The organism is Komagataeibacter xylinus, from assembly GCF_009834365.1.
Lineage (GTDB): Bacteria > Pseudomonadota > Alphaproteobacteria > Acetobacterales > Acetobacteraceae > Komagataeibacter > Komagataeibacter xylinus_D.
In genome coordinates, this window is sequence record NZ_CP041348.1 from 2,346,557 (window position 1) to 2,402,096 (window position 55,540).

Below are 55,540 nucleotides of genomic sequence, written 5' to 3' on the forward strand. Positions count from 1 at the left end.
TCTATATCGGCCTGATAGCGCTTCCAGAATTTACGCTTGCGCGCGACGTCAGGCCGATCCTGCTCGCAGGGCAGCACGCTTTTTTTTGAAGCTGATCCCTTCGGATTGGAAAAAGCGCGAGAGCATGCCTGTGTCGGCCTGAACGCCACGCTCCTCGCGCAGTCGGATCGACAGCGCCGCAAGGGTGATATCAGGTTCGGCATCAATGATGGCCAGCAGCCAGGCCCGTTCAGGTCTGGTTTTCGAGGGACGATGCCCGCCCGTGCCGGCGCAGCACCGATCTCCGATGCGTCTTGCGCGCTGCACCCATTTGATCGCTGAAGAATCACTCACGCCGAAACGCCGCGCCGCTGCCCGGCAACTCATGCCGTCTTTCTCCACCGCATCAATCACGCGGTCTCGTAAATCCTGCGAGTAAGCTTTTGGCATGAAGGCTGGCCTCCTTCACCAGTCTTCATCTTGAATCACATCAGACGCCCTTTTGGAATCCTATGATTCAATCTATTCGCAGCGTGCTCTAAGGATAGAATGGAGGTTGGTTATCAGTTTTTTAGGAATATTTTCCGAATAAATGGCCTGTCGCCGGAACCATGCGTGTTCTGGCGATGGCAGCCCCGATCACGATCGACCATCCATCCTGACGGTCGGGGCTGTCGCGCCTTCATGCTTTACGGCTAAAGTCAGGAAATATTTAATGAAATTAAAATATTTCTCTACGTAACAGACCGATGATGGTGCTTTATGCTGTGAATATGAATATATGATATATACTCATATCGGAAATGCAGAATTATGTAAGCAATGATTCTTAATATGTTTTCAATGCTTCAATAATTTTCAATTGCGCAAAGAGGGATCGTGATTCTCTTTGTTACACGATCCTCCCTTTTATTTATCACAGCGCGGTCCAATGTCCTGAGGGTCGATATGTCGATATAAAGGAACGATTATGAAACGCGCATTTGTACTGGCCCTTGCTCTTGGTGCTGCCCTGCCGGTTGCTGCTCACGCCCAGTTCGATGGTTCGAACCGGAATGAAAGTGGCGAGCATCGTGGCGGCTGGGGCGGTCATGGCGGCGGTGAAGGTCGCGGTGGCGAGCAGGGCGGCCAGAATGGTGGCGGCTGGGGCGGTCACGGCGGCGGTGAAGGTCGTGGTGGCGAGCAGGGCGGCCAGAATGGTGGCGGCTGGGGTGGTCACGGCGGCGGGGAAGGTCGCGGTGGCGAGCACGGTGGCCAGAATGGCGGCGGCTGGGGCGGTCATGGCGGCGGGGAAGGTCGCGGTGGCGAGCACGGTGGCCAGAATGGCGGCGGTTGGGGTGGTCATGGCGGCGGTGAAGGCCGTGGCGATCAGAATGGTTCCAACTGATCTAGATTACAGTAGAAAGGCCCGGGGTCATTCCCGGGCCTTTTTATTTGCCTGCGCTTGCGGCGTTCTGTCTTTTCTGATCCGGCCAGATCTGTATGTGAGCGGCTGATCGGGAAAGTCGGTGTCCCGGTAGAGGAGCCGGGACGCGAACCCCGACCCTGGGGCAACGGTTCAGGATGCGGTCACGGGCATGTCATTATGGGAGAGGCATCAGTAGCGGGAGACCGGCAGGATGGTCTCGATCGCTGCAACCCCGGGCCGTCTGGGGTGGGTTGATACCACAATGAGCCATAGTGCACTGCAAACCGTGCAAACTTTTAAGCCGCTAAGTCATTGAAATCTGGCGCGCCCTGCTGGATTCGAACCAGCGACCCACAGCTTAGAAGGCTGTTGCTCTATCCAACTGAGCTAAGGGCGCGAGCCTGCCCTTGTGCCAGATCGCACCTAATGCGTCCAGTTCTGTATCCGGTCATACCGGAAATTATCGGCATAGGCTTTTGGTCTGCGGTGGCGCGGGGCAGGGATCTCGATGTCATACGCAATGCCCTGCGTAGTGGCATAGGCAATGGCGCTATTCTGATCGGGAAACTGCAGTTGCAGTTGCGATGGTGTATCGGTGCTGCCGGTCCATCCCATGAGGGAATCAACATGGCGGGGGCGGTTCTGCCCGTAATCCAGTACCCATGTATGGGTCATGGCCTGGCCAGACTGGCCAGCGGGTTTTGACTGCCTGTAAATCCGGGCTCGCATGAGCATTGTCACTCCCAGGATATGGTCGGGGCGCCCGGACTCGAACCGGGGGCCTCGTGTACCCAAAACACGCGCGCTACCAGGCTGCGCCACGCCCCGCGACCACGAGCGGGAAACTATGGGGCGACGGCTGTTCTGGCAAGCACATTCTTGCAAAAAAAATACCGCGCCGGCCTACCCCGGGCAAGCGGGGCGGGCAGGCGCGGCGAACAACACGTCGTGTAATGGGCCGGAGCGTGGAGAGGGATCAGGCTTTCTCAACCGATTTGCTGGCCAGCGGCGGAATGAACAGCGGCGCCGTATCCCACGGGAAGAGCACCCACGTATCCTGCGGCACCTCGACCACGAACAGGTCGGTAACGGGGCGCCCGGCAGGCTTGGCGTAAAGGCAGGCAAACACCGCCTTGGGCAGCAGCTTGCGCACGAGCTGGGCAGTCACACCCGAATCCACCAGGTCATCAATGATCACGAAGCCCTCGCCATCACCGGCGGCCTCGGCTTTCTTGATCACGTTGGCCTCGCCCATCTTCTCTTCGTCATAGGTCACGACGGAGATGGTCTCGATCAGGCGGCAGTCAAGTTCACGGGCGATGATCGCGGCAGGGATCATGCCGCCGCGCGTGATGGCCACAATGCCCTTGAAGGGGCCACGGTTCATCAGCGTGCTGGCTAGCTGGCGGGCATCACGGTGCAGCTGGTCCCATGTTACGGTTGCGTAGCTCTTGGCCATCAGAAAAGTTTTCCTCCATCGGGAACACGGCCATCCGGGCGGATCAGGATGGCTTCTCCATTACTGTCGGGCATGCCCAGCGTCAGCACTTCACTGCGGAAGGAACCAACCTGCCGGGGCGGCACATTGATCACCGCGCAAATCTGGCGGCCCACCAGCCGGGCCGGGACATAGCGATGATTGACCTGCACCACCGATGACCGCACCCCGATATGGGGGCCGAAATCGATCGTGAGCCAGAAGGCGTGCGGCTTCATCTCGCGCAGGGGGCGTGCCTCCACGACCGTGCCGGCCCGGATATCGAGCCACTCACGGGCTTCCCCTTGTGTGCCGGGCACGGTGGCATGCTCTACAGGGTCTGTCATTCAACCGCTTTTGCCTGTGTTGGGGCGGATTTGCAAACGGGAGAATGCGTTTTTTTAATGGGGAAAGCGTAGGATATTCACGAGTGCTGCTGTTAGGATACAGCCATCATGTCTCCTGCTTCCGCTCCACCCGGCGCGCAAGGCCCCGTGCCTGCCGCACCCCCCCTGCCGCTGCACCGCCATCCGGGACTTCTGGCTTTCCTTGCCGCCCGCACGGCATCCTCCTTTTCGGCCTGCGTGCAGGCCGTGGCGGTGGGGTGGCAGATCTATGCGATCACCCACAGCACCACGGCGCTGGCGCTGGTGGGGCTGGCGCAGTTCCTGCCCATGGCGGGGCTTCTGCTGCCTGCGGGCCATGCGGCGGATCATTTCAACCGGCGCATGATCGTGGTGACATGCCAGGCCATCGAGGCGCTCTCCGCGCTGTTCATGGCCATTGCCGCGTTTGGCGGATGGACCACGCCGTGGATGATCTATGCCATGGTGATGGTCTTTGGCGCGGCGCGTGCGTTCGAGATGCCCTGCCAGCAGACCTTCCTGCCATCGCTCGTACCTGCCCACGTGTTTCCGCGCGCGGCGGCGGTGTCCTCCTCGCTGTTCCAGGCGGCGGCGGTGACGGGGCCTTCGGTGGGCGGGCTGCTTTACGGGGCTGGGGCAGGGGTGTGTTACCTTGTGTGCGCGCTGGGGTTTGCCAGCGCGTGCGTGGGCACGCTGTGTATCCGGCTGGTGTTTGCGCCCCGGCCGCGGGTGCCGCTTTCGCTGGCTACGTTTGTCGAGGTGGCACATTTCATGCGTGCGCGGCCCGACATGCTGGGCGCCATATCGCTTGACCTGTTTGCCGTACTGCTTGGTGGTGCCACCGCCATGCTGCCGGTCTATGCCAGTGACATCCTGCATGCAGGCCCGATCGGGCTGGGGCTTTTGCGGGGTGCGCCCGCCATCGGGGCGGTGGCGTGTTCCATCTTCATGGTCTGGAAACCGCTCAACCACCGGGCCGGGGCGCGCATGTTCCTGGCGGTGGCCATATTCGGGCTGGCTACGGTGGTGTTCGCCTTTTCGCGCTCCATGGCGGTGTCCATCATGGCACTTGCGGTGCTGGGGGCGGCGGATGTGGTGAGCGTGGTGGTGCGCGGCGCGCTGGTGCAGTTGCGCACGCCCGACAGCATGCGCGGCCGCGTCTCGGCGGTGAACATGCTGTTCATCGGGTCATCCAACCAGCTTGGTGAGTTCGAGAGCGGCATGCTGGCCAGCCTGATCGGCCCGGTCGAGGCCGTGGCGCTGGGCGGCATTGGCACGCTGGTCATAACCGGGCTGTGGATACGGATGTTCCCCACCCTGTGGCGGGTGGACCGGCTGGATGACATTACCCCGCAATAGGCCGGCGGGAATGATGGCATGTGCCGTGCCAGCATCCCGGCCCCTTTGCGCAATCAGGGAATGTAGCGCTCGGTCCGCAGGCGTTCGAACAGGTCAAAGAATGAATCGGGCGTATATCGGTAGTCGGTAAAGCCGAGCCTGCGGCTGAGGCTCATGTCGGTCACGCATTCGACCGGCCGCCCCAGATCGGCATCGGTGTGCCAGGGCGAGGCCAGGCGCCCGATGGCTGTCTCGCGCAGTCCGTGCCTGTCCGCAATGTCGGCCCATTGAGCTTCCCTGCCTGCAAGCATCTGTTCAAGCGATGTGGCATGGCCGGGATAGGGTGCTGCCTCGATGCCGAACCAGGCGGCAAGTTCAGGCCAGAGCCAGTTCCAGCGGAAGATATCGCCATTGACCACATTGAACGCCCTGTTGCGCCCGGCAGGGCTGGTGGCAGCCCACAGGATCTGGCTAGCAAGCTGGCGTGCATCGGTAACATCCGTCAGGCCCTGCCACTGCGCCGGCGAGCCGGGAAAGACGAAGGGCAGCCCCGCCTCACGGCACAGCGTGGCATAGACCGCAAGCGTGGTGCCCATGTTCATGAGGTTGCCGATGGCGTGGCCGATAACCGTGTGCGGGCGATGGACCGTCCATGCAAAGCCATGCTGTCCGGCTGCCTCGAACAGCACGTCTTCCTGCGCGTAGTAGAAGTTTTCCACGTCCAGCCGGGGCATGCTCTCGCGAAAGGGAGTCTGTGGCGGCGCGCCCTGTGCATAGGCCTCGAACGGACCGAGATAATGCTTCAGCCCCGTAACAAGACTGCCATGCACAAGGGCCTGTGGCCTGGGCAGGGCCGCAAGCACGTTGCGAATCATCGCGCTGTTGGCAACGCAGTTTTCCGCCTCGGTGGCGCGGCGGGTCCATGTGGTGAAAAACACATGGGTCGGCACGATATCGGCCAGCGCCGCACGCAGGGATGCCGGGTCAAGCGCATCGGCGGCAACCGGCATGATGGTTGCAGGCAGGTTCCCGACCCGTCTGGCAAGGCCGTAAACGCTCCATCCTTCTGCCACCAGGCGGTTGGCAAGATTCTGGCCGACAATGCCGCTTGCGCCGACAACGAGTGCTTTGTGAGACATCTGTTCCTCCTTGAATGGCGTGGGTTTCACACGCTGTTGGCAAACGCTACAAAAGGCAATCCGGCACCTTTTCGTGCCCTGGTTACCTAAAGGTTCCCGTGAGTTTTTACATGACCCTTGCCCCGCTGCCCGATATGTACCGTCATGCTCCCTTTGTGGAGGATTGCGCGCCACGCCGCCTGCTGCGCCTGTTCAGTGGCAAATGGACCACCATGATCGTACATACGCTGCACCTGCTTGGCGGGGCATCCCGCCCCGGTCGGCTCCAGCGTGCCATTCCCGGCCTGTCAAAAAAAATGATGACCCAGACCCTGCGCGAGCTTGAACAGATGGGGCTGGTTGCGCGGACAGTCATGCAGGTCATGCCGCCCGCTGTTGAATACCGCCTGACCCCTCTGGGGCAGCACTTTGTCTCCCCGCTGGAAATGCTCTATCGCTGGTGCGCCGAAAACGCGGAACTGCTCGATTGCGTGGAACGGAACAGACATATGGCGCTGAAGCGTTAGCAGGCGAGGGGAAGCCTGTTGCTTTCACCCATGCGCAACATTAGCGCAGTTGCCCGCCCGCCCCCGTGCGCGGTGCGAACAGGCGAAAGAGCGGGCCGGTCAGCGCGGTGGAAATGACCGCGAGCACCATGAGCGAGGCGAAGGCGAAGTCCGACAGCATGCCCTGAGCATGCAGGATGGTGGCGGCCACGATTTCCATCAGTCCCTTGCATTGCAGCAGCGCGCCCACGCTCAGCGCCTGCCGCCGTGACAAATTGGGCGCGGGCGGAAAGACATAGACCGAGGCCATCTTGGCGAGCACGGAAATCACCACCAGCATGAGTGATGCCATGACCGAGGGCCAGGTCAGCGCATCGCCATTGATGTGCAGCCCGCTATGGCCAAAGAACATGGGCGCGAGCCAGATGAGTGAGAACGTGCCCACCTGTTCCACCGGCAGCCGCGCCACCCAGCGCGGCGGCATGAGCGCGCCTGCGAAATAGGCCCCGATCAGCTCATGCAGCCCCAACTGCATGCTGGCCCACGAGCCTGCGGCCAGATAGACGGGCACCGCCAGCCAGATGATGATGGCAGGCGGATTGGGCATGTTGCGCGTGGCCCAGTTGCCTGCAAAGGCCAGGAGTGCGAGCAGGGCGACCGCCACCGCCTCCAGCCCGGTCCAGCCATGCAGGGCGGCGGGGCCGCGGGCGGCGAATTGCAGCAGCACCAGCCCCACCCAGAGTGCCGCGTCATCCACCACCGCCAGCTTGAGCGCAAGCTGCCCGATGGAACGCTGGGTGGGATCAAGCTCGCGCACGATGCCGATCAGCACCGGCAGGGCACTGACCGCGATGCACAGCCCGATGGCCATGGCGCCCACCACCGGCCCCACATGTGGCGGCCGCCAGCCGTGCAGCGGCAGGAAAAAGCAGAAGACCAGAAGCGAGCCAATCACGAACGGCCCGCCAAGTGCCACGCCCGCTCCGCCCAGCAGGCGGCCTAGCGGCGGGGCAGGAATGGTGTGGGCCGAGACATGGGCATCGGGCGACTGCCACATTTCAAGCCCGGCGGTAAAGGCCAGCACCAGAACAGCCAGCCAGCCAAGGTTGTCACCATAGGCGGAAGGAATGCCAAAGCGCTGCACGGGCGCATGCATGACGGCCAGAATGATGCCGAGCAGGATGGGCAGGACAACAATCGGTATTGTCCGCCCCAGCAGCCGCCATAGCCCCCATGGGAGAAGAACAAAGAGGCTGGCATCAAGAACAAGGGCCGCAATGTCTGACAATGGCTATCCTTTCCCATTTATAAACAGGAATATATTATATGCATAAAAAATTCATTTGGGATTTATTTTTTTTAAGGTGCATAAAATAATAAATATATGCAAAGTAGTTCTTGTTATGTTCTTTTTGGTATTGTAGCTGGTGGCATCCGTACAGCAGCACGGAATCTGGGTATCGGCATAAAACGCGGTGCGAAGGCGGTGGTTCGGAGCCGGACTGACATATTCGATGGCGTGCTGGGTCTGATGGCGATTGCCCTTGGGTTCCATGAAATTGTGAGTATTGAACAGAATGACGACATCATCAGTAAATGAACAGTAATTATGCCTGAACCATCTAATGACTGGTTCCTGCACCCATGATGCGTGTCTGTGTAGCGGGTTGAAGGCGTTTTTATCCGGTGAGCCTTTTTATGCGGAGGGTCCATTCATGGAGCAGAAAATCAGTTCAGGACTGTCCTGACAGGCGTGAATGAGGGTGTTTTTGAATATTGTTTCATGATCGTATGTATATTAATTATATTCGTTATCTCTATATGATATAATTTTATTGGAAATAAGTTATTTTTAAAATATAACAGATAAAAGAATCCTATATTTTTATATTTTATATTCATATGTAGCCAACATTGTTTGATCCTGATCATGGTTGCTCACGCCGCCGTGCGTGACGGTTCCTGCGTCGAGGTCACTCCCAAGGGGAGGGCCTGTGATCAAAGAGGACCTTCACCATGCCCAAAAATGTCGTCAATCCCGAATTCCTGCCCATTCTGGAGAAGATGCCGTCCTTCGATGGCCTGTCCGGCCGTTCCCTGCCCGAAGTGCGCGAAATCTTCATGACATCGGTGCGCCTGATCGAAGGCAAGCCCCTGCCGGATGTGGAAGTGCAGGAAGAATACATTCCCGGTCCCGCAGGCGCGCCGGATGTGCGCGTGCTGGTCTATCGCCCCCGCACCCGGCGGCCCGATGCCCCGGCCATGGTCTATATCCACGGTGGCGGCCTGGTATCGGGCCACCCGGAGGTCGATGACCCCAAATGCCAGGTCCTGGCCAGCAGGATGGGCTTCGTGATCGTATCTGTCGATTACCGCCTGGCACCTGAGGTGAAATATCCCGCTGCGATCGAGGATTGCTACGCCGCCCTCAAATGGGTGCATGACAACGCGGCACAGCTTGGTATCAACCGCGACAAGGTGGTGGTGGCTGGCGAGAGTGCGGGCGGGGGCCTGAGTGCTGCCCTGTCGCTCATGGCGCGTGACCGCAAGGAATACAGGCTGGCCTATCAGCTGCTCATTTACCCCATGCTCGATGACCGCACGGCCACAAAGGTTGATCCCGCTCCTGATTTTGGAGAGTTTGTCTGGACCCGCTCGGCCAATAAATACGCATGGGAAGCCTATCTTGGCGCTGCGGCGGGTGGTGATGACACCCCGGCCTATGCCGCCGCCGCCCGGGCAAAGGATCTGACCGGTCTGCCACCCACCTTTATTGGCGTGGGGTCGATGGATCTGTTTTTGTGCGAGGATCTGGAATACAGCCGCCGGCTCATGGCAGCGGGCGTGCCGACCGAGGTGATGGTCGTGCCCGGTGCCTATCATGTGTTTGACATGTTCGTGCCCGAGGCCGAACTCTCGCGCCGGTTCATGGAGGCGTATTGCGCGGGGCTCAAGCGCACGCTTGGCCTGTAGGGCGCGTAGTGCCTGCCCTGTTGCGCCATGGGCAGGCACCATTGCGTGTACGGCCACTTTTGTCGTTGCGGGCAACCGGCCCGGTTCCGCATCATGCTGTCCGTGCGTGAGGGGAGAATGCGCAATGATGCAATGGTGCCGATACGCGGGGCGCGTGGGGCTTGTGGCGGCCTTTATTATGGTGGCGTCTGCCGCCCATGCGCAAAGCCACGTTGTCCTGACCCCCAAGCTAGACTGGCAGCTTGCCGCACAACTTGCGGAGGAGGCGGTCAGGGCCTGTGCCGCGCAGGGCTATTCCGTTACGGCCACGGTGGTTGATACGAGCGGGCACCAGCAGGCGGTCATCAAGGGGGATAGCGTGCCGCTGCAATCGCTGTCCGTCTCCTATCGCAAGGCCTATACCGCCTTTTCCTATGGGCTGGCCTTCAACATGAACACCACCAGCGAACTGATTGCCGCCAAGGTAACGGGACCGGCCAATGGCGCGCTCAATACCATACCCGAAGTGCTGTTCGTGCCCGGTGGGGTAACGTTGCGGCGGGTGGCGGATAACGCGGCCCTCGGTGGCATTGGCGTATCTGGCGCGCCGGGCGGCGAGAAGGATGAAGCCTGCGCACAGGCGGCAGTGGCGAAATATCGGGCGGAATTCCGTTAAAACGCATAAAAGTTTTTGGTGAAGCTGTTATGATTTCACGGCATTATCGGGTCTGTTTTTTCAAATCGCCTGTAAGCTGTATGGCAGGGATTACTGCAACTTTTCGCTATCCTCATCCATATCATGCAAAAGCGCCTGCGTCAGTGCCCGGTGGGACTGGATCAGCCGCACGTTATCCCGGTTCAGTTTCGGGGCCTTCTTCGGATCGGCCGGAGGGGCATCGCTCATGGTCGCTGTCATTTCAAAAGTCGTGAGGCTCATGACAAAATCCCGCGCCGATATGTCGTGCTCCTGCAGGATGGCCTGAAGCTCGGGCATGGCCTCGGTGCGGCGGATCGTGACGGCGAGTGGTATGTTTTTTGTCTGCATGGGCGGTGTGAGGTTCGCCTGCCGGATGGCCCGGATCAGGGGCAGCATGCGGGCAAAGAAATCCTTGGGGAGCCTGTAATCGGCGGCACTCTGAATATCATGCTGCATGGCTTCATGTGCAGCCTGTTCAATCTCGGCCCGTTGGGCGGCAGAAGGTCCTTGTGGATCAGCCTCCTGTGCCCGTGCATCGCGCAGCCCGAGGGAATGGGCCGCAAGAGCGCAGGCGCAGAAGAAAAGAATTCTGCACGGAACAAAAGCATTCATGTGCGCGCCTCCATCATGCCTTTCGTGCTCCTGACTGACAGGCCATTGTGTTCATTCACCACTGTTCTGCCAATTGTGCGGCAGATCGCGTATCAGTCAATATGGATGGGTAAGGGACATATGCCGCAATCCATAGCGCCGCAATATAGTGTTGCCATCATGGTCTATGTTCGGTTCAGTCATGAACGGGAATACATCTTTTTTTCAATAATTATATGCGTGCCTTATCTGCTTATTTTTATGATGTGGCAACAGTATTATCTGGAATGAATGACGGATTGTGGTATAATTGTATTACAAATCAAAATAAAAGTATTTTATTTTGATTCGCATGCCGGGTCGCAACCTGAGATCATTTATATATGGTGATTTATACATTAATTAATAAGTATATATTTATCAATTCATGACTGTTGCTGGATGGCCGTGGCCCAGACCCTGGATCCGTGCGGGCGCACTGCCAGTGCGCGGGATATGTCACGGTCTGCAAAAGAGGGGGTAGCCAACATCACTGGCCCAGCATCCTTCACCTGCTTTAATGAGCAGAAGTTACCCGGTTATGGCGTGGCGCTTTACGAGGCTGTCGGCAAAGAGCACAAAGTGACCTGCGCCGGGCATGATGTGCAACTGCTGCCGCAAAATCCGGCGTCTGATCCTCTGGTCGATCATATGTTCCGTTACAATGTGATGACCGGGCCAAAGGGGGAAGCTGCCGATGTCGCGCCATTCGTTCGGCACAAAGAATGTTGCCGTAAAGGAGATCCGGACCCGGCCAGACCAGACCACGTCAGTTACCCTGGGGCGTGGCTGGCGTTACCCGCCTTCGTGGCTCCATAACCCGAGGCTCTGGTAAGTCATTGCCTGCCTCGTTCCGCCGCGCGTGCCCTTTATCAGGCATGCTTCGCCACCACAGCACAGGCAGCAGGGGGTGATCCGGGCCATCGGTTCAGTTGGACCGACTGATCAGGAACATGCGTATATCCTCGATTTCCGTTGGGGTCAGAACCTTGTCAAAGCCGACCATGCCATAATTGGTCAGCGCGCCACGTCCGACCACATTGTTGAATCCCTCTGCGTTCTCCAGCGTGCCCGACCAGCGCAGGTCCGGCAGTACGCCGCCGCTTACGGCATTATCACCATGGCAGGCCATGCAGTAATCCTGAAAAGTGGCATATCCCTGCCTGGCGCGCGTGGCATCAAACGCCTGCCCGGACCGGATGGGGTGTTGCGTCTGGCGCGTTTCGGCAGGCAGGTGGTCATGGCCATCGAGTGCAAACACAAGCAGGCGGGCATGATTTACGCTCTCGTTATGCATGCGGGCCAGCGCACCGCCCATAAGGGGAAACACACCGCCCCAGCCTGCCATGACAGCAACATACTGCCGCCCGTTCACGGCATAGCTTATGGGTGGGGCCACAATGCCGGTATGGGCATCGAACTGGAACAGGCGCCTGCCATCGCGCGCGTCATAAGCCTCGAAGCTGCCATTTGCCGTGCCCTGAAAAACCAGATCGCCCCCCGTTGCCAGGGTGCCCCCATTCCATGGCGCCGGGTGCGGCACACGGAAGGCGGCTTTTCCGGCAACCGGATCCCATGCCAGCAGCCAGCCCTCAACGGTTTTGGATACTTCTTCCACCACGTGGGGGTCAGCGGGCAGGCCGGTCATGTCTATGCCGAGATTGACGCCCATCCTGTGCAGCCTGAGGTTCTCGTTCGCCTTGAACGGTTCAGGCAGTTGCTGAGCCGGAATATAGACATAGCCCGTGCGGGGGCTGTAGGACATCGGCGCCCAGTTATGAGCGCCCAGTGAGCCGGGAATTCCCATCCATGTCCTGCCCGTAAGCGACCACATGGCATCGGGCACGATGTCGGGCCGGCCGGTAACGGGGTCGATCCCTTTCGCCCAGTTCTGGAATGTGTAGGGAATGGCGGAAATAAAAGCCCCGGTGCGGGCATCAAGCATATAAAAAAAACCGTTCTTGGGCGCCTGCACCAATACATGCCGCATCTCGCCCCTGATCGGCAGATCAAGGATCATCATTGGCTGGCTGGCGGTAAAATCCCACTGGTCTTTTGGTGTTTCCTGAAAATGCCAGACATATTCGCCCGTTTCGGGGCGAATGGCCACAATGCTGGCAACAAACAGGTTGTCGCCCACGCCATTGGAGCGGAATTTGTAATTCCATGGCGAACCGTTGCCCACACCCAGATAGACCAGCCCGGTTACGGGGTCATACACGATGGAATCCCACACCGTGCCGCCGCCACCCGAATGGACCCACCCCCCATCCGGGCTCCAGGTCGGGTAGGCCACGGTGGAGAGAACCTTGTCCGAGGCCGCATGGTCGGGCCTGTTGCCGGGGGCGGGCACGGTAAAGAAGCGCCATTTCAGCTTGCCCGTCTGCGCATCGAAACCGGAAACGAAACCACGCGCCCCGAATTCCGATCCGCCGTTGCCAATCATTACCACGCCTTTGGCGATGCGTGGCGCGCCATCAACGGTGTAGGACCGGATATCGCCCAGCGCCGCGTCATGCGGAATGGTGTCAACGCTCCAGTCCAGATGTCCGGTTCTGGCATCAAGGGCCATGAGGCGGCCATCAAATGTGCCGACATAGATCCGGCCCTGCCAGTAAGCCGCACCCCGGTTGACCGTATCGCAACAGCCCCGGCTTGCAACATTGCCGGGCACCTGCGGATCATATTGCCACAATACCTGCCCGGTCGCCGCATTCAGGGCTTCGACCCGGCTCCAGTTGGTGGTGACATACATCACCCCGTCAATAACCAGTGGCGTCGCCTCCTCACCCCGCAGGGAAGGCAGGTCCTGATGCCATGCCAGGCCGAGATGGTCCACGGTTGCGGTATTGACCTGATCGAGCGGGCTGTAGCGCTGTTCGGCGGCAGTGCGTCCGTGCTGCGGCCAGTCGGCGGCAGGCACATCATCAGCCATGGCAGGCCCGTTCAGGCTGGCAAGCACAAGGGCGGCTGGCCCCAGTGCCCGGAGGGAAAATACGCCACGCATGCTCTCGCCCCTCAGTAACGGATGCAGATGGATTTGGTCTCGGTAAAGCCATCGAGCCATGCGGTGCCAAAGTCACGACCCATGCCGGATTCCTTCATGCCGCCAAAGGGCATGTTGGGGTCGATCATCACGTGGCTGTTCACCCATATGGTACCAGCCTGCATGCGGGGCGGGAACGCCATCGCCGCCTGCAGGCTGGTGGTCCACAGGCTGGCTGCGAGGCCGAAGGGCGTGTCATTGGCACGGGTCAGCGCCTCCTCCGCGCTGGCCACGCGGGTCAGGGTCATGACCGGGCCAAAGACTTCCTCCCGCGCCAGTGGCACCGCATCATCAGGGTTCAGCACCAGGGCCGGGCGTACATAAAAGCCGCCGCCATCGGGCACGTCACGCCCCATAACCATGTCGGCCCCCATGGTGGTGGCGGTATCGAGGTAGGATTGTACTTTCTTCTGCTGTGCTGCCGAGACGAGGGGATTGATCTGCGCGCCCGCATCCATGCCGGGGCCGAGGCTCATGGTCGTGACCACATCCTGCAGGCCCTGTGCCACGCGATCGAATAGCGGGGCCTCCACATAGACGCGCGAGCACGCAGCACAGACCTGACCCTGATTGAGGAAACCGGCCAGGGTCAGGCCGGATACGACCTGCCCGACATCGGCATCGGCCAGAACGATTGCCGGGTTTTTGCCCCCCAGTTCAAGCGAGACACGGGCAAGGCGCGTGGCGCATTGCCGTGCAATGGATTTTCCGACCGGGGTGGAGCCGGTAAAACTGACTTTTGCCACATCAGGGTGGCGCACAAGCGCCTCGCCCGCACCGTTGCCGCGGCCGGTCACGACATTGAACACGCCATCCGGCACGCCGGCTTCCGTGGCGAGCTCCGCCAGTTTCAGCATGGTCAGGGGCGTGATCTCGGATGGTTTGGCAATAACGGAGCACCCGGCGGCCAGAGCAGGCAGGACCTTCCACACGCCGATGGCAAGCGGAAAATTCCACGGTATGATCCCAGCCACCACCCCGACCGGTTCCTTGCAGGTATAGGTGGTGTAACGGGCGCCGGGCGGCAGCGGAATCGAGACGTCGAGGCTCTGGCCCACGATCTTGGTGCTCAGCCCCGCAACATAACGGATCCAGGCCTGCGCCCCGCCCGACTCGATGATACGGGACAGGGTAATGGACTTGCCCTGCTCCAGTGTTTCAAGCTGCGCCAGTATTTCCGCATCGCGCTCGACCAGATCGGCCAGGCGCAGCAGAATGCGTTCGCGCTGCGCGGGCGGCATCAGCCGCCACACACCACCGTCAAAACTGGTTTTTGCGGCCTTTACCGCATTGTCGACATCGTGCGGGCTGGCATCGGCAGTTGTGGCAATGACCGCGCCGGTTGCGGGATTGAAGACGGGCAGGCGGCCTTCAGCGTTCGGGGCAACCCACTGGCCTGCAATATAAAGACCATGCGGGCGCGCCAGAAATTCCTGAACGTCCGGTAGAACCTGTGTCAGTGGCATATCTGGTTTTCCATTGTGAACAATGAGGGCACCCCTGGGGCGCCGTTACGGCCACGGGCATGCCGTGTATGATGGTCAGGGCATGATGGATCATACGCTCAGGGAGCAGGGCAGGGCGGTTGCGCGCAGGCACCCGTTCTGCCGTGGTGAAAGCATGCTGTCTGCCGGGAACGATCATGACGACCCTTGTGCATCCATCGCCGCTCAGGTGAACGGATTATGTCAATGCTAATTCGAAATAATGGATAATTCAAGTTACTTGTAAACTTTATGCAATGATATGCACGGGCAGCGCAATCCTGCCGCGCACCTGCGTTTCATCATGTTATTTTAACGTAATGGTATGGCAGAACGACAAATATTCCAGATGCCGCATCGGCCGGGAGCGCTTTGTCAAAAAATCTTTATGATTTCAGGTATATTGGGCAGGCGATATTTTTACTGGCGCCAGAATAACCCAATCATGCCGCATGCGGGCATGGTAATAAGGTCTTGATATTAATTTATTTTCTGAATGATCGTATCAGAAATCAGAATTCGAGGTTGCCATAAACTTTTTTACAGATTTCCTGTAAATACTTTATTTCACTATCCGGTATATCGCCAAAAGCCCGTTCAAAAACCATTGCCGCCTTTGAGCGGACCTGCTCAAGCGCCTGCAGCCCCTTGGGGGCGAGCCTGACCTCGACCACCCGCCCGTCAGAGGCGGAAATGGCCGTGGTCAGCAGGCTTTCGCCCTCCATGCGGTAAATCAGCTTCGTCATGGTTGAAACGCGCGTTACGGCCAGATCCGCGATCTGGCTGATGGTCGCGAATTCATGTTCGAACAGGATATTGAGCACCCGCCAGCGCGGCACATCCATCTTGATGGGCTTGAGGTAGGCGTCCATGCGCAGATGGTACAGCCCGACCAGACGGGTAAGGTAGAAAAAAGGCGACGTTTCAGACGAAAAAGAGGGGTCGCGTGGATTGGCCCTTTTCCAAGTTTTCCCCCGACGCACTTTTGTCACGATCGCCTGCCCTGTCTTTTCAAATCAAGACTAAGGGCTTTAGACTTTTTCCTGCGTGGCGTGAACCCTCATATTGTGAGGGGACGGGGCCGCCCCTGTGCCAAAGGCATGCAGGCGGGAACGCATGGTGGCGTTCCCGCCCCGGAGAATCAGAACTGCAGGTCAGCCGAGAACCCGACCGTGCGCGATGCATCGGCCGAATACATGGCCAGGTAGTCACCGCCCTTGCCGGCGGCGCGGCCATCTTTCATCATGCCGTCAATCGGGTCTTCCACAATCCATGATGCATAGTGGGTATTGAGCATGTTCCTGCCATACACGCCCACTTTCCACCGATGGTTCTTGCTCGAGATACCAAGGTTGAAGCCAAACAGCCCATAGCCCGGCTGGAAGGTGTGCGGATCGCCATTGGCGCTGAAATTGTAGCCGGAGCGGTGATACCAGTTCACGCCCACAAAGCCATCAAGCTTGCGCGTAAGGGTATGCGTGTAGTCGGCCGCCACGGTGTAGGTCCAGCGCGAGGAATTGGCCAGGGCATTGCCCGTGGCATCACTGGTGCCGGAAGGCAGGCACACATTGGAGCCAATGGTGCCGTTGGCTTCACCCGGATAGCACGGATTGCCCTTGAAGCTGCCGTAATAGGCATCGACATAGGTCATGTTGCCTGTCAGGCGTAACCCCTGAATGGGAATGGCCGTAACGGAGGCTTCCGCACCACGGGAAATGAGGTTGCCCGCGTTGAGAAGGTTGGCTGGTGCGCTGAGTTCGCTGAACGCCTGCGCCTGAAAACCATGAAAGTCTTCATCCCACAGGGATGCATTGATGACGAGGTGACGGTTGAGCAGCATGGATTTGATGCCAAGCTCCCATGCCGTCGGGATTTCCTTTTTCACGACCGGGTCCAGCACGCCGGGGTTGACCGCAAGGCCAGGGCCCTTGTAGCCGCGGGTATAGCTGAAATACGCCATGATGTTCTTGTTGAACTGATACTGCAGCCCAAGCTTGTAGGAAATATTGTTGGCCGAAACGTTGTAGTGGTAGTCACCTTCGGTTTTCATGGGCACGACGCTGTTTTCAAGGCCGCTGTGACCGAAGGATGATTCATCATCGTGGCTGTAGCGGATGCCGCCGGTAAAGCTCAGCCCGGCAACCAGGCGATAGGTCAACTGCGCGAAGCCGGCATAGCTGCGTGAGTGGATGTAATCGGAGACATTGGTGCCGACGAATTCCTCGCCTGCGGGCGGGGTGGGGTAGCCGAGGCCAACACCGTCACCCGCCTGCTGGTAATCCGTATGGTAGTTGCCATCAAACACATAGGCGCCCACCACCCATTCCAGCCGTTTGCCGGTAGGCGACATCAGCTTGATTTCATTGGAGACCTGCCAGTCGCGCTTGTTCGATCCGTCAACATCAAACACATCAAAGGGCAGCATGTTCAGGTTATCGCTCTGGGTCTGCTCAAAAAAGCGGTACCCGAACAGATTGTCGATCCGGTAACCGTGGCCTAGGTTATAGACCACATCCCCCTGCGCGCCCGCGGCATTGAAGCCGTAGCTGGGTGTATTATTGGTATAGGTGTAGGGGTTGTAGGCCTTGCCGTTGCCAAAGCCGGGTTCAAGCTTCTGCATCTGGCTGGCCAGGAAGCCACCGGGGGCAGCGCTGGTTACGCCAAACAGGCTGGGTCCGGCACCGGCTTCATGCGTGATGTCACCCTGGATGCGCAGGGTAAGGCGGTCGTTGATGTCGATATGGTATTTGGCGCGGGCGCCGAATTCGGTCTGCCCGTAATTGCCCCTGTCATTATTAAGGTTCTTGATGAAAGGCGGCTGGTAGGTGGCAAAGGCCGCGATGCGCAGGGCTGAATTGTCGGTAACCGGCAGGTTGACCATGGTCTGCGCCACGACGGAATTCGATCCGCCCGGGCGGTCGACATTGCCGTATTCCACGTGGGAGACAGACTGGAACTTGCCGATACGGGCATCATTGGTCTGGATATTGACCACGCCGGCTGAAGCATTCTTGCCGTAAAGCATGCCCTGCGGGCCTTCGAGCACCTCGATATCATTAAGGTCAAAGAACTGGACGGCCGCCATTTCCGGGCGGCCATAGCTTATGCCATCGATAACGGTTGAAACGCTGGGCTCCACACCATCGGAGAACACGGCCGTGCCAACCCCACGGATCGACCAGGCCACCCCCGATACGTTATGGACCTGACCTGACAGCTGGAGCGAGGGGAACAGTTCGGAAAGCTGCTGTGAATCAAAAATATGCCGTTCAACCAGCGTTTTGCCGCTTACGGCGGTCACACTCAGGGGGACTTTCTGTATGGACTGTGTTCGTTTCTGAGCAGAAACGGATACTTCTTCAATACCGGAGGCACGTACGCCTGCCGGTGCGGTGGCCGCCAGGGCCGCATTGCGTTTTGCAGTTGCGCCCGCATTCCTGACCGTGGACCCCGAACCTGCGGATGCAGGTTTTGTCCCGTGAACCGTGTGCGGGCCTTCACCGTGCGCAGTATTGAAGCTGAATGCCAGGGCCACAACCGAGGAAGCGCTGAGGAGCCTCCATTTACTGCCAATACTTAATGACATATTCGCACTCCGATACACTGGAATTAAACCCAGTTTGAAATTTCTATGCCGGAACGTGTCGTTACTTTATGAGGAGCGCCCTCCTCATCCTGAACTGATAGATATGAGTGACGACCCACTTTTCGTTGAGCGCCGCATTTCGTTACGGTTAACGATATTAGATGGAAATGTCCAGTATATTGGCGGGCGCGGAGTGCTTCTCCTGCGCTTTCCGTAATGGCATTTCATATGAAATTTATCGTGTTTTTGAAGTAAAAAACAAAATAGTCATTTATCCCAATATATTATGAAGTGCTGGCTCCATGCTATTCCCGATCGCGCCGGGCGCCGCTCCTATACTGGAAATTGCAATATGTTGCATAAAAGAAACGCTATGCATTTTTGTTGATATATCACATGATAAATATATAGAGTGACGCAACGCTTCAAACATGAAAGGGCAGCCCATGTCCGATATGTCATCTCCATTCTGCCTGCGCCTTGAAGGGGAGGGAGACGGCCCGCGAGTCGCCATAAAAGATACGATTGCCATAAAGGGCTACCCCACCCGGGCGGGCTCGCAGGCGCTGGCCGATGCCCCGCCCGAGGCCCATAATGCTGAAGTGGTGGACCGGCTTCTGGCTGCCGGGTGCGTCATTGTCGGCAAGACAAAACTGCATGAGCTGGCTTATGGCGTAACCGGCATCAACAAGGCACAGGGAACGCCGCTCAATCCGCTCTATCCTGATTACGTGCCCGGTGGTTCGTCCAGCGGCTCGGCGGCTGCCGTTGCATGCGCGGAGGCCGATTTCGCCCTTGGCACGGATACGGGTGGCTCCATCCGCATTCCTGCCGCCTGTTGCGGTGTGTTTGGCCTCAAGCCCAGCTTTGGCCTGGTGTCGCGCCAGGGCATTCTGCCGCCCCGCACCACGCTGGACTGCGTGGGGCCGTTCGCGCCCACCGCGCGGTGGATCACGCGAGCCATGGAAATGATTGCGCCACGGTTCCGTAATGTTGCTTTACCGCAAGGATTGCGCGTGGGCGTGCTCGATGTGCCGTCTGCGCCGGTCATGCACGAAATGGTGCGATACATGGCCGAGCTGAGCGGCGGCATCGTGACCCATCATGTCCTGCCCGGATTTGCCGAGGCCTATACCGCTGGCATGGACATTATTGCCGCCGAGACATTCACTGCCTCCGGGCATCTGCTCGCAACCGGTCGCATTGCCCCCGATGTCGCGGTGCGGCTGGAGAAAGCCGGGCAGATCAGTCAGGAAACCCTTGACCGTGCGGAAGAGGCAAGGGCGCGCTTTACTGCGCAAACGGACGCGCTCCTGCGGGAGGTCGATGTCATCATGCTGCCCACATTGCCCGAGCCACCTCCGCGACTGGGCACACCGCCTGGCGGCCCGCAGGTGCTGCGCATTACCGAAATGGTCCGGCCTTTCAATCTGAGCGGTCATCCCGCTTATGCCGTGCCGGTCAGGACCTTGCATGAATTTCCCGTATCGCTTCAGCTCGTCGGGCGCAAAGGGGAGGACGGCCTGCTCTGTGCTCTCGCGGAATTTCTGGAACAGCGCTTTCCCCAGCACATAGGTCTGCGCAGCACCCCCGTCACGACCGAAGGATGATCCCAATGTCACAGACACTATCCGACACCCGACTGCAGGCACTCATGGCTGATGTCGCGGCACTGCGCGCGGAATCCGATATCCGCCGCCTCATTTCCCGCTACGCCTTTCTGTGTGACACTCCGCTGCCCGATCCCACGCTGCCCGATGACGACGCGCGCGTGGAAGCCATTGTCGATCTGTATGCGCCTGATGCCGTATGGGAAGGGGTGGGCGAGTATTATGACAACCAGTTCGGCCAGGTGCAGGGGCATGACGGGATCCGGGCGCATTTCCGCAAATTCTGGGCGCGGCGCAATCCTTCCCTGGTGCTGAACTGCCATTACATGACATCGGAACAGATTCATGTGCATGGGGATGAGGCGGATGGGCAGTGGGTTCATTTCCAGCCATGGATATTCAGCGATGGCACCTCCGTTCTGCGCTCCAGCCGGCTGAACAACAGGTTCCGCATGGTGGATGGCGTATGGAAAATTGCCCGCTACCGCACCGAGAATGTTTTTATCGCCCCGCTGCCACAGGGGTGGGCTGAATCGTTTCCATCCCGGTCCGATCTTATGAAATAGCTGTCAGGACCGCTTTGGTTTCAGGGAGATGTTTTGCAAGCAAAATCACTTGAAATATCCATAAATCCCGTCTAGGCTCACTTCCAGTATTCCTAAGCTTTCCCAGCGGTTCCCTCCATCCATCTGGATGGGAGATCGCGGCCAAAGGCGAAAAATCGGGTGAGATCATTGGTAATGAATTGTCAGCAAAACATCATGCCCGAGATCTGGGCAAACCGGCAGTTTTCCCATCTGCTGGAAACCGTTCGGCATAAAGCACTGGAATTCCGCGCTCAACGCCGTATTTCGGCTGATGTTGTCGAGCTGTTTCGCAAGGTCGGGGTCTACCGGGCGCTGGTGCCTGCCTGTTTTGGGGGGATGGAGGCATCTCCGGCCGAGTTTCTTGAAATGGTCGAGGCCATTGCCACGGCCGATGGCTCCGCTGGCTGGGTTGCAAGCTTTGGCGTGTCCGCCACCTATCTCGCGGCGCTCCCGCTCGATACGTTGAAGGAACTGTACGGCAATGGCCCGGATGTCGTGTTTGCCGGCGCCATTTTTCCGCCCCAGCCTGCCACGGTCAGCGGGGATGGCATTATTGTCAACGGGCGCTGGCGCTATGCCAGTGGCTGCACCGGCGCCTCGCTGATCGGGGTTGGCGTGTCCGTGGCGGGTGAGGTCGGCAAGCTGCCGCGCATGGCGGTCATGCCCGCGGACAAGGTCACGATTGAAGAGACATGGGACACGATCGGCCTTGCGGGCACCGGCAGCCACGATGTGGTGGTGCGCGATGTGTATGTGCCGAAAGAGTGGACCTTCATCCGTGGGGGCGCGCCTTCGGTGCACCTGCCGGTGTATGATTATCCCTCGCTCTCGCTTGCGGCGCAGGTGCTTGCGGTCGTGGGGCTGGGCTGCGCGCGGCGTGCGCTCGATGAACTGACGCGTTTTGCCATGGGCAGCACGTCCATCACCGGTGCCCCCGTTCTGGCGGACCGGAGCTATGTGCAGTCCGCCGTGGCCCGGTGCGAGGCGGAACTGACCGCCGTGCGGCATTTCTTTTATGACGAGACGCGCAGCGCCTGGCAGGACGTGCTGGCCGGGCGCGCAGTATCGGAAGAGACATCAAACCGCCTGCGCCTTGCCGCCACCAGTATTGCGCAGGTCAGTGCGCGGGTTGCGCATGAATGCTACGCCATGGGCGGTATTGTCGCAACGGAGCGTGACAACATCCTTGCGCGCTGCATGCTGGACTCGCTGGTTGTTGCGCAGCATGCGTTCCTTGCGCGCGGCAATTACGAGGCTGCGGGGCGTATCCTGCTCGGGCGCGGTGGCCGGCCGGGCTACCCCTGAACCGTTACTTTTAAAAAACATGATAGGGAGTTGAAACATGTCAACTGAAAACACAAAACCACTGCGCGTCCTGTTCTGCGTCGGGGTCACGCAGACCTTCTTTGACCTGCCTGGCGACCAGATCGGCATGGTGTGGGAAGCAACCGGCGAGATGCTCAAGGGCATTGCGGGCCTTGAAGGCGTCAAGGTGCTGGGCACCATGGATGATGACCAGATCATGGTTGGCACTTCCGCCGCGTTTCCGTGGACATGCTACATCCTGGCCGATGTGCCCGATATCGCGACCGTCACCGCCGCGTGCAACCTGTTCCGCGTGACCCCCGTGGGGGCGCATCGCCTGTGGCGCTACATGCGGGTCGAGGCGCGGGTCGGCCGGGAACTGGTCATTCCGGAATAAAAGCCGCTTCCGCCCATTCTGCAGATATAAAGAGGCCATTCCATGAGTCTGTCATCTCCCCATCTACCCGACCCGGCAGCCCTGCTTGATGCCGATACGGCACATTCCTCGGTCTATAATGATCCTGATCTGTTCGAGATGGAAATGGACCGTATTTTCATGCATACATGGGTCTGGGTCGCCCATCGGAGCCAGTTGCCCGAACCTGGCAATTTCATCACCACCTATGTCGGCAAGCATCCTGTTATCGTCTCACGCGATCGCAAGGGGGCCGTTCATGTCATGCTCAACCGCTGCCGCCATCGTGCCGCGACCGTGTGCGAGCAGGCCAAGGGCAAGACAAATTCGTTCGTCTGCCCGTATCATGGTTGGAGCTACAGCCTTGATGGCGCGCTGCGCGGCGTGCCGCACCAGGACGGGTATGATGGCCTGCTTGACAAGGCCGGGCTGCCGCTCGTGGCCCTGCGGGTAGAGGAATATAACGGCCTTATCTTCGCAACATTCGATGAGACCATCGAACCCCTGGCGGATTTTCTTGGCGGCGCGCGCAAATGGATCGACCTGTTCATGAAGCAGGGCGGCGGCTGGCCGGTCAAGACCATGGGCGAGCACAAATTTTCCTTCCCGGGCAACTGGAAGATCCAGCTCGAAAATACGACAGATGCCTATCACTTCCCCATCGTGCATCGTTCCTTTCTTGAATCCGTCGATGAACAGACCGAGGACATGCTCAACTTTCTGGGCGGGGAAGGGTATGTGGAGGATCTGGGCAACGGCCACAGCGTGATGGTCATGATTCCCGAACTGGTGGACCTGGACGCCAATCTGGATGAACCCATTCCCGAGCGCTTCACGGAACTGGCGGAAGAACTCTCCCGCGATTATCCGCCCGAGCAGGTCCGCAAGATCGTGCGCGCGGTGGGTGGCAGCGGCTTCAATCTCAACCTCTTTCCCAATCTTGCCTGTTCCATGGCTTTTTTCCGTGTGTTGCGGCCTGTCGCGGTGGAAGAAACTGAAATCCGCCATATCGCCATTGGCATGGATGGTGGCCCGGTATGCGCCAACGAGGCCAGGCTACGCCTGCACGAGCACTTTCAGGGCCCCATGGGTTTTGGTTCGCCCGATGATGCAGAAGCCTGGGAGCGGGTGCAGAAGGGCGCGCGCGGCGGCGAGGATGTCAGGATCCTGCTCAATCGCGGTATCGGCCATGAAAAGAAGCGTGAGGACGGTAACCTGTACAGTGATGTCAGCGCAGAAACCGGCATGCGCGCCGCCTACCGCATGTGGCTGCACATGATGACGCAGGGAGATGCGGCATGAGCGACCTGATTACACTGGCCGATGCCGTGGCCCTCGCCACGCTCGAGGCGGACCTGCTGGACGCGGCACAGTTTACACAGTGGCTGAATCTTTATACGCCCGAAGGGCTGTACATCATTCCTATCGATCCGGATGCGACCGATTACCGCGAAGTTCTGAACTATGCTTATGACAACGCGGAAATGCGCGAAAAGCGGGTCGAGCGGCTGTGCAGCGGGCATTCCATCTCGGCTGCCCCGCCCGCGCGCACGGTGCGCATGCAGGGCCGCTTCCGCCTGATCGAGGCGACAGCCACCACCGCCACGCTGCGCTGCGCCCAGTTTCTTGTCGAGCACCGGCATGAGCGCGAGCGGATGTACGCAGCCAATGTCATCTTTGATGTCGCGCGTGGGGCGGATGGCACGCTGCGCATTGCCCGCAAGGTCGTGACACTGATCAACTCCACCGACGCACTCAGTGCGATCAGCTACATACTGTAAGGGAAGGCGATCTTGATGCGGATCGGTATTGTAACGGGTGGTGCTGCCGGACTGGGGGCGGATATCGCCATCGCCCTTCATGCCGCCGGCATGAAAGTGGTTATTGCCGATATTGATGCCGAGGCCGCGGCCCGCACGGCGCAGAAGCTGGACCCATCGGGCAACACGGCCTGGGGGCTGGGGATGGATGTCGGCTGCGAGAAAGCCGTGCAGGCGGCGGTGGATACCATCGTCGCGGCATGGGGGGCGCCCTGGCTTCTGGTCAATAACGCCTCCATCATGCAGGCCTGCCCGGTGCTGGATATTGCGCTTGATTCATTCGATGCGGTGATGCGGGTCAACCTGCGGGGCACGTTCATCACATCGCAGATCATCGGTCGCATCATGCGCGCGCAGGGCGCGGGGCGTATTGTCAATATCGCCTCGCTGGCGGGCCAGAATGGCGGCACGGCCACGGGGGCGCATTACGCGGCCTCCAAGGGGGGGGTGTTGACCCTGACCAAGGTATTCGCGCGCGATCTAGCCCCCCATGGGGTGATGGTCAACGCCATTTCTCCCGGGCCGCTGGAACTGCCTTCGGTTGAAAATACGGTCGGGGCGGAAAAGGCGCAGGCCATCCGTTCCGCCCTGCCCGGTGGGCGACTGGGTGATCCGGGCTATATTGCTGCCATGGTGATCATGCTCGCGCGTGAGGACGCCGCCGCCATGACCGGGGCCACGGTTGATATCAACAGCGGATTGTACATGCGATGACGACCCTTTCCGTACGGGTGCGCAACCCGGTGTGGCACGGCGGTATCGTGCTGTTCTCGCTTGAGGCGGCGAACGGCCAGGCCCTTCCCCCCTTCCAGGCGGGCGCGCATATCGATGTGCATCTGCCCAATGGCATGATGCGGCAGTATTCGCTCTGTGGCGACCCGGCCGATACTGCCAGCTACAGGCTTGGCGTCCTGCTTGATCCGGCGTCACGCGGCGGTTCCATTGCCCTGCATGAGGCGGTCAGGGAAGGGGAACTCCTGCAGATCGGCGTGCCGCGCAATCTCTTCCCGCTTGAACCGGGTGCGCAGCATGCCGTGCTGATCGGTGGCGGCATCGGCATTACCCCCATGGTCGCCATGGCGTATGAACTGCATGACCGGGGAGAGACATTCGAACTGCATTATGTCGTCCGCGCCGGTAACGATGCCGCTTTCCGCGCCCTGCTTGATGCCACGCCCTTCGCCGGGGCCGTGCGGTACCACGTGCGCGACCCGGAGGGCACGACCCCGCGCTTTGACCCGCAGGCGACCATCCGGCAGGCCAGGGCACGTGCTGCGCAGCCCTGCCAGGTCTATACCTGCGGGCCGGTGGCGCTGATGCAGGCGGTGGAAAGGGCGGTGGCGGAAGCCGGGCTGGCGCCGTCATGCTTCCATCAGGAAAAATTCTCGGGGGACCCCGTAACCGGCGGTGATACGTTCGAGATCATGGCAGCCCGTGCAGGCGTGCGCACCACGGTGGGCGCGGATGAAACCATTGTCGCGGCCCTGGCGCGTGCGGGGGTGAAGATCAAGACCTCATGCGAGAATGGCGTGTGCGGCACCTGCCTTGCCGATGTCCTTGAAGGCGTGCCCGAACACCGTGATGAATACCTGACCGAGGAAGAACGCGCGGAAAACGACCAGATCGTGCTCTGCTGTTCGCGTTCACGTTCCCCGTTGCTTGTGGTGGACGTGTAGGGAATGGACATCAACGAACCCAGGATCTGTGTTGCCGGTATCGGGGCCATTGGCGGGCTGCTTGCCGGCCTGCTCGGCCAGCGCTACCGCCGGCTGTCGGTGGTGGCGCGCGGCGCAACGCTGGACACCATCCGTAATCAGGGCCTGTGCCTTGATATGGAAGGTACACCCCACGTTGTCCATCCAGCCCATGCGGATGTAACGGCACCCGATGAGATACAGGATATCATCATCCTGTGCGGAAAATCCTATCATCTGCCCGGGCTGGCGCGCGCGGTGGCGGGGGCCGTGGGGCCGGATACGGTCATCATTCCCGTCGTCAATGGCATACCCTGGTGGTTTGCCACCCCCGGCATGCCTGACGCGGCAAAAGCGCTTGCTCACCTGCTTGACCCCGCCGGCACGCTGGGAGCCACGTTTGCACGGCGCAACATCATGGGCTGCGTGGCCTATGCCTTTGCCGCGCAGGCGGCAACCGGCAAAATCGTATCGCACAAAAAGCCGTTGCTGATGCTGGGCGATATTACGCCCGACCCGGCGGGGGACCTGAAGCAGGTCACCACAATCTTGCAGGCGGCAGGCATTGGCGTGCAGGCATGCCCCGATATCCGCGCCGCATTATGGACCAAGCTTGCGGCAAACCTCGCCACCAACCCGGTTTCCGTCCTGTGCCCGGCAACGCTGGCGCAACTCGGACACGATGCCCACAGCGCCAGCGTCATCGAGGCGATTGTACACGAAACGCTGGCCATAGGCCGGGCCTATGGTGTTACGGCCGACATGAGTGCTGTCGATATCATGGCCCTGATCCGCAAGGGGCCAGCGCATCGTACCTCCATGCTGCAGGACTTTCTGGCCGGGCGCATGCTGGAACTTGATGCGATAGGCATCGCGCCACTGCTGCTTGCCAGCCATGCCAATCTTCCCGCTCCCGTTATCCACGCGATAGTCAATCTGACACGTTTCCGGGCCTCTACCATGCAGGCAGATGGTCCCGGCTAACATTATTCAGGAAATTACCGTTATGTCCGTGAATGATATTGAAGAAATCCGTAAACTGCGCATCCAGTTGGCTGAATGCTATCATCTGGTTGACTACTTTGGCTGGACCGAGGGGATCTTCAACCATATTTCCGTTCGCCTGCCTGGTGCGCAGCGGCGTTATCTCGTCAATGCCTTTGGCCTCAATTATGATGAAGTCACGCCGGATAACCTGATCGAAGTCGATTCAGGTGGCAAGCTGATCGGCGACCCGCCAGAAAAACCCAATCCCGCCGGTTTTGCCCTGCATGGTTCCATCCATACGGCACGCGATGATATTCATTGCGTCATTCACACGCACACGACACCCATCTGTGCGGTGGCGATGAAGCAGGGCGGTTTCAGTTACGATAATTTTTACGGGGCGCAGTTGTTTGGCCGTGTGGCCTACCATGATTTTGAAGGCATTACCCTGTACGATTCCGAACGCCCCAGCATGCTGCAAAGCCTGGGGGACAGGCATGTGCTTGTGCTGCGCAACCATGGCATCGCGGTTGGTGAACTCGATATTCCGCGCACGTTCTTCCTGCTCTGGATCGTGCAGCGCGCGGCCGAAATCCAGTGCCAGACCGGCATGATTCCGGGGCCCGACACCATCCTGTCCGATGAGGTCAGGCTGTCATGCTCGCGTGATGCCGCAGGGCTTATCGCCAATTCGGGTGCGGCCTTGCGGTTCTTCAACGCCGCCACACGCAAGATGCGCCGTGAACGGGGTCCGTTGTGGGAAGGAGACACGCAGCCATGAAGGAAACCATATCCATCCCCACAGGGGGGGTAGAGGCCATGGCGCCCCCGGACCGCGAGCGTTTCCGTTTTGCCATGGGGCATTTTGCTTCCGGTGTTGCGGTCGTAACCTCCAGTGATGCGGATATTAATCATGGCGCGACCATCAGTGCCGTATCCTCCGTGTCACTCGATCCGCCCCAGTTACTGGTCTGCCTCAACACCCGGAGCGCGACATGCAAGGCGATTACGGAAACCGGATATTTCGTTTTGCATATCCTCTCGGCGGAACAGGAGGCGCTGGCATTCCATTTTGCAGCACCCGCGGGCGACAAATTCAGCGATGAGGTCGGCAGGCGGGATGAGGCGGGACATTTCTTCCTGCATGAAGCATTGGTACACATGCGGTGCCGCGTCAGTGAAACACTGACAGGCGGCACGCACAGGGTCTTTATTGCCCATGTCGAGACGCTGGAAGTGGAAGACGGAGATCCTCTGGTCTATTTCCGGGGCAAGTTCGGCAAATTCAATCCGGGCTAGAGGCTGGCATTACCCTGGCTGACATGAGGTTCATGAATGATGTTGATAAGTATTGATGACGTCCGAATTCATGCCAGGCGCAACCTGCCCGCGTGGTTTTTTGATTATGTAGAAGGGGGGGCCTATTCCGAGACCACCCTGCGCCGCAACCGGGCCGGATTTGATAGATACGCTTTTTTGCCCCGGGTGCTGCAAAGTGCATCCCGGCCCGACCTGTCGGTTCAGATCATGGGCATGAAATGGGCCATGCCGGTCATGCCCGGGCCGGTGGGTTTTTGCGGCCTGGTTCATGCCGGGGGCGAGGTGTTGACGGCGCGTGTCGCGAGCGCATGCGGGGTGCCCATGGGGCTTTCCACCTTTTCCATCGCGCCGATGGAGGATGTGGCACGGGCGACCGATCCGGCCCGGATCATGCTCCAGCTTTATGTATTGAAGAACCGTGACATCATGCGTGACCTGCTTGTCCGCGCCCGTGCCTGCGGCATCGGCACGCTGGTGCTGACGGTTGACACCACCGTAACCCCCATGCGCGAGCGCGATGCCCGCAACGGCTTCAGGGGGGCAGGGGGGCTGTCCCTGCGGCAACTGGTGCAGATGGCGGGCAAACCACGCTGGTTTGCCCGGATCATGCGCCATGGCCAGCCACAGATAGGCAATATTATCCGCTACAACATGGGGCGGACCCTGTTCGAGCAGGCCGCCAATATCGGCCGGGAAATGGACCCCGACCTGAGCTGGACCGATCTTGCCTGGCTGCGCGACAACTGGCAGGGCAAGCTGGTTGTAAAAGGCATCCTGCACCCTGATGATGCCGTGCAATGCGCACAGGCCGGGGTGGATGGCATTGTGGTGTCCAACCATGGGGGCCGCCAGATGGATGGCGCCCTGTCCACCATCGAGGCATTGCCCGCCATCGCGGCGGCCGTGCGTGCGCGCATGACCATCCTGCTGGATGGGGGAGTGCGTTATGGCACGGATGTGGTCAAGGCGCTCGCACTTGGCGCGCATGGTGTCATGATTGGCCGCCCGTATGTGTACGGCCTTGCCGCCAATGGTGAGCAGGGCGTGGTGGATGTGCTGGATTACTTTGCCGATGGTATCCGCTCATCGCTGACATTGCTTGGTATTTCCACCGTCAATGCCCTCCATGATCAATCCGCGCGGTACATGATCCAGTCCTGAAAAATAAGGATAAGCAGCATGCTGTATGAACTGGTAACGCTTTCGGTCCTGCCTGCGCGGCGCCTGTCGGTTCTGGACCAGCTCGAACGCGCGCACCACAGCGGCGCACACGGTTTTCTGGGCTGCTGGACCAGCGAGATTGGCCAGCTGAACCGTATTGTCATCCTGCGTGCCTTTGCCGATGCCGCTACATGGCTGGCAGCGCGGCAGTCCCGGATTGCGGCCACGACCCCTCTGGGCGTGAATGCGGATGACCTGCATGCGGTCTCCTGCACAACGGGCCTTGGCTTTCCGTTCCTGCCCGTGGTCACACCGGGGGCGTATGGTCGGGTGTATGAACTGCGCAGCTACCGCATCCGGCCGGGGAGCATGGCCGCCATGGTCAAGGGGTTTGAACAGGCCCTGCCGGCACGGCTCAGGGTCTCGCCCCTTCTTCTGGCCATGCATGAACTCGATGGGGAAGGGCGGTTCATTCATATATGGCCGTATGCCTCGCTTGAAGAACGCGGGCGCATCCGTGCGCAGGTGGTGCGCGATGGCATATGGCCCCCAAAAAGCAACGCAGCCGCCCTGACATACGACATGCGCAATGAAATCCTGCTGCCTGCTGTCTTTTCTCCCCTGCAATAGCTCCCGGGATGCTTCTCCTTACGCTTGTGGTGCCGGTTTCATGAAGATCATGGTCACAAGCGTGAGGAGGGACAGAAAGGTCATGTAAATAAAAACACTCCACACCGAGTGGTAATGCGCATAAAGCGCTGTGGCGAGCATGGGCGACAGGCCGCCCGCCACGATGGCGCCAAGTTCATGCGCCAGCGCAACACCCGTATAGCGGATCGGGGCAGGAAACAGGCCGGACAGCAGGGCTGGCTGGACTGCAATCATCGGAGCATGTGCCAGCGGAAAGGCCAGCACGAAGGCGAGAAGGACTTTTGCTTCCGCACGCGATGCGATCAGTTCAAAAAACAGCCATGACACCGGTATGAAAGCCATGATGCCCACAAGATAGACCTGCCGCTGCCCGATCCGGTCTGACAGATACCCGAACAGGGGCATGGCGATTGCATCCGCAATCAGCCCCAGCGATACGCCAAGCAGCAGCCAACCCACGGGTACATGAATTGACCGGCCATAAACCAGCGAGAATGTGGTTAGAATATAGATTCCGCCATTTTCCGCCAGGCGCAGGCCAATACCGCACAAGACGGCGCGGGGCGCATGCCGCAGCACCTCAAGGATGGGCAGCCGTGTCGCGGCATCCTGTCGCGGTGGGGCATTGTCGCGCAACCTGTGCCGCAGGCCCAGGCCGAGCACGATGAAGGGAATTGTGAGCACAAAGGGAACGCGCCAGCCATAGCCGGTCAGGGCATCCGGATCGAGATACTGCGCGAGCAGCAGCGTGGCATTGCCCATGACCATGCCAATGGCCACGCCAGACTGGCTCAGGGCCGTTGTGCGGCCCAGATTGCCAGGGCGTGCATGCGCGCCGAGCATCAGCACGCCACCGGCCCATTCGCCGCCCACGGCCACGCCCTGCACCACGCGCAAAGTCATGAGCAGCAGGGGAGCAAGAAGCCCGATACGGCTGTAACCGGGCAGGAACCCGATTGCTGCGGTGGCAACCCCCATGATGGCGAATGTCCACATCATGGCGGTAAAGCGCCCGAACCGGTCTCCTATGTGGCCAAACAGGATGCCACCCACTGGCCGGGCCAGAAAACCCAGAAAGAAGACAACAAAAACCTCAATCTGCCCAAGAAGGGGGTTGCGCTGTGATGGAAAGAAGATCTGGTTGAACACGAGCGATGAAGCCGTGGCGTAAAGGGCAAAATCATACCATTCCAGCACATTGCCCAGTAAGGCGCTCAGCAGGGCCAGCCGCGCGGTGGGTGTGGTCATGGCATGTCTTTCAGGCGGGCTGCCAGCCTGCGCAGCACAGCCTCGCGCCAGGCCTGCGTATCGCGACCGGTGTGGTTATAAAACCCCGTTCCATCACGCAGGCCACGACGGTGGTGGGCCATGTTCTCTTTTATGATGGGAGGTGCTGCGAATTTGGGGTCGTGCAGGGCATGCTCCAGATAGGCGGATGCATGAAACAGAATATCGCAGCCGCCCCAGTCAATAAATTCAAGTAATCCGATTTCGGCAAAACGAAAGCCGAAGCCATAATGCACCGCGCGATCAATATCTGCGGCACTGGCCACGCCTTCCTCCACCATGCGCGCGGCTTCGTTCATGACCAAGGCCTGCAGGCGGGGCACGATAAAGCCGGGGCTGGGGCGGCAGGTCACAGTCTGTTTGCCAACGTTGCGCAGGTGGCTGGCCAGGGTGGCGGTTACGGCAGGATCGGTCCGGGTGCCGGGCGAAAGTTCGACAAGAGGGATGATGTAAGCCGGATTGAGCCAGTGGGCGTTGATGAAGCGTTCAGGGTTCACCACGGCGGCCGACAGGTCATCGACCATGATGGTGGAGGTCGTTGACGCAATAATGGACGCCCCATCACACCGCCGGGAAATGGCCCGGAGGGTTTCGTGCTTGATGGCTATCTCTTCCGGCACGCATTCATAGACAAGATCCTGTGCGGTAAAGGTCAGGGCCGGGTCGGATAACGGGCGGATCGTCACCAGATCCGCCAGTGCAGGGCTTTCGGCCCGCAGGCCGATGCGCGCGATCAGGTCCCATCCTTCCTGCAGTTCCTGCCATGCCGTGGCTTGGCGGCTGGCAAAGGCTGCGGGCGTGCGCTCGCGGCAGTCCAGCAGCACGACCGGCGTGCCACGACAGGCATAGTGCAGGGCAATGCCCTGCGCCATGCGCCCCACGCCAAGGCACAGGACACGGTGCACGCCGGGCTGCGGGCAGGCGGTGATATCCGTCATGCGGGCACCTATGCAAAACCCCGTTGCAGTTTTTCCAGCAGGCCATCGCGGTCAAGGCCGCCCAGCCCCACATCATGCAGCGTGCGGCCATGGGTGCGGAAATCCATGCCGCATATGGCTGAACCAATGGACAGGAACGCATCGACAAGGGGAACGGATGTGTGGGTAACACCGGCAACGGACCACAGCAGCGAAAGCCCCAGCCGTGTATCCTCCATCATGTAGCGATGATGCAGCAGGTCTATCTTTTCGCGCCAGTCGCCCGAATCAGTCAGGCCATCATGCGCCTTGCGGCCGTACATCCATTCATCATCGGAGAGGTCGTAATGGTCCCGCAGCGGAAAGTGCGGGCCTGCATATCCCATGGCCGCGCGCAGGGCGATGCGTTCGTGATCGAGCGCATCGGTTACACGGCGTATGGCGGGCTGCGTGCCTTCGGCATGAATGTCCCATGCCGGAAAATGTTCGAGCGGGCCTGCATTCATGATGATAAGGGGCGGATGGATGATGGGGCCTGCATTCATCAGGGCGCCGGACAGCGCATCGCCACAGTCCTCGATCACACCGGGAAAAACGTGGCCGAGCCGTTCAAGCGCCCAGGACGCCGCCACGCGGGGGAAGACGCCGGTTGGCAGGCGGGTCGCCCGCCCCGATATCGTGACGCCATACGGGCTGTATTTGCGGGCAAGCCAGGGTAGGGTTCCGGTCTCGGCAAAGGCGGTTCGGGCCGGATTGCCTGCCATATGCTGGTAATGCGCAAATAAAACCGAGCCCAGCGTGCCGGGCGGCAGGTAGACGACCTGCCCATCGGTCAGGTGAGGGGCGAGGGTGCGGCCTATTGTCTCCTGTGCAAAGGCGGGTGCGACCACCAGTATGACCGCAGCACCACGTATGGCTTCGGCCATGTCGCCTGTAATGACATCAATCTTTACTTCATGCTGGCCGGATGCATCACGCATGCCCATCATGTTGCCATGGGCATTATGGGCGGAAACCTGTTCCGCATTATGGCGCCACAGGCGGATGCGGTGCCCCTGGCGCGCAAGGTCGGCGGCAGCCGCGAAGCCTCCGTTCCCGCCCCCCAGAACAGCGATATCAAGATGATCGTTACTCATGAGAACAGGGTCTTTCCCTTTTTGGAATATTCAGGATCGTTTCATAAAAAATACGGTATCGCAACATTTAATGGTGTATTTTTCCATAAATAATTCACATATTGCAGGCATGCGGGTCTGCGGGTCCGCAATGGAGGTCCTCCATGTGCTCACAAACCATTACAGGGTAGAAATGTTCATGGCATCGGGTTCGCGCTGGGGTATCGTCCTGCTCTTCATGGCCGCTTATGTCCTTTCCTTCATCGACCGGCAGATCCTTGCCCTGCTGATCGGGCCGATCCGCGCCGATCTGGGGATTACCGATACACAGTTCGGCCTGCTGAGCGGGCTGGCTTTTTCCATTTTCTATGCCGTGCTGGGGCTGCCTATCGCGGGGTTGAGCGACCGGTACGCGCGGCCTGTCATTATTGCTGCTGGCATACTGGTCTGGAGCATCGCAACGCTGGGCTGTGCGTTCGTGCATTCCTTCGCCATGCTGTTCGTATTCCGCATCATGGTGGGGGCAGGTGAGGCAACGCTGGCGCCCGCAGTTTATTCCTATATAGCCGACATCATTCCACGCCCGAAGCTGGGCTGGGCCATGTCGGTCTTTTCCCTCGGGTCGTTTATCGGCTCCGGGCTTGCCTTCATGCTCGGCGGTTCCATCCTTTCGCTTACCGTGGGGCAGCCCGACCTGAATGTGTTCGGGGCGGTGATCCACCCGTGGCAGCTCTGCTTCGCCATAGTCGGGCTACCGGGAATTGTGTTGAGTGCGATTATTTTCCTGTGGGTCAGGGAACCGGTACAGGCAGGCGGCCGCGCACTGACGCGCAAGGGCGCCAGCATGAGCGTGGCCATGCAGTATCTGTGGCAGAACCGCGCACTCTTCGTGCCCCATATCCTGGGTTATACCTTTATTGCCATGACACTGTTTTCATTGCTGGGCTGGATGCCTGCGGTCCTGATGCGCGTGCATGGCATGTCACCGCGTATTGTCGGGTTCGCGTTTGGCGGCATTGCCATGGTCTGCGGTGTGTCGGGTGTCCTGACCAGTGGCAGGCTGGTTGATACGCTCACGCAACGCGGCCATAAGGGCGCACCCATGATAACGGGCGCAATCGGCGCGCTTGGCGTTGTGCTGCCTATGGCAATCATCGGTTTCGCGCAGGCAACGCCCGTTATTCTAATCTGCCTGGCTGTGGCCTTTTACTTCGCGTCCTTTCCCATGCCGCCTTCCACTTTCGTGCAGCAGGTGGCCGTTCCGCAAGAAATGCGGGCCCGCCTTTCGGCTGTTCTGCTGTTTTTCAATGCAATGGGGGGACTGGCAGGGGGCGCCTTCCTGATCGGTTTTTTAAACGATCATGTGTTCCACTCACCCATGGCGGTCGGCACGTCGCTCTGTCTTGTGGCGATAGGCTCCAGTAGCCTCGGCGCGCTTCTGCTTCTTGCCAGCAGGAAACCTTTCGAGAGGCTCATGGCTCAAAGCCGCCACCGGACCTGAGGCGAAATATGTGGCGTAGGGTCATGTCCCTGCAACGGTCTTTGTAGTGCTTCCCTTTCCGCGCGACCTGACACGATCACCGCTGCGGCAGCGTATCCGGTCGGGCAGTTCCCGCCGGTCGGCGCCGGAGCCGGTTGCGGGCGTGTTCATGTCCCGCAACCAGAACGATATGTTGATGCCTTCATCGCCAGAAATGGAAAAGGATTATTAGGCCTGCACGCTGTCTTTCGTGCGGGACAGGCGTTGCGCTACCCCAAACAGGCCGCCTGCAACAAGGGCCGCCACCGTCGCAACGCTGCCCAGCGCCGCAATCGGCGGCAGGCGGAGCGGCGCATCCAGCGCAAGCGGCACGAGCAGGGGGCCAAGACCCGCGCCAACCAGCACGTTCAGGAAAAAACTGAACGATGTCATAAATCCCCGCCGCTGCGGCGTGCCCAGATACAGGATCAGGTTCAGCCCCAGCGTTGAGCACATGCCAGCCAGGGCAACAATGCCCGTCATCATGCACAGCGTCAGGCCGTAACCGTACAGGTCGCCCCCCATGCCAAGACCCGCAAGGACCAGCAGCAGCACGATAACCGACCTGTAAAAAAGACCCTGCTCGCGCGTCTTCATCAGGCGGTCACTCAGTTGCCCGCCCAGGCTCACGCCCATCAGGCCGCCCACGATCAGGAACCACCCCAGCACCTTGCCAATATGGGCGGCCGATACATTGAAGGCATGCACCATGACATAAGGCGCCCATGCCCCCACCGCATTGTCGATGATGGAAATGGCGGATACCGCCAGGCAGGTCATGAACAGGGCCATGCGGGTGGAAAGAGGCTCAGGCGCATCATCGGGCCTGTCCTGTACCGTGGCCGCATGCGTGCGTAAGGGTTCACGGACAACGAACAGGGCCAGCACGCACATGGCCATGCCCAGCATGCCCAGAAACATGAAAATACGCCGCCAGGGCGCCAGATGCGGCATGAAGGGTGCAAGGAGCGCGCCCCCGGCAGGCCCCAGCAACCAGCCGCCAACAATGATGGAAACGCCACCGCCCGCCACAATGCCGGAGAAATAGAAGCCCAGCGCCCGGCCCTGCTGGTGGCGGGGGAAAATGTCGCCAATCAGGGAAAGCGCAACGGGCGCCAGGGCCGCCTCGCCCGAGGCCACGAGCATGCGCCCCGCCAGCATGAGTGGAAACTGCATGGCAAGGCCGCATACGATCGTGCCCGCACTCCATAACCCTATGGCTGCAATGAGAAAGGGCTTGCGGGGGAGGCGGTCAACCAGCCAGCCAACTGGCAGGCCCATCACGGCATAGATGACACCAAAAAACGTGCCGATCAGCAGCGCAAACTGGTAGTTGCTGATGTGCATGTCCAGTTTGACAAAATCAATGACCAGACTCAGGATTTCGCGATCGGTGTATGATAGTAGCGCGCATGTAAACAGGAAGAACAGAACGATAAGGTTACGCATAAATAAGATCCTGCTTCATGCCCGGTGTGCCAGGATCATGCTTGGAAAGCGGCATGATGGTCAAATGCGCCCGGCTTTCTGCCTGATGTAGCGGAAGCCGGGATGTGTTTCAGAGCGTGAAGTTGATGCGGCCGTAGTAATAGCCACCCGTCATGGGTACCTGGGCGGACTGGTAGTCATAGATCTGGCCACCGACATAGTTCAGGTTATCGGGCAGCTTGCGCGGGCGGATATTGAAAATATTGTTGGCGCCCACGGCAATGTGCCAGCGCGGGTTGATGCGGTAGCCGATCTCCAGATCGGTCAGCCAGCGCGGCGTATTCTTGAACTGGCCAAAGCATGTCTGGGAAAACTGCTGCGAGGAGCCGTCCGCGCAACTGCCCGTTGCCCAGTCCATGTACTGCAGCATGGATGTGGTCTGGCCATAGCGTGTCTGGCGCACGTTTACATCCCATTTGCCAATGGTCCAGTAGGCATTGAGGATGATCTTGCTGCGCGGATAGGCGGTGGTGATGGATGAGATGTTGGAGGCATTGAGGTATTGCGCCATCTCGCCGCTATTGGGGTCGTCATAGGTGCCGTTATGATGCAGGCGCGTCCGGTTGAGGTCGATGGCCATGCTCAGCGCAAGGTTGCCATAGCGGTGCATGTGCAGCAGGTAATCCGCCTTGATGTCCACACCCTGCGTGCGGGTGCTTGCCCCGTTTGTAAAGTAATAGGCCGACACATCCGATGGTGTGACGCTGGAGCTGAGCAGATAGCCCGAACTTTCCAGAGCATTCATGGCGGTGGTCCCGTTAACGACACCACCCTGCACGATACGGTCACGGATATTGATCTGGTAGACATCAGCCTCGATATGGAACCCGTCGACCGGTTCAAGCACGATACCGGCGCTGACATTGGTTGAGCGTTCCGGCTTGAGCTTGCTTGCGCCGAGCGCCTGCGCGGCAGGTGAGTCCACGCCCAGCAGACCGCTTGCGCCCGTCGGGCCGACCGTCATGGACGTATAGTGCTGTTCCGCCAGGGTGGGGGCGCGGAAACCATTGCTGATCGTGCCACGGATGGCAACGCGGCGGGAGAAGTTGTAGCGGGTCGAGACCTTGCCGTTTTCGGTATTGCCAACATCGGTATAATGCTCGAACCGGCCGGCAAAATCGACATTCCATTTGGGCGTGAGGTGGAAGTCGCCATCAACGTAGCCCGCCCAGATGTCACGGTCCCAGTTGCCGGCGCTCTGGGGCTGCAGGCCATTGAACGCCGAGACGCCACCATCTTCATACGAGGCCGGGATGCCTGCCTTGACCGTATAGGTTTCAAGCCGGTGCTCCGCGCCAAAAGCAAGGTTCACGGGCACGACGTTGGCGATCTTGAACTGGCGCCGGAAATCCGCATTGTTTGTCCACTGGGCCATGCGGAAGGTCTCCGCCCGGACCTTGCTGGGCGACCAGCCACATCCGCCCGAAGAATAATACGGGCTGGAAGGCGAGGTGGAGCAGCCACTGCCTTCGGGGCTGAGCATGCCGAGGTTGGCGGTATTCTTGTTGCCGATCTTGTCCTCATCGGCGCCGTAGGTGGTGCTCACATCCCAGTTGAAGCCAAAGAAATTGTCGCCCTTGAGCCCAAGGGTGGCCGCGTAGTCGTTTTCCTCATCCGTCAGGATGGGAGAGAACCCGTTGGGATACATGCCCGGTGCGGCAGAGGGGGTGCGATAGTTCTCGAAAGCCTCCGAGTGGCGGTGCGCGTATGTAATGAGGCCATAGAACTGTACATCCTTGGCAATCGTCTTGCCAAAATTGATGCTCAGGTTCTCACGCGTTTCTTCCGGCGTGCTCGTAAAATGGTTGGACTCAAGCGAAGGCGTGGCCGAACCGGTATAGTTGGCGCCTGTATAGGCCCCGGCAGGTGCTGCACCGCCCATGAGGCGGTGGTCGTAGGTCTTGGGCAGCATGTGGTCGGTATGGTAGACCTGCCCGCTCAGGTGCAGGTAGCCATCCCCTCCGAGCGAAAGCCCGCCGTCGGCGCCCACCTGGTACTGCCAGCCATCGCCATTATAGGCATTCGCCCCGGTCTGGCTGGTGATGTCCAGGCCGTGATTGGTTTTCTTGGTGATGATATTGACCACGCCTGCAATGGCATCCGAGCCGTAAAGCGCGGCGGCGCCATCTTCAAGCACCTCGATATGGTCGATGGCTGCTGCGGGGATCATGTTCAGGTCAACCGGCGTCGCCCCGAAGTCTGGCCCGGCATCGGCCGAGATGTTGGCCGTCGTGTGACGGCGCTTGCCATCCACGAGCACCAGCACCTCGTTGGGGTTGAGGCCGCGCATGCGGATTGACGCCGTAAGGGCGCTGGCATTGGTGCCCATGGGGTTGACGTTAATGGAGGCATAGGTACGTGTCAGCGCGTCGCCAAGGTTCATCTGCCCAGACCGGCGTAGCGTTGCGCCTGTAATGACCGAAACCGGGCTGTTGCTCTGCCGGGCGCGCACATTGCGCGAGTGGGTGCCCGTTACGATAATGGCTTCACCCGTATCCTGCTGCCCCGCGCCCCCGTGGGAGAGCGTGGCCGACGCGGCATGGCGGGCTGGCGTTGCGCCATGACCCGCTGCGCGCGCGGGATGGCTCACGCCTGTCGAGGCTGAGGCATTCGGGGCTGCTGCGAGATCCACGCTCTGGGCCGTGGCGCCCTTGATGGTTGCGGGTGTCAGGATACAGGCAGCAAAAAGACACTGTCGAAACGTCATTGCAGGTTACCTATTCTTCGGCAGGCCGCTGGGTGCGACTGTCTGTTGTGGCATGCATGAAGTGGATATGGTTGTGGTGAGTGCGTTGCGAGCGCATGTGTTCAGGAGTAGTCCAGCGGGAGTGTGGTCACGTTCTTCACATTCCCCAGTATGATGTGCGATGTAATGGATGCGATGTCTGATGAAAAAAGCAGTCGATGTGCAATGAATTCCCGATAGGATTGCAGATCACGTGAATATACCAGCAAGATGAAATCAGATGATCCCGTTATGTAATGACAGGATACGACTTCGTTCAGGCGGCTGATGTGATTGCAGAACCGTTTTTCAATATCGGGCGAGTGCGAATGAAGCTTGACGACGACAAAGGACGAAACATTCAGGTTGACCTTTGCCGGGCTGAGAATGGCGACGATCCGGTCGATGTACCCTTCATCCTTGAGGCGTTGCAGCCGGCGTGAACACTGCGAGCTGGACAGGTTAACAATGTCACTGAGCTCATTGAGGCTGATGTCACCCTTGTTCTGCAATGCAGAAAGGATGGCCCTGTCAAAGCTGTCCATTGTTGCCTCACGCATTGCCGCTATCCCTCAGGGCAGTTTATTAGGTCATTCCGAAAACCGTTTCTTATATAAAACATAATATAATTCGGTTTCATAACGGAAAAAATATATTCGTCAAAATTTGCGAGAACCGTGCAGATCAGGCGGTTCTGGACTGGATATTGCAAATTTCTTGCATAAAAAACGGACGGGAAGCATGGTTTTTTGATTTTTTGTGTCAGCAGTATTGCTTCCGGGCATGGGAGTGGGGGCTTTGCAACCCGATAATTCATGCGTCTGGAGCGGTGTAATACCAAGGGCTACTGTCTCTGACTCATCTGTGAAGTGACGCGAAGGGCCTGTTCTGATTCTGTCGTGAGAGGGAGGATCGGGAATGGCTGGTGCGATTGCCTTACGGACGGATTATACGGCTTCTGCGTTACGGCGTCTGGCCTCTCGTACGCGGGATGCGAATGTTGCACGGCGCCTTTTGTCTCTGGCTGCGGTGCGCGACGGTGCCAGCCGGGGCGAAGCGGCGCGGATCGGCGGGATGGACCGGCAAACCCTGCGGGACTGGGTGCACCGGTTCAATGCTGCGGGGCCGGATGGCTTGCACGATCAGTGGCGCAACGGGTCGGTCTGCCGCCTGACAGCGGACCAACTGGCAGAATTATCGGCGCTGGTCACGACAGGGCCTGACCGTGCCCGGGACGGCGTGGTGCGCTGGCGTCGGGTCGATCTTCAGCGGGTCATCGAAGAGCGTTTTGGCGTCTCCTATCACGAACGCCATGTCTCCGCCCTGTTGAAGCGGCTTGGGTTCAGCCACGTCAGCGCGCGTCCGCGTCACCCCGGACAGGATCCGTCCGTCATGGACGCGTTTAAAAAAACTTCCCCACGATCCTGAGCGCCCACACCGGGCATCTGCCCAGAGGCAGGCGGATTGAACTCTGGTGGCAGGACGAGGCCCGCATCGGGCAGAAAAACGGTCTTGTCCGGCAATGGGCGCGGCGTGGCACCCGACCACGCCAGCCTGCCGATCAACGCTATGAGAATGCCTGGCTGTTCGGCGCCATCTGCCCCGCACTCGGCAAGGCGGCAGGCCTGGTGTTGCCGTTTACCGGCACGGCCAGCATGCAACTGCATATCGAGGAAATCTCACGCTGCGTCGCACGCGGAGCGCATGCCGTCGTCCTGCTCGATCGTGCCGGCTGGCATACGACACCCAAACTCAGACTGCCGCGCAACGTCAGCCTGATCTTCCTGCCGTCCCGCGCGCCCGAACTGAACCCGGTCGAGAATATCTGGCAGTTCCTACGCGCCAACTGGCTGTCCAACACCGTGTTCAGCGGCATCGAACACATCATCGAAGCCGCATGCACCGCATGGAACAACCTCACCGCCCTGCCACAGACCATCCGATCCATCGGCCTCAGAAAATGGGCTCATATAGGTCAAAGGTGATAGCCCGTAGTATAAGTGTGGATGGAGGCATGCGGCATATGTAAAATGGCGTGAATCATGGCGCCTTATGAATGATTCATGCAAAAAAACAGCATTTCTTCTGAATAATGCAATAAAGTTGCACGGCATCCGGATGATACTACCGCCTTGTATTTTTTCAGTTGAAAGTGCGGCCATGTCCTTTTTGGATGATTTACCTCTTTTGCCGCCGGACCCGCTTCTGGCGGTTGCCCGGCAGGCAGGGCAGGATAATCGGGCAGGAAAAATAGACCTTACGATTGGGGTGTACAAAGACCGGAGCGGGCAGACGCCAATCTTCAGAAGTGTCAAGGCAGCGGAAAGCTATCTTGTACAGAACGAACGCACCAAATCCTACATCTCGACCGACGGGGTCGCCACCTTCTGCAGCGCGATTACGGCTTTTGTACTGCCCACGCATCAGGTGGCGTGCAACAGGCTGGCAACCGTGCAGACCATCGGGGGCACGGGAGCGCTTTCACTCGCGGGCCGTTTCCTGGCCGAGAACTGCCCCGGTCAGGCCGTATGGATCGGCACGCCGACCTGGAGCAATCATGTCGCCGTCATGCAGCAATGTGGCCTGCCCATCCAGACCTATCCCCGCAGCCTGCCGGGGGGTGGACGCAATTTTACGGCCATGATGGATGTCCTGGCCAATAAGGCGCGACGGGGCGATATTATCCTGCTGCAGCCCGTGTGCCACAACCCCACGGGTGATGACTGGAACGATGCCGAGTGGGCCGAGATTGTGGAGCAGGTTGTCAGGGCCGGTCTCGTCCCGCTGGTGGACATGGCCTATCATGGCCTGGGGCAGACCCTGGATGCCGACCTGCTGCGCCTGCATGCATTGATGGAAAAGGTCGAGATCGCGCTGCTGTGCTATTCATGCAGCAAGAATTTCGGTCTGTACCGCGAGCGTGTTGGCGCGCTTTTGGTGGGGGGGCAGAGCCGCGCCCGGCCCGCGGCACTCCAGAGCCAGCTCGCCGCCATTGCCCGCGCCAGCTATTCCATGCCGCCTGCCCACGGCGCGGGCGTGGTGGGGCATATCCTGACCACGCCCGCCCTGCGTGCGCAATGGGAAGATGAGGTCAGGGACATGCAGGCCCACCTCCATGCCGTGCGCCAGACACTCGCTACCCATGAGCGGATTGGGCCGTGCAATGCGCGCGCCATTGCCAGGGGGCAGGGCATGTTCTGCATGTTGCCACTGCCACCAGCGATTATTATGCTGTTACGAAACGAACATGGTCTTTACATGGCCGATAATGGACGGATCAATCTGGCGGCATTGAATGAAAATAACCTGCAGCGGTTCGTCTCTCTCATCAACCAGGCATGGGAAAGCGCACAGGCCCGGACGGCGGTGGCGGCCGGTCTGCCGGCCTCATCATGAGATGGCGCTTTTCATGAATGATCCCTGTTCTGCCCAAGCTGCGAGATGACATATGTCCGATAGCAACACGACTGACGCGGAAGACGGCACGTTCTTCCTCTATGACCTCAAGGTCGAGGTCATTGCCCCGGAGGGCAGCAAGATCTGGTGCAATGCCAAAGTGGGAGACTACTTTGAAGTGAAAGGAGAACTCCTGCATTTCAGGGAGGACATGCCTTTCAGCCTGTACAATCTGGCCGCCCTGCTGCCACTCCTGCCAGCAAAGCAGCGGCATCTGGATAAAAATGACTGGATGTCCACTGACACGGATATCGCCTGCACCGACCCCAACTGCCCGACGCGCTTTCGGATCACCCGCACGGGGCTGCGACGGTTCCGCCATGATGAAACGACAGCCGTTTCCTGATTTTCTCTTTTTATGGATCAAGCATAATGCCAATTGACCGTTTTTATATTGATGGCTCCTACAGTATCTCCCGTATCATGAAGGGCGGATGGCACCTTGCAGGTGGCCATGGCCAGGTGGATGCGCAGCAGGCCATTGCCGACATGAAGGAATTTGTCGAGGCCGGCATTACGACATTTGATTGCGCCGATCATTATACCGGGGTTGAGGAAATGATTGGCCAGTTCCGGCAGGCCTACCCCGATCTTGCCAAAAAGACGCAGGTGCAGACAAAATTCGTGCCGGACCTTGATATACTGCCCACCATCAACCGCCAGTATATTACCAGCATCATTGATCGCTCGCTGGCGCGCATCAAGGTTGATTGCCTTGATCTGGTGCAGTTCTTCTGGTGGGACTGGAGCATTCCCGGTGCGGTCGAGACCGCTCAGGTGCTGCATGACCTGATGAAGGCAGGAAAGATTGCCCGCCTTGGCATAACAAATTTTTCCGTCGCCCAACTGAGCCAGCTCGTCGATGCCGGCGTTCCGTTCGTGACGAACCAGGTGCAATACTCCCTGCTCGATCGGCGCCCGGAGCGCAAGATGGTCGAGTATTGCACCGAGAAGAACATATATATCCTGACCTATGGCCAGCTTGCGGGCGGGTTCATTTCAGAAGAATGGCTGGGCAAGCCCGAACCCGTGGGGGAAATGGCCAATCGCTCCCAGACAAAATACAAGCTTATTATCGATGATTTTGGTGGGTGGGAAAAATTCCAGTCCCTTCTGCGCCTGTTGCACGATATCGGTCAGCAATACGGTGTGGGGATTGGTGAAGTTGCCGTGCGCTGGGTGCTTGAACAGCCGCGTGTGGCAGGTTCCATCGTGGGGGCGACCTCCACGCGTTACCTGAAGCGTAACCAGAGTATTTTCTCCTTTTCCCTCTCGCCGGATGATAACAGCCGTATCCGCCAGATCATTGGCGAGACCTCTTCCGTGCCGGGCGATTGTTATGAACTGGAAAATGATCGCACCGGCCGCCACGGGCGCATCATGCGCTATAACCAGAACAAGGTCTGATTCTCCATCATAGTCAGCCATGGCGCGAAGGATACCGGGGTCTGTTCCGTGTGAACTGCCCCGGGTCTGGTCTGGCTGTGATATGCCAATACGGGTCGGGGGCCGAACAGTGCTTGGGCCCGTAATGGTGCACCTGCCAGCAGATGAGACCGTTTCCTGCCGCTGGCAATCGCCATTCACGAAGGCAGGCGGTATATTGCCAGTCCCTGGGGCGTAATTCCGTAGTGGCAACCGGTGCGACCGGTCTGCTTATGAGCCCTGCCTGCACCCATAGTGGGGGCAGGGGGCTGATTGTCGCTCAAGGTGATCCGGGCAGAGGGAATGAGAGCCGTTGCGGTTCTGCATGTCGCCAGACGGTATTAAAAACCGGTCTGGACGTATCTGCATGTTCCCGCTCAGGGCATCATCCATTATCGGTTCAGATTTAGAGAAATCCGTAACCAACTGATTTAACACTAATTTTTAAGAAAAGATGGCTCCCGAAGTATGAGCCTAACCTAAGTGTCTATGGGCGTCTGAAAGCGTCAATAACCTACTGTTTCATAGACATATAATTTTCACCCTGTTTCCTGATGCGTCTGAACGTGTCCCACGATGGCCGTTTTTATCATGGGTCTGATCATGGGTTTGGTATCATGGGTCTGTTGATCCGATTCGATTTCCAAACCCCAGACCACAGGTTTCGCCGTGCCCCGTATCAGCCATAACCGCCTGACAGTCCGTGCCGTCTCGTCTCTCAAGGATGGTGTCTTTGCGGACGGAGGGAATCTGTGGCTGACCGTCAAGGGCAACACACGGGCGTGGTCGGTCCGCTACACCAGTCCGGTAACCGGCAAGGTGCGGGAAATGGGGATTGGCTCAACCCGCACGATCAGCCTTGCGGATGCCCGTGAGCGTGCCGCCGCTGCGCGCAAACAGGTCGCGAATGGGATTGATCCCCTCGAAGTCCGCCGTCAGGAGCAGGCCGAGCGGAAAAAGGAAAGTGGCCTGACATTCGCCCAGGTGGCTGAGAGGTTCATGGTCGAGAAAGCTCCCAACTGGCGCAGCGCCCGAGCGGCCCCCCTCCGGCAAGGCATACTTCGCATCCATATATGTCCGGTCATTGGCGACAAGATCGTGAACGATGTGGAGACGGATGATGTCCTGTCGGTCCTGCGGCCGATCTGGACCACCAAGCCGGAAACTGCCAGTCGGGCCCGGTGGCTGATCGAGAACATTCTGAACTATGCAAAAGTGCATGGTTGGCGGGATGGCGAGAATCCGGCTAGCTGGCGCGGCCATCTAGCGAATGTTCTGCCCAAACCCTCCGCCATGGCGAAGGTCGAGCATCACGCCGCCATCGATCGGAAGGATATAGCGAGGGTGATGGCCAAGCTGGCAGAGTCTCAGGGCATCGCTGCCAAGGCCGTCCGCTTCCTATGCCTGACAGCGGCACGCTCCGGCGAGGTGAGGGGGGCTGTCTGGTCGGAGATTGATCTGAAGGCCAAGATCTGGACCATTCCGGCCGAACGGATGAAGGCCGGGAGGGAGCATCGCGTGCCCTTGAGCGACGGTGCCACGTCTGTCCTGAAAGCCGTTCTGGCGCTTCGAGATCCAGCGCATGGGGATCTTGTGTTTCCAGGCCAGAAAGCAGGCAATCCGCTGTCAGACGTGGCGCTGTCCAAGGCTTTGCATCTGGCGGCCGGCACAAAGGATGTGACCGTGCATGGCCTGCGATCGACCTTCCGTGACTGGGCTGCTGAGGAAACCGACTATCCCCGAGAGGTGGCTGAGATGGCTTTGGCGCACGCTATCGGGGATAAGGTTGAAGCCGCTTATCGGCGGGGTGATCTATTTGATAAGCGGCGAACAGTAATGAAGGCGTGGGATAATTTTGTATAATGATTATTGCATTTTTGGTTCTTCGCTTTGGGGCGATAGCATATCGATAAAAAGTTCTCTAATATTGATCCAATCGCTATTTTCGTCGCGTCTAGCTTGCAATTTATAAATTCCGGCTTCATCAACTTGTAAATCATTGGAAATGATTGCTAAGGCGCCAGGCCGGCTGTAATCAATAAAGTTTATAGTCAGAGTATATTTTATTTTTTCGTTTCCTGACGGATCTAGAAGCCGCACATCGAAAGAATTTATTATTTCGCCATTTGTGAATACTTCAAACCTAATCCAAAACTGCCTAAGTATAACAGGAAGAAATGGAACGACAACTCTTCCTGGGTATGCGCCAATAATAGTCTGATATCCAGTTATTTCTGCTCTGATTTGCTCGCAGAAAATAACTGATTTTATAATTTCTTTAGGCATATGCTCTGCTTCCATGCCTATAATTTTCGTAATTTGTTATAGAAATTTCGATGGTTCCATTACCAACCATTGGTCCTGTGACGGGAGGGAGGCCTTGGCTGGATAAATCAGCGGCTTGCATCACGTAGTTTTCCGGAGGTGGAGGAACTCTCACATTTGAAAACGGCTCACGATCCATTGCTGCATATAGCTTACTGATCGTTTTTAGCGTTGGATTTCCTCGCAGATGAAGCCATTTACTGACGGTGCTTTCGTCGACGTCGAGTTCGTCTGCCATCTGAGCCTGTGTGAGACCACGTCTCATGGCTTCTTGAGCAAAAGTTTCGCTGATTGCAGCTTGTAATTCCTCTACAAGCAGCCCGTGCACGCGTTGGAATTTATCTAGGACGATTCGAAAGGACATTTCCGGTTGCCGTTCCAGTGATGGGAGTAAGTAAAGGTTCATTCAGAGATTCTAGAAAAGACCGAGCATCCTTAATAAAGGGGTCCCATTTTTCATCGCCTTCACCGAGGTGTAGCACGTTGGCGTCTTCTCCGGAATGTAAAATAAGATGATTTATTTCTGGGAACCATCCAAATAGTCGAACATCGTTTGTTTTTAGTTCCCATATTGATTCTGTAATAGGGCGTAGGCACCTCAAATCGATTGGGTAGACCATTTTTCTTCCGTCGCAGAAGCTTTTGAACTTCGCATAAACTTGTACTGCGGGTTCGGGATCATCTGGGTCCTGCACCGTTACGCCAGGTAAACCCTGATCGATCCAGCTTATGAATTTGGGCGTGCCCCATATTTGTCTCCAATGCCCGTCCCTTAATGGAGGATCGAACGAATAAGGTTCGAACCCATGTTTACGCATCGCGTCTACTAAGGTTGCAATATATGGCAAGGGGGCAGGAGGCACAACGTCCATTTGTGATACATTGGCAGGAAGTGCGGGATTAGAATGAGAGGGGACCGGCAAACGCGACTCCGAAGCACGCTGAATGATGGCGACAAATTAGCTTGTAACAACACAAGCCGCCACTCTTGCTAACGCTCGTTTCCCTAGGTCAGATAGAGACATAAAAAACGAGTGTTCCACGTGTTCCACCACGCTAGGCACCTAGAGTAACTGCGGTTTTTCGGAGGTGCAGAGTGGAACACGTTGGAAAATGCGCGGTGTTCCACGTGTTCCACCTCCGGGCCGGTTAAGTGCGAAGAATGGCGGTTTCCCACCATTTTCTGCAATCGGAGATGAAAGCACTACCCTGGAACACTTTCGTATGCCTGCAGGAAATCCTCGATGTTATCGCTCATCAGCAGGGGCATCCGGGCCCGTATGACCTTCTCGGGCCAGTCCCACCATGCCAATGCCAGCAACCGCTCGATGGTTCTCTCAGGGAAGCGGTATTTGATGACCCGGGCCGGATTGCCACCGACGATGGCATAAGGCGGTACGTCCTTCGTCACCACGGCCGCCGTGGCGATGATCGCGCCAGACCCTATGGTTATGCCGGACATGATGTTGGCCCGCGCGCCGATCCAGACGTCATTACCGATCACAATATCTCCCTTGGTGGAATGGTCATCGGATGCGTCAGCTGCTTCGGGCCAGAAATTGCACTGGTTCTTGAACGGGTAGGTGGTGATCGTGTCCGTGCGGTGGTTGCCCAGGATCATCAGCACCTCGCGGGCGATCGAGCAGTATTTTCCGATCTTCAGGCCGGCATATTCGGCCTCTATGATGATGGGAGAGCCCTTGGCGCCATACGTATGGTCCCCGATCTCCCAGCCCCATTCCTCGATCTCGTGGGCCAGTGTGTAGCGTAGGAGCAGCGAAAAGGCGTTCTTGCCGTAATACATGGGGCTGCGCTCTCCCGTTCTGGTTGAGGTTATGCGATGTGCGTTTCTGCATATCGGCTGCCGAAGTGTCAGGCTTTTAACGGCACGCACCCAATGTCCGCAATGAGGCTAAGAAAACCGCAATGTTTCGTGACTTATGAAGGGTTGACGGATCTCTCTCTGATCGCAATGTATGGGGGGTCCGGTGAGGTGAGAACGGCTACCTCACGCACCTGCTAGCCGCAGGTAACTAACCTGGCACCTCTTATGCCGCGAAGAGGGCTGGGCCAAGAGATCGGGGATTGCGTCCCGCCCGGACAAAAAAGAGACCGGTTCGCCGGTCTTTTTTTTATGGGCGAACAGGAAGGCAGAGGCGGCCGGCGGCGCGCCTGGTGGTAATGGTTCGTTCTGGCACACGGTAGGCGGTCTTCACGCGATAAAGCCCGTCTCGGTCCCGTTCCAGCCCTACGGCAATCAGGACATATTCGCCTTCCTGCTGGCTTGATCGAAAGCGTATCACAAGTTCAAAATTGTCCGCATGTTTGGGGGCTTGCCCTATCAATCCGGGCGATTGGCCAACGCGCCGAAGGGCGGACATGCACATGGCATAGTCTTCTGGATGGTCCTTGGCGATATGCCAATGGGCCTGCCGACTGAGGTAAAGTTCCCCCGGTTCGAGGTCTGTTTGCAATGTGCGGTTAATAAGCTGAACGTCGAGAGAGCCTAATCGGAGCGCAACGCATTGAGCTTTGCTTGTGGGTGCCTCCACCTATTCGCTCTTCCTCAACCGCACCCCAGCCCCACCACCATTCTCAGCGATGAACTCGACTCCAGCCGCCTCCAGGGCGGCGCGGATGGCAGAGATTGTTGATTTTCTGGGGGCTGTCACTTCATCCTCGAATCGGACGATAGTGCGTTTTGGCACGCCACTGGCCTCAACCAGTCGGTCCCTTGACCACCCCAATAATCCTCGGGCGGCGCGAACCTGTGCGGATGTAATGTCCTCCACAGCGCCATTTGTGCTTGCGTTCATCTGCACATAGTGGCATCCAGAAGGACGTTCCGCAAGGAGCGAACGACCGGACAGGGAGCTTGGACCCTCCCATGCCCGGCCTAACCACAACCGAAGCGGAGTTTCGGCAATGGCTAATCGTGCCTATAGCACGCCCAGACACACATGGGCATGCTCCCGGCTGGGTACAAGCGTACTCAGCTCCATTTTTCCCAAAGCTGGGAAAGACCCCTTACTTACATCCGAGCATCTGGCGGCCGGGCTGATCTTCCCCGCGCTGCTCCTGCTCGCCCTGGCCGGGTTCGCCCAGCCGGAGATTCTGCGCTGCGGCAGCGCGAAACCCCACCCCACAGTGATCGCGCTGGCGGAGGTGGCCCGATGAGCGAGACACCGAGAGACCGCGTGCATGCCATCGTATGCGATTTGGGGTCTTTGGCTGAAATCTTGGATGCCCTGATCTCCGCCTCAGAACCTGTCCCCGTGCAGTGGATGCATGGATGGGTAAAGCGCCTCCACACCGAACTGGATGTGGCATGGCTGGGTATCCCCGATGAGCGCCGGGAGAGAGCTAAATGACCAGCCCCATCCGCAAGGCCACCATGGCCGCCCTTGGCGCTGATCGCCGGTGCTGGAAGGAACCCGCCACCATCGACGCGGAAACACAGATGCGGCGTTTTGGCGTGGCCTACCGCAAGGTCATCCGCACGCCCGCCCGAACTCTTTCCGATCTACAGGACAAAGCCCGGCTGGTGATGCTGTGTAATCCGAAGCCCGACACCATAGAGGGCAGCCTTGCCCGTGACATTCTGGCGATGAAGGGAGGGGTGAAGTGAAAGACCCTTATGATCTCGGCAAGTTAATCGTAACCACGGAAAATAGCTGTAACGAACTGGACCGGCTTGTGCATGCCCTTCGGCTGATGGGTAGCCAGATGATGGACGCTGCCGACATTCCAGCGCCCGCGCCTACCAAAGAGGACATTGGAGGATGGGCAGACGGGCCTTATTGGGCAGCCCATACGCTGGAAAAGATCATCGCCGGTCTGCGGAGGGCCACGAAATGAGCTGTATCCCGAACTTCCCGGAGAGAGGGGAATATGCCCTCAACTGGCAGCAGCACACAGCCCAGCACTTGCGGAATACCCTTCACACCCTCGCGCATGACATGGACATGACCGATGAGGTCACCATGGAGATCAAGAGTCGGTGGATGGACGTGGTGTTCTGGCTGGCTGACTTCACCGCAAAAATGGAGGCCACCGCACAGGAGGACGCCGAGGCTGTGAAGGCCGGAGGGTATGCAAAATGAAACGCATCCTGATCCACGCAGCCCTGTGGTTTCTCATCCCGCTATCAGCCTGGACGATCCGGGCTGGCAACGCGCTGGGTATCCTGACAATGCGCCTGTGGGCGGAGGTAAAACCATGAGCAAGAGCCCGGAAGCCCCGGTCACGCCGATCGTGCCGGACCTGCAGTTCATAGGCTGGCAGATAGCCGAACAGACGTTCTCAGACGGGGAAGGAGCGGCAAAGCTGCTCGATTACCTGCAGGGCGCAGCCTATGCCATTGGCTTTTCCATCTGGAAGGAAGGCGGCGTGCCCCGTGGCCAGATGCATTACGTGGCCGAGACCATCGCCCAGGCGGGGAAAGCCCGTTGGGTCGAACTGACGATGGACCCGGCTTTCATCGCTTTCCTGTCCGCAGACCCGGAGGGCCGGGCATGAGCCGTCCTGCACGCACCTGGTCCGCCCGCGACCTCCGCCGGATTGAACACCTCCGCAAGGAGGGTCTGTCATGGCGCGAGGTAGGCGAGGCGATGGGCAGCAGTTCCGCGTCCTGCCACCGGGCATGGCGCGCGCATACCGCGCCATCCAGCCTCGCAACGCCCGACCGGCTGGCCGCCATACAGGCTGCCACCACGGAAATCAGCGTCATGGCCGGGATACTGGCCCGCATGGTGGAGGGGGACAAACAGACCGACACTGAGCTGGCATGGCTGGCCGATGGGATCGGTCGATATGCCCACGCCATTGAGGACTGCCTGTCATGAAAACAACTGCGGGCGGTCCATAAACCAGATTGTGTCCCGGCGTGTCTGGGAATGTCATGCAATACTCGCAAACATGAAGTTTGGGTAACGGCTGTTTGGAACAGGAGGCTTGTTCATGGCTGATGATGAGGAAGAACTGGGGGTGATTGGTTCCGGATATGGCTGTGGTTATACCCCCAATCATGTACATCGAAAAAAGCACAGAAGTGCCATGAAATTGGCCGATGAAATCGACAATCCAGTTCTGATGTGGGCAGAAGTATATGATTATCTAGTGCATACCTGTATTTTGGAACTTAACGATGGAGAAGAAGTCGCGGTCTCTGATGTGATTATTATGCCAGAAATGGCGGATTTCTTTCTGCGGATAGCATATGAGGTTCTTTGTTTGGCAGAAGGCAAGCGCCGTGCTGGAGAGGTTAGTGATCATAGTGATTTTTTATTTAACTCATCTCCTGTATTACCCAAAGAAGCCATTAAGTTGTTGCCACAGGCCCTAAGCTTTACGCGTCGAGGCTACAATGCTTTTGCTGAGCTGGCTGCTATTCGTCAGAAAATCCAAGAAGCCAGATTATATGACTGTCTGCTCGCAGATGGGCTGAGCTCTCGAGAGGCGCTGGATGCGTTGTCTCACGAGTTTGGGGAACTGGATCATGCCAGGCGTCGTAAGCGCATCAGAGAAGGGCGATATTTCCGAGAACGCCATGTCTGGTTTGAATCTGATGACGCGACGTTTCGTCATCTGTGCTGGCGCATGAAGATAGGTGACGCCAAGAACCAATAAGGGATGAAACGTCGGGCCGTCCTTCTTTCTGGAAACCTGCATGATAATGGGAATATTTCAGAATCCATGACACGCCCTGACGTGTCGCAATGGATATGGAGATTCCCACACATGCCGATTGCCTTGACCGACCGTGTCCTCTTGCGGATCGATGATGTCATGCGGGAGACAGGAGCCAGTCGCTCCACCGTCCATCGCCTGATGGCTGCAGGGACACTGGTTCGGGTGAAGATCGGGCGGGCCACGCGGATTACGGCAGACAGCTACGCCGCATGGATCGCCTCGCTGACGCAGCCCGACAATGCCTGAAATGGAAATCGCCAGCCCACGATAAGCGGACCGGCGACCCGGAAACACCACACAAACAATGATTGCACAGCGTTTGTAGGGACTGCCGGGTCGATTCGTCCATCTAAATTCGTGGCTGGCACATAGGAAAGTGCCGATGCCGAGCCTTGAAAAGCGCGGACACCCGGAGTCCGTACAGAATCCGGGAAATTCCCTCCTTCTGGCCGTCTGGCCGGAGGTGCGCGCATGAGTGGAACCACTGCTTTTGACGCCGCCACGCGCCAGCAGATGGTGCGGGCCATGACGCGCGACTACCTCGATCAGCTGGAACGCTGCATCGCACAGGACCCGCCCCCCTTGGGTGAGGGACGTAGCATTGCCCAGTGCGCGGCGTTCTCCGCCATGAGCCACCTTCTGGGGCTGGAACTGGAACGTGCCGGACAGCAGGCCCTTGAGGTGCTGGTCGGTGCCGTAACCATCATGCGCGATGTGGCGCTGGGGCGGGAGTTGCAGCCATGACCCGGCACCGTATCGACTTCGAGCGTATCAATCGTGCCGCCCTGGTCGCATTGCCTGCCCTGCTGGGGCGCTGGCTGCCGGACGGCAGGCGCGAAGGCCACGAATGGGTGGCCCGCAATCCCCGGCGCGGCGACCGCGAACCGGGCTCCTTCAAGGTGAACATGAATACCTGCCGCTGGTCTGACTTTGCCACGGGCGACCGGGGCGGTGATCCCGTATCGCTGGCCGCCTACCTGTTCAATATCCGCCAGGGCGAGGCCGCAGCCCGTCTGGCGACCATGCTGGGGCTGGGAGGTGACGCATGAACGAAACCGACATGCCCACCGATTACACCGATCCCGCACCTGATCCGCATATCCCCGTGCCTGCCACCTCCGTCGATAATTTCGGCAATGTCACGGACCTTACACCCGGCATCGAAACTGCCTTTGCTCCGCTTTCGGAGGTCGAACGGCAGGGAACCAGCCCCGGTGATGATGGCCGCGAGATATGGGAGCCTGTCCGCCCCGCACCGTGCGCGCCAGACATGCCGCGTGGTGCCTCCGCCATGTGGGTCTACCGCGATGCGGACGGCCAGCCGCTCTGTGCCCGTTTCCGCAAGGATGATGGTGCGGGCGGCAAGGTGGTGCTGCCCCTGACTTACGGCCGCCGGATCTGGACCGATAACCGTAGCAACCGCCGCGATGCGACGGGCTGGCACTGGAAGCAGGGCGCAAAGCCGTTGCCGCTCTATGGGCTGGACCAGCTTGCAGCCTTTGGGGATGCTCCCGTGCTGCTGGTGGAAGGCGAAAAGACGGCGGACGCGGCCGGTCGCCTGTTCTCCGATTTTGTGGTCATGACCTCGCAGGGTGGCAGTAAGGCTGCGGCCAATAATGACTGGTCACCCCTGGCCGGGCGCAGCGTCACCATCTGGCCGGACAATGACGATGCAGGCCAGTCGTGGGCGGACGATGTGATCCGCCTGCTGCGCGAAGCAGGGGCAGGGATCACGCGCAAGGTCGAACTGCCGACCGGCCTGCCACCGGGATGGGATCTGGCTGATGACCTGCCGTTTGACATGACGCAGGGCGGGGATGTGCCGGATATGGAGATCCTGCGCCCGCTGCTGGACAAGGCCCCGCTGGCCGCGCCCAACGTGGAAATGCCTCACGGTTATTACATGAACCGTTTCGGCCTGAACTTCATGCCCGAGGCCACGGGCGACCTGCCACCATCCCCTGTCTGGATTGCAGCCCCCTTCGATGTGGTGGCTGAAACCAATGACGGCACCGGGCAGGCATGGGGCCTGCTGATCCGCTGGGAAGACCGCGACCACCGCCCGCACCAGTGGGCCATCCCCAAGAAGCTGGTACATGGCGAAGGCAAGGAGATCGCAGGTGAGCTGGAAGATGCCGGGCTGAACTGCTCCATTTCCGCCACACGCCACCTCCGTCAGTTTATTGCCAGCGTGAAGACCCGCACCCGCCTGCGCTGCGTGGACCGGGCCGGATGGCATGCCACCAGCAGCGGGCCAGCCTTTATCCTGCCCGGCGGGGTTACGATGGGCAGCGGTGCGCGTGCCGTGGTGTTCCAGTCCACCCGTGCCGCCATCGGGCAGGAGTTCGCCACAGCTGGCACCCTGGCCGAATGGCAGCGTGAGGTGGCGGCCTATGCGGTGGGTAACAGCCGTCTTGCCCTGTTCCTGTCCGCAGCCTTTGCCGGGCCGCTGCTGGACATTTCCGGTGAGCAGTCCGGCGGCATCCATCTGGTCGGCAAGTCCCAGTCCGGCAAGTCCACCTCCGCCTATATTGCAGGCAGCGTGTGGGGGCGTGGCGACCGTGATGGCCAGATCCGTGCATGGCGCGGCACGGCCAACGGGCTGGAAGGTGTGGCGTCCGAAACCTCCGATACCGTCCTGATCCTTGACGAGATGGGGCAGGCCGACAGCCGCGAGGTCGGGGACATTATTTACATGCTGGCCAACAACACCGGAAAGATGCGGGCCGGGCGCAGCGGTAACGCCCGCACCCGCAAGACATGGCGGGTGTTCTTCCTCTCGACCGGCGAGGTCACCCTGGCCGCCAAGATGGGCGAGGCAGGCAAGCGCACGATGGCCGGGCAGGAGGTGCGCCTCGTGAACATCTCCGCCGATGCCGGGGCCGGGATGGGCGCATTCGAGAACCTGCACGATATGGAATCCGGCGGTGCGCTGTCCGACCACCTGCGTGTGGCTTCGCGCACCTGGTATGGCACGGCGTCACGGGCCTTCCTGTCGCGTCTGGCGCAGGACCGGGGCAATGATGCGGAGGGGCTGCTTGAGGCCATCAAAACCATCCGTGCCCGCTTTGACGATGCCTTCCTGCCCGACGGAGCAGATGGTCAGGTGCGCAGCGTGTCGGCCCGCTTTTCCCTGATCGCGGCAGGCGGTGAACTGGCAGCCGGATATGGCGTGCTGCCGTGGCAGGGTGGCGAGGCCTTCCGCGCGGCGGGCGCTTGCTTCCAGTCATGGCTGGCCGAACGTGGCGGGGCAGGGGCCAGCGAGGACCAGCAGGCCATTGAACAGGTGCGGGCCTTTATCGAGGAGCATGGCGAAAGCCGCTTCACCAACCTCAGCCGTGACACCGAAGGCGAGATGGTCGCCAACGAGAACATCCGCACCAATTACCGTGCCGGGTTCAAACGGCGTGTTGGCACGCCGGAAGGCGACCAGTGGCAATACCTGCTGCTGCCCGA

General features: G+C 59.2%; 61 protein-coding genes and 2 tRNA genes (2 of these 63 cut by a window edge). 39 read left to right on the forward strand and 24 right to left on the reverse strand.

Translation table 11 applies throughout. The annotated features are described in order from the left end of the window. From FMA36_RS11170 to FMA36_RS11200, 7 genes are all read right to left on the reverse strand, one after another. Positions 1-429, reverse strand: a protein-coding gene (locus FMA36_RS11170) for an IS630 family transposase (RefSeq protein WP_159260215.1) whose coding sequence is annotated in 2 segments (ribosomal slippage) — positions 1-65 and positions 67-429 — 948 coding nt in all (it extends 520 nt beyond the left edge of the window). Because the reading frame shifts where the segments join, the coding sequence is not laid out codon by codon here. Between the two features lie 466 nt (positions 430-895). Then, a complete protein-coding gene (locus FMA36_RS19745; protein WP_159262352.1) occupies positions 896-1,324 on the reverse strand; it encodes a hypothetical protein in 429 nt (142 codons plus the stop codon). Positions 1,325-1,707: 383 nt separating this feature from the next. Beyond that, positions 1,708-1,784, reverse strand: a tRNA-Arg gene (locus FMA36_RS11180). Between the two features lie 26 nt (positions 1,785-1,810). Then, on the reverse strand, positions 1,811-2,062 hold the full coding sequence (locus tag FMA36_RS11185; RefSeq protein ID WP_240906337.1) for an NADH dehydrogenase ubiquinone Fe-S protein 4: 252 nt from the start codon (positions 2,060-2,062) through the stop codon (positions 1,811-1,813). Between the two features lie 76 nt (positions 2,063-2,138). Continuing rightward, positions 2,139-2,215 (reverse strand) — tRNA-Pro (locus FMA36_RS11190). Positions 2,216-2,363: 148 nt separating this feature from the next. Further along, entirely contained in the window at positions 2,364-2,846 is a 483-nt protein-coding gene (gene gpt / locus FMA36_RS11195; protein ID WP_130730490.1) for a xanthine phosphoribosyltransferase, read from the reverse strand. Further along, a complete protein-coding gene (locus FMA36_RS11200) occupies positions 2,846-3,211 on the reverse strand; it encodes a tRNA-binding protein (protein WP_159262354.1) in 366 nt (121 codons plus the stop codon). The genes gpt and FMA36_RS11200 overlap by 1 nt, the downstream gene beginning before the upstream one ends. A gap of 108 nt (positions 3,212-3,319) precedes the next feature. Here FMA36_RS11200 and FMA36_RS11205 point away from each other — a divergent pair, with 108 nt between their 5' ends. Next, complete coding sequence (locus FMA36_RS11205) at positions 3,320-4,588, forward strand: MFS transporter (RefSeq protein WP_159262355.1); 1,269 nt, start codon at positions 3,320-3,322, stop codon at positions 4,586-4,588. Positions 4,589-4,641: 53 nt separating this feature from the next. Here FMA36_RS11205 and FMA36_RS11210 read toward each other — a convergent pair whose 3' ends face one another. Then, positions 4,642-5,706 carry an SDR family oxidoreductase gene (locus FMA36_RS11210; RefSeq protein ID WP_159262356.1) on the reverse strand — a complete coding sequence of 355 codons (1,065 nt, stop codon included), beginning with the start codon at positions 5,704-5,706 and terminating at the stop codon, positions 4,642-4,644. A 110-nt stretch (positions 5,707-5,816) separates the two neighbouring features. On the opposite strand from FMA36_RS11210, the gene FMA36_RS11215 reads away from it, so the two are divergent. Then, positions 5,817-6,212 (forward strand): winged helix-turn-helix transcriptional regulator, encoded by a 396-nt coding sequence (locus FMA36_RS11215; RefSeq protein WP_159262357.1) that lies wholly within the window; start codon positions 5,817-5,819, stop codon positions 6,210-6,212. A gap of 40 nt (positions 6,213-6,252) precedes the next feature. On the opposite strand, the gene FMA36_RS11220 is transcribed toward FMA36_RS11215, so the two are convergent. Then, positions 6,253-7,479 carry a cation:proton antiporter gene (locus tag FMA36_RS11220; protein WP_159262358.1) on the reverse strand — a complete coding sequence of 409 codons (1,227 nt, stop codon included), beginning with the start codon at positions 7,477-7,479 and terminating at the stop codon, positions 6,253-6,255. Between the two features lie 96 nt (positions 7,480-7,575). Here FMA36_RS11220 and FMA36_RS11225 point away from each other — a divergent pair, with 96 nt between their 5' ends. From FMA36_RS11225 to FMA36_RS11235, 3 genes are all read left to right on the forward strand, one after another. After that, a complete protein-coding gene (locus tag FMA36_RS11225; protein WP_159262359.1) occupies positions 7,576-7,791 on the forward strand; it encodes a hypothetical protein in 216 nt (71 codons plus the stop codon). 416 nt (positions 7,792-8,207) lie between these two features. After that, positions 8,208-9,164 (forward strand): alpha/beta hydrolase, encoded by a 957-nt coding sequence (locus FMA36_RS11230; protein WP_159262360.1) that lies wholly within the window; start codon positions 8,208-8,210, stop codon positions 9,162-9,164. Between the two features lie 178 nt (positions 9,165-9,342). Further along, entirely contained in the window at positions 9,343-9,819 is a 477-nt protein-coding gene (locus tag FMA36_RS11235; RefSeq protein WP_240906571.1) for a GlcG/HbpS family heme-binding protein, read from the forward strand. A 90-nt stretch (positions 9,820-9,909) separates the two neighbouring features. Here the strand turns inward: FMA36_RS11235 and FMA36_RS11240 are convergent, their stop codons facing one another. Continuing rightward, complete coding sequence (locus FMA36_RS11240) at positions 9,910-10,296, reverse strand: hypothetical protein (RefSeq protein WP_159262362.1); 387 nt, start codon at positions 10,294-10,296, stop codon at positions 9,910-9,912. Here FMA36_RS11240 and FMA36_RS11245 point away from each other — a divergent pair. Beyond that, on the forward strand, positions 10,288-10,722 hold the full coding sequence (locus FMA36_RS11245) for a hypothetical protein (protein ID WP_159262363.1): 435 nt from the start codon (positions 10,288-10,290) through the stop codon (positions 10,720-10,722). The genes FMA36_RS11240 and FMA36_RS11245 overlap by 9 nt on opposite strands. Positions 10,723-10,878: 156 nt before the next feature. Beyond that, positions 10,879-11,289, forward strand: a complete 411-nt coding sequence (locus FMA36_RS11250; protein WP_159262364.1) for a hypothetical protein — start codon at positions 10,879-10,881, stop codon at positions 11,287-11,289. 109 nt (positions 11,290-11,398) lie between these two features. On the opposite strand, the gene FMA36_RS11255 is transcribed toward FMA36_RS11250, so the two are convergent. The 4 genes from FMA36_RS11255 to FMA36_RS11270 form a co-directional block, all read right to left on the reverse strand. Further along, the gene (locus FMA36_RS11255; protein ID WP_159262365.1) at positions 11,399-13,477 is read right to left on the reverse strand and encodes a PQQ-dependent dehydrogenase, methanol/ethanol family; all 2,079 of its coding nucleotides are present in this window, start codon (positions 13,475-13,477) and stop codon (positions 11,399-11,401) included. 11 nt (positions 13,478-13,488) lie between these two features. Next, on the reverse strand, positions 13,489-14,982 hold the full coding sequence (locus FMA36_RS11260; RefSeq protein ID WP_159262366.1) for an aldehyde dehydrogenase family protein: 1,494 nt from the start codon (positions 14,980-14,982) through the stop codon (positions 13,489-13,491). Between the two features lie 530 nt (positions 14,983-15,512). Beyond that, positions 15,513-15,992, reverse strand: a complete 480-nt coding sequence (locus FMA36_RS11265; RefSeq protein WP_240906338.1) for a MarR family winged helix-turn-helix transcriptional regulator — start codon at positions 15,990-15,992, stop codon at positions 15,513-15,515. Positions 15,993-16,141: 149 nt separating this feature from the next. After that, on the reverse strand, positions 16,142-18,586 hold the full coding sequence (locus tag FMA36_RS11270; RefSeq protein ID WP_276612580.1) for a TonB-dependent receptor: 2,445 nt from the start codon (positions 18,584-18,586) through the stop codon (positions 16,142-16,144). 446 nt (positions 18,587-19,032) lie between these two features. On the opposite strand from FMA36_RS11270, the gene FMA36_RS11275 reads away from it, so the two are divergent. From FMA36_RS11275 to FMA36_RS11335, 13 genes are all read left to right on the forward strand, one after another. After that, complete coding sequence (locus FMA36_RS11275; RefSeq protein WP_206065085.1) at positions 19,033-20,196, forward strand: amidase; 1,164 nt, start codon at positions 19,033-19,035, stop codon at positions 20,194-20,196. Positions 20,197-20,201: 5 nt separating this feature from the next. Continuing rightward, a complete protein-coding gene (locus FMA36_RS11280; protein ID WP_159262368.1) occupies positions 20,202-20,762 on the forward strand; it encodes a nuclear transport factor 2 family protein in 561 nt (186 codons plus the stop codon). 195 nt (positions 20,763-20,957) lie between these two features. Further along, positions 20,958-22,088, forward strand: coding sequence for an acyl-CoA dehydrogenase family protein (locus FMA36_RS11285; protein ID WP_159262369.1), 1,131 nt, complete (start codon positions 20,958-20,960; stop codon positions 22,086-22,088). A 37-nt stretch (positions 22,089-22,125) separates the two neighbouring features. After that, positions 22,126-22,485 carry a hypothetical protein gene (locus FMA36_RS11290; RefSeq protein WP_159262370.1) on the forward strand — a complete coding sequence of 120 codons (360 nt, stop codon included), beginning with the start codon at positions 22,126-22,128 and terminating at the stop codon, positions 22,483-22,485. A gap of 42 nt (positions 22,486-22,527) precedes the next feature. Next, on the forward strand, positions 22,528-23,805 hold the full coding sequence (locus tag FMA36_RS11295; protein WP_159262371.1) for an aromatic ring-hydroxylating oxygenase subunit alpha: 1,278 nt from the start codon (positions 22,528-22,530) through the stop codon (positions 23,803-23,805). Then, positions 23,802-24,284: an aromatic-ring-hydroxylating dioxygenase subunit beta gene (locus FMA36_RS11300; RefSeq protein WP_159262372.1), complete on the forward strand. Its 483-nt coding sequence runs from the start codon at positions 23,802-23,804 to the stop codon at positions 24,282-24,284. Before FMA36_RS11295 ends, FMA36_RS11300 begins: the two co-directional genes overlap by 4 nt. 15 nt (positions 24,285-24,299) lie before the next feature. Next, positions 24,300-25,037 (forward strand): SDR family NAD(P)-dependent oxidoreductase, encoded by a 738-nt coding sequence (locus tag FMA36_RS11305; RefSeq protein WP_159263882.1) that lies wholly within the window; start codon positions 24,300-24,302, stop codon positions 25,035-25,037. After that, positions 25,034-25,999 (forward strand): PDR/VanB family oxidoreductase, encoded by a 966-nt coding sequence (locus tag FMA36_RS11310; RefSeq protein WP_159262373.1) that lies wholly within the window; start codon positions 25,034-25,036, stop codon positions 25,997-25,999. Before FMA36_RS11305 ends, FMA36_RS11310 begins: the two co-directional genes overlap by 4 nt. Before the next feature lie 3 nt (positions 26,000-26,002). Then, complete coding sequence (locus FMA36_RS11315) at positions 26,003-27,001, forward strand: ketopantoate reductase family protein (protein ID WP_159262374.1); 999 nt, start codon at positions 26,003-26,005, stop codon at positions 26,999-27,001. 22 nt (positions 27,002-27,023) lie between these two features. Next, entirely contained in the window at positions 27,024-27,785 is a 762-nt protein-coding gene (locus FMA36_RS11320) for a class II aldolase/adducin family protein (protein ID WP_167518026.1), read from the forward strand. Beyond that, positions 27,782-28,303 carry a flavin reductase family protein gene (locus FMA36_RS11325; protein ID WP_240906339.1) on the forward strand — a complete coding sequence of 174 codons (522 nt, stop codon included), beginning with the start codon at positions 27,782-27,784 and terminating at the stop codon, positions 28,301-28,303. Before FMA36_RS11320 ends, FMA36_RS11325 begins: the two co-directional genes overlap by 4 nt. Before the next feature lie 36 nt (positions 28,304-28,339). Beyond that, positions 28,340-29,485: an alpha-hydroxy acid oxidase gene (locus FMA36_RS11330; RefSeq protein ID WP_159262375.1), complete on the forward strand. Its 1,146-nt coding sequence runs from the start codon at positions 28,340-28,342 to the stop codon at positions 29,483-29,485. An 18-nt stretch (positions 29,486-29,503) separates the two neighbouring features. Beyond that, the gene (locus tag FMA36_RS11335) at positions 29,504-30,115 is read left to right on the forward strand and encodes an NIPSNAP family protein (RefSeq protein ID WP_159262376.1); all 612 of its coding nucleotides are present in this window, start codon (positions 29,504-29,506) and stop codon (positions 30,113-30,115) included. Between the two features lie 18 nt (positions 30,116-30,133). Here the strand turns inward: FMA36_RS11335 and FMA36_RS11340 are convergent, their stop codons facing one another. Genes FMA36_RS11340 through FMA36_RS11350 form a run of 3 tightly spaced genes read right to left on the reverse strand, consistent with a single transcriptional unit; the run spans position 30,134 to position 33,476 of the window. Continuing rightward, on the reverse strand, positions 30,134-31,384 hold the full coding sequence (locus tag FMA36_RS11340; RefSeq protein ID WP_159262377.1) for an MFS transporter: 1,251 nt from the start codon (positions 31,382-31,384) through the stop codon (positions 30,134-30,136). Next, positions 31,381-32,361, reverse strand: coding sequence for a 3-hydroxyacyl-CoA dehydrogenase NAD-binding domain-containing protein (locus FMA36_RS11345; protein WP_159262378.1), 981 nt, complete (start codon positions 32,359-32,361; stop codon positions 31,381-31,383). Before FMA36_RS11345 ends, FMA36_RS11340 begins: the two co-directional genes overlap by 4 nt. Before the next feature lie 8 nt (positions 32,362-32,369). Further along, entirely contained in the window at positions 32,370-33,476 is a 1,107-nt protein-coding gene (locus FMA36_RS11350; protein ID WP_159262379.1) for an NAD/NADP-dependent octopine/nopaline dehydrogenase family protein, read from the reverse strand. A gap of 178 nt (positions 33,477-33,654) precedes the next feature. On the opposite strand from FMA36_RS11350, the gene FMA36_RS11355 reads away from it, so the two are divergent. After that, positions 33,655-34,956 carry a spinster family MFS transporter gene (locus FMA36_RS11355; RefSeq protein WP_159262380.1) on the forward strand — a complete coding sequence of 434 codons (1,302 nt, stop codon included), beginning with the start codon at positions 33,655-33,657 and terminating at the stop codon, positions 34,954-34,956. 207 nt (positions 34,957-35,163) lie between these two features. Here FMA36_RS11355 and FMA36_RS11360 read toward each other — a convergent pair whose 3' ends face one another. The 3 genes from FMA36_RS11360 to FMA36_RS11370 form a co-directional block, all read right to left on the reverse strand. Continuing rightward, complete coding sequence (locus FMA36_RS11360) at positions 35,164-36,423, reverse strand: MFS transporter (protein WP_159262381.1); 1,260 nt, start codon at positions 36,421-36,423, stop codon at positions 35,164-35,166. 109 nt (positions 36,424-36,532) lie between these two features. Next, positions 36,533-39,169 (reverse strand): TonB-dependent receptor plug domain-containing protein, encoded by a 2,637-nt coding sequence (locus FMA36_RS11365; RefSeq protein WP_159262382.1) that lies wholly within the window; start codon positions 39,167-39,169, stop codon positions 36,533-36,535. A 101-nt stretch (positions 39,170-39,270) separates the two neighbouring features. Then, positions 39,271-39,747 (reverse strand): Lrp/AsnC family transcriptional regulator, encoded by a 477-nt coding sequence (locus tag FMA36_RS11370; protein WP_159262383.1) that lies wholly within the window; start codon positions 39,745-39,747, stop codon positions 39,271-39,273. A gap of 358 nt (positions 39,748-40,105) precedes the next feature. On the opposite strand from FMA36_RS11370, the gene FMA36_RS11375 reads away from it, so the two are divergent. The 5 genes from FMA36_RS11375 to FMA36_RS11395 all read left to right on the forward strand — a co-directional run bounded on the left by FMA36_RS11375 (position 40,106) and on the right by FMA36_RS11395 (position 45,931). Further along, positions 40,106-41,172, forward strand: a protein-coding gene (locus FMA36_RS11375; RefSeq protein ID WP_110571345.1) for an IS630 family transposase whose coding sequence is annotated in 2 segments (ribosomal slippage) — positions 40,106-40,592 and positions 40,592-41,172 — 1,068 coding nt in all. Because the reading frame shifts where the segments join, the coding sequence is not laid out codon by codon here. A gap of 175 nt (positions 41,173-41,347) precedes the next feature. Beyond that, positions 41,348-42,583 carry an aromatic amino acid transaminase gene (locus FMA36_RS11380; RefSeq protein ID WP_159262384.1) on the forward strand — a complete coding sequence of 412 codons (1,236 nt, stop codon included), beginning with the start codon at positions 41,348-41,350 and terminating at the stop codon, positions 42,581-42,583. A 52-nt stretch (positions 42,584-42,635) separates the two neighbouring features. After that, entirely contained in the window at positions 42,636-42,989 is a 354-nt protein-coding gene (locus FMA36_RS11385; protein ID WP_159262385.1) for a TIGR04076 family protein, read from the forward strand. A gap of 26 nt (positions 42,990-43,015) precedes the next feature. Next, on the forward strand, positions 43,016-44,050 hold the full coding sequence (locus FMA36_RS11390) for an aldo/keto reductase (protein WP_159262386.1): 1,035 nt from the start codon (positions 43,016-43,018) through the stop codon (positions 44,048-44,050). A gap of 687 nt (positions 44,051-44,737) precedes the next feature. Continuing rightward, complete coding sequence (locus tag FMA36_RS11395) at positions 44,738-45,931, forward strand: tyrosine-type recombinase/integrase (protein ID WP_159262387.1); 1,194 nt, start codon at positions 44,738-44,740, stop codon at positions 45,929-45,931. Between the two features lie 3 nt (positions 45,932-45,934). On the opposite strand, the gene FMA36_RS11400 is transcribed toward FMA36_RS11395, so the two are convergent. From FMA36_RS11400 to FMA36_RS19950, 4 genes are all read right to left on the reverse strand, one after another. Beyond that, positions 45,935-46,354, reverse strand: a complete 420-nt coding sequence (locus FMA36_RS11400) for a DUF6941 family protein (RefSeq protein WP_159262388.1) — start codon at positions 46,352-46,354, stop codon at positions 45,935-45,937. Next, positions 46,347-46,757, reverse strand: a complete 411-nt coding sequence (locus FMA36_RS11405; RefSeq protein WP_159262389.1) for a helix-turn-helix domain-containing protein — start codon at positions 46,755-46,757, stop codon at positions 46,347-46,349. The genes FMA36_RS11400 and FMA36_RS11405 overlap by 8 nt, the downstream gene beginning before the upstream one ends. 840 nt (positions 46,758-47,597) lie before the next feature. Then, positions 47,598-48,197: a CatB-related O-acetyltransferase gene (locus tag FMA36_RS11410; protein ID WP_159262390.1), complete on the reverse strand. Its 600-nt coding sequence runs from the start codon at positions 48,195-48,197 to the stop codon at positions 47,598-47,600. 748 nt (positions 48,198-48,945) lie between these two features. Continuing rightward, positions 48,946-49,209 (reverse strand): helix-turn-helix domain-containing protein, encoded by a 264-nt coding sequence (locus FMA36_RS19950; protein ID WP_475704525.1) that lies wholly within the window; start codon positions 49,207-49,209, stop codon positions 48,946-48,948. Positions 49,210-49,318: 109 nt separating this feature from the next. Between FMA36_RS19950 and FMA36_RS11415 the strand changes: the two genes are divergently transcribed. The 13 genes from FMA36_RS11415 to FMA36_RS11470 form a co-directional block, all read left to right on the forward strand. Beyond that, a complete protein-coding gene (locus FMA36_RS11415; RefSeq protein WP_159262391.1) occupies positions 49,319-49,570 on the forward strand; it encodes a hypothetical protein in 252 nt (83 codons plus the stop codon). After that, a complete protein-coding gene (locus FMA36_RS11420; RefSeq protein ID WP_148371063.1) occupies positions 49,567-49,764 on the forward strand; it encodes a hypothetical protein in 198 nt (65 codons plus the stop codon). Before FMA36_RS11415 ends, FMA36_RS11420 begins: the two co-directional genes overlap by 4 nt. Further along, the gene (locus FMA36_RS11425) at positions 49,761-50,021 is read left to right on the forward strand and encodes a hypothetical protein (protein ID WP_159262392.1); all 261 of its coding nucleotides are present in this window, start codon (positions 49,761-49,763) and stop codon (positions 50,019-50,021) included. Before FMA36_RS11420 ends, FMA36_RS11425 begins: the two co-directional genes overlap by 4 nt. Further along, complete coding sequence (locus tag FMA36_RS11430; protein WP_153469057.1) at positions 50,018-50,251, forward strand: hypothetical protein; 234 nt, start codon at positions 50,018-50,020, stop codon at positions 50,249-50,251. The genes FMA36_RS11425 and FMA36_RS11430 overlap by 4 nt, the downstream gene beginning before the upstream one ends. Beyond that, on the forward strand, positions 50,248-50,496 hold the full coding sequence (locus tag FMA36_RS11435; protein ID WP_159262393.1) for a hypothetical protein: 249 nt from the start codon (positions 50,248-50,250) through the stop codon (positions 50,494-50,496). The genes FMA36_RS11430 and FMA36_RS11435 overlap by 4 nt, the downstream gene beginning before the upstream one ends. Then, positions 50,493-50,615 carry a hypothetical protein gene (locus FMA36_RS19750; protein WP_259369275.1) on the forward strand — a complete coding sequence of 41 codons (123 nt, stop codon included), beginning with the start codon at positions 50,493-50,495 and terminating at the stop codon, positions 50,613-50,615. Before FMA36_RS11435 ends, FMA36_RS19750 begins: the two co-directional genes overlap by 4 nt. Then, the gene (locus FMA36_RS11440; RefSeq protein WP_159262394.1) at positions 50,612-50,911 is read left to right on the forward strand and encodes a hypothetical protein; all 300 of its coding nucleotides are present in this window, start codon (positions 50,612-50,614) and stop codon (positions 50,909-50,911) included. Before FMA36_RS19750 ends, FMA36_RS11440 begins: the two co-directional genes overlap by 4 nt. Continuing rightward, complete coding sequence (locus FMA36_RS11445; RefSeq protein ID WP_159262395.1) at positions 50,908-51,237, forward strand: hypothetical protein; 330 nt, start codon at positions 50,908-50,910, stop codon at positions 51,235-51,237. The genes FMA36_RS11440 and FMA36_RS11445 overlap by 4 nt, the downstream gene beginning before the upstream one ends. Positions 51,238-51,352: 115 nt before the next feature. Next, the gene (locus FMA36_RS11450; RefSeq protein ID WP_141300434.1) at positions 51,353-52,021 is read left to right on the forward strand and encodes a hypothetical protein; all 669 of its coding nucleotides are present in this window, start codon (positions 51,353-51,355) and stop codon (positions 52,019-52,021) included. A 111-nt stretch (positions 52,022-52,132) separates the two neighbouring features. Continuing rightward, positions 52,133-52,330, forward strand: coding sequence for a helix-turn-helix transcriptional regulator (locus FMA36_RS11455; protein ID WP_048855537.1), 198 nt, complete (start codon positions 52,133-52,135; stop codon positions 52,328-52,330). Between the two features lie 225 nt (positions 52,331-52,555). Continuing rightward, positions 52,556-52,828: a hypothetical protein gene (locus FMA36_RS11460; protein ID WP_159262396.1), complete on the forward strand. Its 273-nt coding sequence runs from the start codon at positions 52,556-52,558 to the stop codon at positions 52,826-52,828. After that, a complete protein-coding gene (locus FMA36_RS11465) occupies positions 52,825-53,133 on the forward strand; it encodes a hypothetical protein (protein ID WP_159262397.1) in 309 nt (102 codons plus the stop codon). Before FMA36_RS11460 ends, FMA36_RS11465 begins: the two co-directional genes overlap by 4 nt. Further along, positions 53,130-55,540: the 5' portion of a DUF927 domain-containing protein gene (locus FMA36_RS11470; protein ID WP_159262398.1), read on the forward strand. 187 nt of this gene lie beyond the right edge of the window; the window shows 2,411 of its 2,598 coding nt (coding positions 1-2,411); it begins with the start codon at positions 53,130-53,132; its stop codon lies off the right edge, out of view. Before FMA36_RS11465 ends, FMA36_RS11470 begins: the two co-directional genes overlap by 4 nt.

Coding starts and splice junctions, on each gene's coding strand:
- FMA36_RS19745 (WP_159262352.1), bottom strand. CDS start 1,324: ATGACCACCCCAACCGCCGCCATTCTGGCCACCGTGCTCGCCACCGCG.
- FMA36_RS11185 (WP_240906337.1), bottom strand. CDS start 2,062: ATGACCCATACATGGGTACTGGATTACGGGCAGAACCGCCCCCGCCAT.
- gpt (WP_130730490.1), bottom strand. CDS start 2,846: ATGGCCAAGAGCTACGCAACCGTAACATGGGACCAGCTGCACCGTGAT.
- FMA36_RS11200 (WP_159262354.1), bottom strand. CDS start 3,211: ATGACAGACCCTGTAGAGCATGCCACCGTGCCCGGCACACAAGGGGAA.
- FMA36_RS11205 (WP_159262355.1), top strand. CDS start 3,320: ATGTCTCCTGCTTCCGCTCCACCCGGCGCGCAAGGCCCCGTGCCTGCC.
- FMA36_RS11210 (WP_159262356.1), bottom strand. CDS start 5,706: ATGTCTCACAAAGCACTCGTTGTCGGCGCAAGCGGCATTGTCGGCCAG.
- FMA36_RS11215 (WP_159262357.1), top strand. CDS start 5,817: ATGACCCTTGCCCCGCTGCCCGATATGTACCGTCATGCTCCCTTTGTG.
- FMA36_RS11225 (WP_159262359.1), top strand. CDS start 7,576: ATGCAAAGTAGTTCTTGTTATGTTCTTTTTGGTATTGTAGCTGGTGGC.
- FMA36_RS11230 (WP_159262360.1), top strand. CDS start 8,208: ATGCCCAAAAATGTCGTCAATCCCGAATTCCTGCCCATTCTGGAGAAG.
- FMA36_RS11235 (WP_240906571.1), top strand. CDS start 9,343: ATGGTGGCGTCTGCCGCCCATGCGCAAAGCCACGTTGTCCTGACCCCC.
- FMA36_RS11245 (WP_159262363.1), top strand. CDS start 10,288: ATGCTGCATGGCTTCATGTGCAGCCTGTTCAATCTCGGCCCGTTGGGC.
- FMA36_RS11240 (WP_159262362.1), bottom strand. CDS start 10,296: ATGCAGCATGATATTCAGAGTGCCGCCGATTACAGGCTCCCCAAGGAT.
- FMA36_RS11255 (WP_159262365.1), bottom strand. CDS start 13,477: ATGCGTGGCGTATTTTCCCTCCGGGCACTGGGGCCAGCCGCCCTTGTG.
- FMA36_RS11260 (WP_159262366.1), bottom strand. CDS start 14,982: ATGCCACTGACACAGGTTCTACCGGACGTTCAGGAATTTCTGGCGCGC.
- FMA36_RS11270 (WP_276612580.1), bottom strand. CDS start 18,586: ATGTCATTAAGTATTGGCAGTAAATGGAGGCTCCTCAGCGCTTCCTCG.
- FMA36_RS11275 (WP_206065085.1), top strand. CDS start 19,033: ATGTCCGATATGTCATCTCCATTCTGCCTGCGCCTTGAAGGGGAGGGA.
- FMA36_RS11280 (WP_159262368.1), top strand. CDS start 20,202: ATGTCACAGACACTATCCGACACCCGACTGCAGGCACTCATGGCTGAT.
- FMA36_RS11285 (WP_159262369.1), top strand. CDS start 20,958: ATGCCCGAGATCTGGGCAAACCGGCAGTTTTCCCATCTGCTGGAAACC.
- FMA36_RS11290 (WP_159262370.1), top strand. CDS start 22,126: ATGTCAACTGAAAACACAAAACCACTGCGCGTCCTGTTCTGCGTCGGG.
- FMA36_RS11295 (WP_159262371.1), top strand. CDS start 22,528: ATGAGTCTGTCATCTCCCCATCTACCCGACCCGGCAGCCCTGCTTGAT.
- FMA36_RS11300 (WP_159262372.1), top strand. CDS start 23,802: ATGAGCGACCTGATTACACTGGCCGATGCCGTGGCCCTCGCCACGCTC.
- FMA36_RS11305 (WP_159263882.1), top strand. CDS start 24,300: ATGCGGATCGGTATTGTAACGGGTGGTGCTGCCGGACTGGGGGCGGAT.
- FMA36_RS11310 (WP_159262373.1), top strand. CDS start 25,034: ATGACGACCCTTTCCGTACGGGTGCGCAACCCGGTGTGGCACGGCGGT.
- FMA36_RS11315 (WP_159262374.1), top strand. CDS start 26,003: ATGGACATCAACGAACCCAGGATCTGTGTTGCCGGTATCGGGGCCATT.
- FMA36_RS11320 (WP_167518026.1), top strand. CDS start 27,024: ATGTCCGTGAATGATATTGAAGAAATCCGTAAACTGCGCATCCAGTTG.
- FMA36_RS11325 (WP_240906339.1), top strand. CDS start 27,782: ATGAAGGAAACCATATCCATCCCCACAGGGGGGGTAGAGGCCATGGCG.
- FMA36_RS11330 (WP_159262375.1), top strand. CDS start 28,340: ATGATGTTGATAAGTATTGATGACGTCCGAATTCATGCCAGGCGCAAC.
- FMA36_RS11335 (WP_159262376.1), top strand. CDS start 29,504: ATGCTGTATGAACTGGTAACGCTTTCGGTCCTGCCTGCGCGGCGCCTG.
- FMA36_RS11340 (WP_159262377.1), bottom strand. CDS start 31,384: ATGACCACACCCACCGCGCGGCTGGCCCTGCTGAGCGCCTTACTGGGC.
- FMA36_RS11345 (WP_159262378.1), bottom strand. CDS start 32,361: ATGACGGATATCACCGCCTGCCCGCAGCCCGGCGTGCACCGTGTCCTG.
- FMA36_RS11350 (WP_159262379.1), bottom strand. CDS start 33,476: ATGAGTAACGATCATCTTGATATCGCTGTTCTGGGGGGCGGGAACGGA.
- FMA36_RS11355 (WP_159262380.1), top strand. CDS start 33,655: ATGGCATCGGGTTCGCGCTGGGGTATCGTCCTGCTCTTCATGGCCGCT.
- FMA36_RS11360 (WP_159262381.1), bottom strand. CDS start 36,423: ATGCGTAACCTTATCGTTCTGTTCTTCCTGTTTACATGCGCGCTACTA.
- FMA36_RS11365 (WP_159262382.1), bottom strand. CDS start 39,169: ATGACGTTTCGACAGTGTCTTTTTGCTGCCTGTATCCTGACACCCGCA.
- FMA36_RS11370 (WP_159262383.1), bottom strand. CDS start 39,747: ATGCGTGAGGCAACAATGGACAGCTTTGACAGGGCCATCCTTTCTGCA.
- FMA36_RS11380 (WP_159262384.1), top strand. CDS start 41,348: ATGTCCTTTTTGGATGATTTACCTCTTTTGCCGCCGGACCCGCTTCTG.
- FMA36_RS11385 (WP_159262385.1), top strand. CDS start 42,636: ATGTCCGATAGCAACACGACTGACGCGGAAGACGGCACGTTCTTCCTC.
- FMA36_RS11390 (WP_159262386.1), top strand. CDS start 43,016: ATGCCAATTGACCGTTTTTATATTGATGGCTCCTACAGTATCTCCCGT.
- FMA36_RS11400 (WP_159262388.1), bottom strand. CDS start 46,354: ATGCCTAAAGAAATTATAAAATCAGTTATTTTCTGCGAGCAAATCAGA.
- FMA36_RS11405 (WP_159262389.1), bottom strand. CDS start 46,757: ATGTCCTTTCGAATCGTCCTAGATAAATTCCAACGCGTGCACGGGCTG.
- FMA36_RS11410 (WP_159262390.1), bottom strand. CDS start 48,197: ATGTATTACGGCAAGAACGCCTTTTCGCTGCTCCTACGCTACACACTG.
- FMA36_RS19950 (WP_475704525.1), bottom strand. CDS start 49,209: ATGAACGCAAGCACAAATGGCGCTGTGGAGGACATTACATCCGCACAG.
- FMA36_RS11415 (WP_159262391.1), top strand. CDS start 49,319: ATGGCTAATCGTGCCTATAGCACGCCCAGACACACATGGGCATGCTCC.
- FMA36_RS11420 (WP_148371063.1), top strand. CDS start 49,567: ATGAGCGAGACACCGAGAGACCGCGTGCATGCCATCGTATGCGATTTG.
- FMA36_RS11425 (WP_159262392.1), top strand. CDS start 49,761: ATGACCAGCCCCATCCGCAAGGCCACCATGGCCGCCCTTGGCGCTGAT.
- FMA36_RS11435 (WP_159262393.1), top strand. CDS start 50,248: ATGAGCTGTATCCCGAACTTCCCGGAGAGAGGGGAATATGCCCTCAAC.
- FMA36_RS19750 (WP_259369275.1), top strand. CDS start 50,493: ATGAAACGCATCCTGATCCACGCAGCCCTGTGGTTTCTCATCCCGCTA.
- FMA36_RS11440 (WP_159262394.1), top strand. CDS start 50,612: ATGAGCAAGAGCCCGGAAGCCCCGGTCACGCCGATCGTGCCGGACCTG.
- FMA36_RS11445 (WP_159262395.1), top strand. CDS start 50,908: ATGAGCCGTCCTGCACGCACCTGGTCCGCCCGCGACCTCCGCCGGATT.
- FMA36_RS11450 (WP_141300434.1), top strand. CDS start 51,353: ATGGCTGATGATGAGGAAGAACTGGGGGTGATTGGTTCCGGATATGGC.
- FMA36_RS11455 (WP_048855537.1), top strand. CDS start 52,133: ATGCCGATTGCCTTGACCGACCGTGTCCTCTTGCGGATCGATGATGTC.
- FMA36_RS11460 (WP_159262396.1), top strand. CDS start 52,556: ATGAGTGGAACCACTGCTTTTGACGCCGCCACGCGCCAGCAGATGGTG.
- FMA36_RS11465 (WP_159262397.1), top strand. CDS start 52,825: ATGACCCGGCACCGTATCGACTTCGAGCGTATCAATCGTGCCGCCCTG.